The sequence below is a fragment of the Nostoc sp. WHI genome, from assembly GCF_015714725.1.
Taxonomy (GTDB): domain Bacteria; phylum Cyanobacteriota; class Cyanobacteriia; order Cyanobacteriales; family Nostocaceae; genus Nostoc.
On sequence record NZ_WBKM01000095.1, the window covers coordinates 57,672 to 115,342 of the forward strand.

A 57,671-nucleotide genomic window follows, 5' to 3' on the forward strand; every position below is an offset into this window, starting at 1 on the left:
TGGCTCTGGAAGGAGCATTAGATAAAGATCGGCTTTATCCACGTCGGGTTGCCTTTGCGCGTGATAACAACAATAACCTTATTGAAAGCAGCACTAGTATCTACAAGCCAATGGGCATAGGCTGTACCCTGGATACTACTGGTACTGGATATAACAATAATGGATGTACATTTCCTACTAGTGGACAAGCCATCACTAACGTTCGAGGTCTCTGGTTTAGAACAACTAGTAGTACAACTGATCCAGGGTCATCTGCAACATACGTAAGTAACAACCCACTTTTCTATTATCCTCCTATTGATGGTCTTGATGTCGATACTGTCCCTGATTTAGATGGTCAACCTCTCTTAGTACCAGTCTTACAAATTCATGATGCAAATAGTAGTCCCCCTAACTTGAGAACGGACGCAACTAATGTAACTTCAGGGGATGACTTTAGCGCTAACTGGCTACAACAGGCAACTAACACTATATTCAATGCCACCTTTGTATTAGGAAATAGTCCCAGTAGAACAGATGAAATCTCATCAGGTTTGCAAAACTTTGTCCGGTTTTTGGAAAACTGGGATACCAGAACAGCCAAAATTAGCGGTAGCTTTATTCAATTAAAGCGGAGTAGCTTTTCCACCGCGCCAATTGCATCCATTTTCACAAACAGACAATCCAATGCAATCTCTGCTGCTAGTGCTACTTATAATCTCAGCCTTTTTGACTACTTATTAGACACTTACCCAACTCGAAACGGTAGTGGTGTCTTACCTTTCTACGCGGCACCAAATAGAAAGTGGGGGTTTGATGTCGGTTTGTTGTCAGAGCAACCAGACCTATTTGCCCAAAGGTTTACTGCGCCCCCAACAGGCCGCCCGAATGAATTTTTTAGGGAAGTTGGACGGGATGATACTTGGGTGAAAACATTGCTTTGTGCTGGTCAAATATCATCGGGAGTAACTTATACAAATGCAGTTCCTAATGAATATCGCCCCGGTGATTGTCCATCCATACCAAATGATTAGAAATTGAGAAATTGCCATGATGATAGAAAAACAAGCTAACAAACAAAGGTTAAAGGCAGGAGTATCTTACCTACGAAACAGGGAAGGAGGTTTCACTATTATTGAATCTTTGGTGGCGATACTTGTAGTTAGCATTTTGCTAGTAGCGATCGCCCCAGTTCTTTCCTTGTCAGTAGCAACTCGTGTACAATCTCGACGGATAGAATTAGCCACACAAGCTGCCAAATCATACATTGATGCGGTAAAGACTAAGAAAATTTTAGCCCCATCTGGGCCAACCACCGCTACCACCCTAACAGCAACTAGCGCCCCGACAGCGACGGGAACACTCACCTGTACAAACTCTACAATCCCTGTAGAATCTAACTGCTCAGTTCCAACACCTCCAACAGGTACATCTTTATACTGCATAGATTTTGATGGCGATGGTACGTGTCTAAGTGCCAGTGTCACAGATATGATTGTTCAGGGTTTTCGTCCAAATAACAACAATTCCGCCGCAGGATATGCTTTAGGTGTGCGGGTTTACAGAGCTGATGCTTTTGCTCTCAGCACCACTCTCTCTAGAAACAATGCTTCGGGTATTAATAACGAAAAAGTGACACAAGCTACTTTTACCGGAGGTGCTGGTCAGCGCAAAGCACCTTTAGTGGAAATGACAACAGATATTAACGACACTGTGCCTAAATACAGCGACCTGTGCGCGCGCCACGGTGGTTGCATTTGAATTTTAATTAGACTTCTTGCAAAGCTTCCAAATTTACATTATTCCTCTGCGTGAGGCACACAAATATCTATGCAAGAAGTCTATTCTTAAATATCTCTCAATAAAAGGGAAACCGCAGTATGATAAATTCACTAAAATTTATTCTGAGTACTCAATTAAAACGCTCTGGAATCAATAAGACAATTAGCGGCTTTACCCTGATTGAGCTGCTAGTAGCTATGGTGATGGCAGTACTAATCATAACGCCTTTAATGACCTTTATGATTAGCATTCTAGATAGCGATCGCAAAGAACAAGCCAAGGCAACTTCTGAGCAAGAAATCCAAGCAGCACTAGATTATATCGCTCGTGACTTACAGCAAGCAGTTTACATCTACGATAATGATGGTGTTAACAGAATCATAGATACTACTACTATTGGTAATTCAGGCATTAAAGACCAAATACCACCAGTCAAATCTGCTTCTAGCTGTAGCGATGTGAATATTTGTAAACCAATACTTGTTTTTTGGAAGCGTGAGTTTGTAGCTAATAGTGTTGGGATTACTGACGACACTGAGACTAGTGACACGCAAACAGATGATGGCTTTGCTTATTCATTGGTAGCATACTACTTAATTACCAATACAGATAGTGCAAACCCTACCTGGTCTAAAGAGGCACGGATTGGTAGGTTTGAACTTCGAGGCCCGGTGAATGCAGATAATGCTAATGATATTCGAGGAAGAAAATTTAATCCCGGATTTAATCCACCGTCAATAAATAAGACCGGTGCTACGCTTAAAATCAAAATGAATCAATGGCAGACTGCATTAGCAACAGGAGACAATTACTCTTCTGTTGATAATCCAGTCCGAGTTGAGACTTTGGTTGATTACATTAAAGCCCCTGAGCTACCCTCTACTAGCACACTCCCTGAAGCTAGTAGCACTCCTTGCTCTAATCTAAACCTTGTAGGCAGTAAAACAAGTGGTTTTTTTGCTTGTGTTGATGCCACTGAAGTATTAGCGCAGGTGTACATCAGAGGTAATGCACTTGCTCGTTTGCAAAATGATAACCTGGATTATGCTGTTAACACAAAAACTTATTTTCCCAGTTCAAGCATTCGGGTGCAAGGACGCGGATTTTTATTTAGTAAATAACCTCTAGCTAATCAAAGGATAGTATGCACAGCGCAGCTTTATTGAGGTTAAACAAAATTCCTAAACAATTTGTAGTGAAAACACTGAAGCAGCAATGTCAGGTCAAAAGACTTTACCAGGATGCTGGTTTTAGCTTGATAGAATTAACAGTAGTACTGCTCTTGGTAGGAATTTTAGCAGCGATCGCAGCTCCTGGTTGGGTTGCCTTTGTAAATCGGCAACGAGTAAATAAGGTTAACGACGCTGTTTTAGCTGCACTGCAACAAGCACAGCGCGAAGCTAAAAACAAAAAACTTCCGTACAGTGTCAGTTTCAAAGTTGAAGACAACGTTCCCAAATTCCTCATTTATCAGGGTGCCGTTATACCAACTTCAGGTGTTGTGTGGAAGCCTTTAGGTGAAAATATGACATCTAATCCGGGGCAAGTTTTGCTATATACTAACATTGCTGCGTCAAATAAAAAAAATGCTACTGGTGTCATAGTTGATACTGCGCCAGGAACCGGCATCATTACTTTCGACTACATGGGTGTATTGGCACCTCAGTCTGACGGTAGTACTGTTGCCAGTACACCTTTAAAAGTTATGGTAGCTACACCCAAAACAGGAACTACTGAGGCTAGTGCATTGAAACGCTGCGTCATAGTGGAAACTCTCCTTGGGGGAATACGAACAGCGAAAGACTCCCCCCAATGTGATTAAGTAATTCATAGTATAAATTTATAAAAATACGGAATAATACTGAACATAAAACTGCACATTCATAGCAAAATTGAAGCATAGAGTGCAGTTTTATTATTTTATAGATTTCTTTAATAGCTAATAACCAACTAGCTATTGGCTGAGTAGATATCAAAATGTAACTTTTGTCAAATGATTGAAAACCTTGATTTTACTGTAGCTATCCCAACTTATAACGGTGAAAGTCGTTTGCCTGAACTCCTAGAGCGACTACAAAACCAACTTCACACAGAAAATTTCTCTTGGGAAATTATAGTTGTAGACAACAACAGCACTGATAACACAGCTAAAGTTGTTCAAGACTATCAAAAAAATTGGCAGTGTCCTTGCCCTTTAAAGTATTGCTTTGAAGCGCGACAGGGAGCAGCTTATGCCCGAAAAATGGCAGTTGCAGAAGCGAAAGGTAGATTCATAGGTTTTCTAGATGATGACAACTACCCGACCTCAAATTGGGTAGCCGCAGCTTATACTTTTGGTGAAAAGTACCCGAAAGCGGGAGCTTATGGCAGCCAAATTCACCCTGATTGGGAAGTAGAACCACCAGAAAACTTTCAGCGAATTGCTCCATTTTTGGCAATTACAGAGCGCGGTAATTTACCACTATTATATGAAGCAGCCAAAAAATTGCTACCTCCTTCTGCCGGACTTGTTATCCGCAAACAAGCTTGGTTAGAAAGCGTACCAGATAAGTGTATTTTAACTGGTAGAGCTAAAGGCAATATGCTTACCAGTGAAGACTTAGAAATGTTATCTTACATCCAAAAATCAGGGTGGGAAATTTGGTATAGTCCAGAGATGGAGATTTCTCACAAGATACCAAGTTTCCGGTTGCAAAAAGACTATCTAATTCCATTCTTTCGAGGTATTGGACTTAGCCGTTATGTAACTAGAATGGTGAATGTAAGAAATATATATAGGCCAGTTGCTCTTTTAGCCTATATGATAAATGACCTACGTAAAATTACTTTGCATTTACTAAAATACCGGAATATCTTGAAAACTGATTTAGTTGCAGCTTGTGAAATGCAACTGTTTTTAAGTAGTTTAGTTAGTCCTTTTTATCTTTTTAAAAACGGCTATTTAAGTAGAAAATACAATTAAAAACTAAACATTTAGCATGAACAAAATAATTGAAAAGCTAGATTTTACCGTAGCCATTCCTACATACAATGGTGCAAAACGTTTACCTCAAGTTTTAGATTTACTACTCAAGCAGACGGGAATAGAAAACCTAAATTGGGAAATCGTTGTTATTGATAACAATAGTCACGATAATACAAATGAGGTAGTTAAATATTATCAAAAAACCTACAGCCAGAATATTTGTCTGAGGTACTTTTCTGAGAAAAAACAAGGAATAACCTTTGCCAGAATCCGGGCTGTAAGTGAAGCCAGAGGCGAGTTTATTGCATTTGTAGATGATGATAATCTACCTGCATCCGATTGGGTTTTACAATCTTATCTTTTTGGCAAAGAGCATCCTGAAGCTGGTGCTTGGAGTGGTCAAATTCATGGTAATTTTGAAGTCAGTCTCCCAGAAAATTTTACTAGAATTCAAGCCTTTTTAGCTATTAGAGAACACGGACTAGAACCATATTTATTTGATGCAGATAATTTAAGACTTCCTCCAGGTGCTGCACTAGTCGTCCGTAAGCAGGCTTGGTGTGAAAGTGTTCCTGAAGAATTAGTTTTTAAAGGTAGACTGAGTAAATTAATGATTAGCGGAGATGATACAGAAGCTCTCTTATACCTACATAAAGCAGGTTGGCAAATCTGGTATAATCCCGCTATGCATATCGATCATCAAATTCCATATTGGCGGCTAGAAAAAGATTACTTAATGGCGTTGGCGCGTGGTTGTGGCCTTTGTATTTTTCAGCTACGCTTGATAAATGCCAAAAATTGGCAAAAACCAATAGTTTTGGTTCAAACTATCTTGGGAAATTTACGCCGAGTATTACAGCATTTCATTAAGTATAGAGGTAAATTAAATAGTAATTTAATTGCACTTTTTGAAATTAATTTTTACTGGGCTAGTATGATGAGTCCCTTTTCTTCTTTAAGATGGAAGTTAAACAGAACTTTGAAAAATATAACTATACAAAGAAAGCAACGCGAAAATATGATACCGGGATTAAATTATCAATTAGATAGAACGTTAAATTCTTAATAAAACCAGGTTTTCTGGTTGCGATACCTATGGCGGGCTGCGCCTACGCATCCCGAAATAGCCTATTTCCGTTCTTGGTTTTAGCACTTCACAAAATTGCGTTCATCCTTTATGGAAAATGATTAATTCAACTTTAGATACAACAGTAATTTCCGTTATTATACCAACTTATAATAGCGAAAAAACTATTAAAGAAACAATTGAATCTGTTTTAAATCAAAGTTTTACTAGTTTTGAGTTAATTATAATAAATGATGGTTCACAAGACTCAACAATAGAAGTTATTACACAAATTCAAGACTCACGAATAAAAGTATTTTCCTATCCCAACGCTGGCGGAAACGTCAGTCGTAACCGAGGACTACATCATGCAGTGGGAGAATTTGTTAGTTTTTTGGATGCAGATGATATTTGGACAACTGATAAACTTCAGTCTCAGTTGAATGCTCTGCAAGAAAACCTTAGTGCAAAAGTTGCTTATAGTTGGACTGATTATATAGATGAAAATAGTGAAATTGTACTTTCGGGTACACATTTTACTGCTAATGGTGATGTTTATGAAAAGTTATTGGTGACAAATTTTTTAGAAAATGGCTCCAATCCTTTGATTTGTAGAAAATCTTTAATTGCGTTAGGTGGCTTTGATGAATCTCTAGGTGCTGCTCAAGATTGGGACATGTGGTTGCGATTAGCTTGTAAGTTTAATTTTGTCTGCGTACCGTCTGTACAAATATTGTACAGAATAACTGCTAATTCAGTTTCTTCTAATCTTGTCAGGCAAGAAAATGCCAGTTTACAAGTACTTAAAAAAGCTTATGAACAAAGACCGTCGGCACTTAAATCTAGTTGGAATATAAGCCTTACAAACCTCTATAAATACTTGACCTGTAAAGCTCTACAAAAACCGTTTAATCGACAAAAAAGTTTAACTGCGGCTAAGTTTCTGTGTAATTATTTTCTTAATGACTCTTTAAGATTTCATCGGATAATTTTTACTTTAAAACTATTATTGAAAATAATCATAATCCTTATAGTACCTAAATTTTTCGACAGCATTCTTAACAAGAGACTGAAGCATTCCTCAATATCTGGGTAGTTCAAAAACTACTAGAATATGAAAATGGATAACCTGGTGCATCTAAAGTCTTTAGTTAATCCAAAAAATCTCTTGAATAAGCACTCTAACAGTGGCTTTACCTTACCAGAGATGTTAATAGTTGTTCTATTAGTTGGTATATTAGCCACTCTGGCGATACCTAACTGGCTAGCTTTTGTGGACACTCGCCGTCTTAACACTGCTCAAGACGAGGTATACTATGCGATGCGCCAAGCCCAAAGGCAAGCCACCAAGGATAAATTGACTTGGCAAGCCAGTTTTCGAGAACAAGACGGTATTGTTCAATGGGCGGTTCATCCGGCTACTGTAAACCCATCTAGCGCTAACTGGAATAATCTAAATTCCAATGTGCGCTTAGATGCGGAAACGACTTTACAAATTTCAAATGGCGTTAGGCAAATTAAATTTAATTACACAGGTAATATTGTTTCGCTACCGCGAAGTATAACTATCTCCAGTAAGTATGGTGGTAAAGCTAAACGTTGCGTCTATATTTCTACGATTTTAGGAGCAATGCGAATGGCAAAGGAGCATACTACAACCAATGACGAGGGTGATTATTGCTATTAAGATATTTTTAGTTTATTAAAAAAGGTATTGCGTGCTGAACTTACCAGCAAACCCAAAACAGTACTTGATTATTTTTACCCGCTATCCAGAACCAGGGAAGACAAAAACCCGATTGATACCTGCTTTGGGGACTCTTGGCGCTGCTAATCTTCAACGAGAAATGACTGAACATACAATATTTCAGGTTCAAGAATTGCAAAAAGTCATTGACGTATCTGTGGAAGTGAGGTTTGCAGGTGGCAATTTGCAACTCATGCAAGACTGGTTGGGACTGGGTTTGGTTTACCAGTCTCAAGGTGAGGGGGATCTAGGTTCGCGGATGGCGCGATCGCTTTTCGAGTCCTTTCAATCTGGTGTAGAAAAAGTAATTATCATCGGTACAGATTGTCCTGGTGTAAATACTCAGATTCTAGCGACAGCCTTCGAGAAATTACACAGCTTTGACCTCGTAATTGGCCCTGCGATCGATGGTGGATATTACTTAATTGGTTTGCGGCAACACATCCCAGAGTTATTCGTTAACATCGAGTGGGGAACTGCTCAAGTATTCCAAAAAACGGTGGATATTGCCCAGAAACTAAATTTATCACAGGTGAACTTGCTGCATTTGGCTGATATTGACCGACCGGAGGATTTGCCGATTTGGGAACAAGTCATTGCAGGGGAGGTGACGAAATGAGGGAATTAATTTGTTTATTCTATAGAACCAGACTAGCTTTGTATCTTAAAACACTAGTATTTCTCTGAAGACACTGGACATAACAAATGTTACAGTGGCCTAGTTGAAAACCAAGAGGCAGACAGCCTTGATCAATATGGAATATACTTTGTGTTTCTGTACAACAGTGAAGGTCATGGGCACAATATTCAAGTAACTTGAAATATGAAAATCACTCGTATTCACTGCAAGTTTGAAAAATTATGGTTAACCGTTTTGCTTCCCTGAACACTGGCCTGACACTCAAAGTAGTTGGAATAATCTGTGTTTTGTCCTTTTTTGTTGACTTTCTGATTCTATTGTTACCCTTCCAACCTACTGATCGGGTATGGCAGATCAACTTGGCAACAGCACTAGTTGATCGGGGAATTGTTCCTCTGGTGGGCTTGGGGCTTCTATTTGCTGGGTATTGGATTGATAATACTGATGCAGCAAGCGATCGCCCCCAAGCTATTGATTTAAGATTTCCCACCTTGATCGTGTCAAGTATTTTAGGGTTGATGTTTTTGCTGATTTTTCCCTTGCACCTCAATAACGTGAATCAAGCTAAAACTCAAACACTTAACCGAATCACCCAAGAAGCAGATCAGGCAGAAAATCAATTGAACAGTCGCTTATCGCAATTGCAAGCACAACTGAATACTGAGCAAGGAAAAGCTCAACTAGAACAACTGCGAAGCCAAACCAAAGCTCAGTTTAGTGAACTAATCAAAGATGAGCAGAAATATAAGCAAGCACTTGAAAGCTCTCAAATTCCCGCAAATATCAAAGAGTTACTGAAGAAGGCTAAAACAGATCCCCAAGTACTTGACAAAGCTGTAGAACAACAAACAGATATTCAGACGGTGCGAACTCAACAAGTGAGCCAAGTTCGCCAGCGCAGAGAAGACGCTGAGAAACAAGCTAAAGATACCGCTTGGAAGTCTGGACTGCGAATTGGTATTAGCAGTTTGCTGTTGTCCATTGGTTACATGATCATTGGCTGGACAGGTTTAAGAGGTATGGGTGCTGTACAAGGTGGTAAATCTAGAGCTACCGCACGCTAATCGACTAAAGGAGTGGGGAGACAAGGAGCCAACTAAACTAAATAACTCCTAACTCCTAACTCCTAACTTTTAACTTTTAACTATAAAATCTGGCTAATGTTTTCAATTTACATACTTACATATAACGAAGAGCTAGATATTGCTGCTTGTATCGAATCGGCGATGCTATCGGATGACATTATTGTTGTAGACTCATGCAGTAGCGATCGCACTGTGGAAATCGCTAGTCACTATCCCATCCGCGTCGTCCAACACGCTTTTGAAAGCCACGGACGCCAGCGTACCTGGATGCTAGAGTCTATCCCCCCAAAGTACGAATGGGTTTACATTCTCGAAGCTGACGAGCGGATGACACCAGAACTGTTCGCAGAATGCCAAAAGGCAAGTCAGAATCCAGACTACATCGGTTACTACGTGGCTGAACGTGTCATGTTCATGAATCGTTGGATTCGCTACAGTACACAGTATCCCCGTTACCAGATGCGCCTCTTTTGCCACGGTAGAGTGTGGTTTACAGACTACGGTCATACTGAGCGTGAAGTTTGTGACGGTGCAACTGGCTTTTTAAAAGAAACATACCCTCACTACACTTGTAGCAAAGGCTTGAATCGGTGGATTGAAAAACATAACCGTTATTCCACGGATGAAGCTCAAGAGACACTGTATCAACTAGAACAGGGAAATATTAACTGGCGAAATTTATTCTTTGGCAAGTCGGAAGTCGAAAAACGCCGCGCCCTAAAAGATTTGTCTTTGCGTTTACCCGGCAGACCGTTGCTACGCTTTATATATATGTATTTTATTTTAGGCGGCTGCTTAGACGGGCGCGCCGGTCTTGCCTGGTGTACGTTACAGGCATTCTACGAATATCTAATTTTGCTCAAAGTTTGGGAAATGAAGTATCTACCAAAACCTAATTTAGACGCAAAAGCAACTCTTGCACAGGAAAGTACACAACAGGTATGATGCGCCCGATTCACAAACTATACAGGCTGATGTAGTCTGAAAGGGACTGGAGATTTTGACACTCCCCGACCTGAAGGTGCGGGGATTCTTGATTCAACGAGTCCACTTAGATTAGACCCCTTGCGGTATCTAACCCAGAGGTGGTTCTCTCCTCAAGCGTTAACTTTCCGAGTGCCCCTCGGTAGTTGGATGATTCCAAAATTTGTTTGATTAAAATTCTGATCGCCTAGTCCCCATGAAGATTTTACCTATTCCTGGGCAGAAACTAGAACTATGGAATAGAACCCCATATCTTCAATTGTCAAGGTACAGATTGCCGCTAGGCATTTAGGTTTTTATACAGGTTGATTACCGTTCCTGTTAAACCTAACTTTACCAGAACGTGAAGTAAAGCGTAAACACCTCAAACCGTTTTCATCCCTTGCCTAAAGTACGTAATACGGGGCATAGCGCCTGTTACTCAAGGGTTTTCAACGAGTGTTTTTATAAGGATTACGCACTACAGTTTGAACCAGCGATCGCTGCTTATTGGGCGGGTAGGCGATCGCAAAATCAGAATTTAAAAGTAAGGTAGCACAACTATGCTACCTTATCGTGTGTTCCATCTAAACGAGAACCACCATAATAAATTAATATTTTTAACAGAACATTTTCATAAAAGCCTTTCCTACTCAAACGTGAGTGACTGACCAGATAAAATAATTTCTTAGTTTACCCGGTAGTACTTTCACAATCATGAGCAGCTTTTGATTGAGCGCGGTAGATTAGTAATACCCAAGAGAGTTGTAACAATCATTTACAAGTCTTATAAAGAAAAGTAACATTCTCTAAGAATAGCCAGCCGCCGTCGGATTGGGAAGCGTGTACATATATGCTTGTAGGAAAATAGCTGATTTCCAGTAAGTAGGTTTTTTGCGGCAGCAGCCAACTTGCTAGCTTTTTGGAAAGTTACTTGCAGCAGAAGTTGCCAAAGTTAAAGTCTTCGGAATTTGATGAATCTGCTGGTATGGATACCAATAATCAAAGTTCCTCTAGCTTAAAACAGGAGAATCGGGGCTTGGTAATTGATCGCCTAAAACAGGACTTAAAAAACGACCTGATTGCTGGTTTGTTGGTAGTAATTCCCCTAGCAACCACTATCTGGCTAACGATTACCATTGCTACTTGGGTAATCAACTTCCTCACCCAAATTCCTAAACAATTGAATCCCTTTGATGGGTTAAACCCAATACTAGTAAATTTACTTAATTTATTAGTGGGTTTTGCTGTACCAGTGCTAAGTATCTTGCTGATGGGCTTGATGGCTCGGAATATTGCTGGACGCTGGTTACTAGATTTTGGGGAGCGTTTATTACAGGCAATTCCATTAGCGGGACAGGTATATAAAACCCTCAAGCAGCTTTTAGAAACAATCCTAAAAGATTCCAATGGCAAGTTTCGGCGTGTAATTTTGGTAGAGTATCCTCGCCGAGGAATTTGGGCGATCGCTTTTGTCACTGGTGCGATTAGCAGTGATATTCAAGCCCAGATGTCTCGCCCTGTACTAAGTGTTTTTATCCCCACCACCCCGAATCCGACTACCGGATGGTACGCAGTCGTTCCTGAAGACGAGGTGGTGAACCTTTCCATGTCGATTGAAGACGCCTTTAAAATAGTTGTATCAGGTGGTATTGTCGCCCCCAGTACGCCCTTGCTTTTCCCCAAAGAGTCCACACTGGAAGTAAAACACGACGAAATCAACCAGCAGGGTATTCCTGTTGAAGAAACTTAAAATCAATCTGGCAAAGTCACAAGCAAATGCGTAATGTTGTTGTTTGACTGTGCCAAAATTGATAGACTTGTAAGCTTGTCCTGCCTAGTTAATCAGTTCTCGCACAATCACCCCTCAGTTTTATGCCACCTCGTAAACCCCAGCAAATTGCTCGTGAATTGGCACTTTTGAGCATTAGCCAATTGCCAGTCAACCCCAAAAAATTAGATAAATTGCAAGATGATCAACTAGTATCCAAGTTGGTATTAGGAGCAGTACGCACCCTGACTTCAGAAGTGCAAGATACTCTCAATAATGCCGCAGGTGAACTACAACGCAGTAACGATCGCCTTTTAAGTAGCCAAACTCGCGCCTCCGACCTGAATACTGCTAGAACAATGCTCCAAGAGGCGATCGCCTGCACCCAGACAGCAATTAATCAGTTGGGTACCGCAGTTGATTTTCCAGAATTAATTCAGCTAGCTAATCAGGACAAGGGAGTCCGCAATTACGCTAAAGAGCTTGTGATTACAGTCTACGAAAATCGAGATATTATAGATCAACTCATTTCTACTGCCTTAGTAGATTGGCAAGTAAATCGCCTCGCCCAAATTGACCGCGATATCTTACAAATCGCTGTGGCAGAAATGAAGTTCTTAGGAGTTCCAGATAGTATCGCCATCAACGAAGCAGTGGAACTAGCCAAACGCTACAGTGGAGACGAAGGTCATCGGTTTATTAACGGTGTTCTGCGCCGAGTCACAGAGCAGAAAAAAACCGCATAGCTGGGTAATTCGTAATTTGTAATTCGTAATTCGTTGCCAGCGAATAGAATTCGCTGCTACACAAACAAAGTCCACCTCCGTGGACTAAGAGAAAAATATTTTATTTTAACCTGCGGAGGCAAATTTTGTCAAGCAAAAAGTTAAATTAAACTCATAACTTATAACTCCATAACAAGTAATACTGCTGCAATGGTTTTTAATTGGTTCCGTCGTCAACATAACGATTCCTCTAACACCCCCTCTGATAAGAAGCAGGAAGAAACTCCTTCTGCACAAGAACCCCAAGCAGAGCCAGCCGAAACGTTAACACCAACTGCTGAAACTGCACCAGACACAACGACAGATTTGTTGGCGTTTGCTAAAGCTGCTTACAAAAATATCCAGCAAAAACAACAATCCCAGGTAGTAGAAACCCTGCCTGATTCAACAGAATTATCAGCACAAGCGGAAATTATTGAACCAAAACTAACTGAGGAATCTGTCAATACAATCGTAGAAACAGCACAGCCAGAAGTTACTCAAGTAGTTACTGAGGAAGAAATTACAGAAGATTCCTCAATAGCAACAATTGCTGATCAGCTAGATGTAACCAGCCCAGAACTAAGTGTAAGTGAAGCTGAACCAATACCTACAGCTACTTTAGAAGCAACACAGCCACCAGCACCAGCCAGTTTATCCTTCTTAGAACGGGCGGCGGCAGAACGGCAAACAAAGCTGGAACAACTAATAGCTACCGCCATTGAAGTCCCAGAACCGGAGGTAGTACAGGCAGTAGCTGCAACCTCAGAGACAGAAGTGGTATTTGATGATGGGTTTGTCTGGTCGGCGAAAGTCCTAGCGGCTCAAGGTAGAAGTCCAGAAGACGTTTCTATTGAAGAAATTACTTGGCTGAAAAAGCTCCGGCAAGGGTTAGACAAAACTCGCCGTAGCATCCTCAACCAACTGAAGGCCATCGTCGGTCAAGGGCCGCTTAACCAAGCTGCGGTGACAGAAATTGAGGCATTGCTCCTGCAAGCTGATGTGGGTGTACAGGCGACAGACTTTATTATCAATGCCCTACAGAAAAAACTTCGAGAAGAAGTCACCGCACCAGAAGAAGCGATCGCTTACCTGAAAAAAATTCTTCGGGATATGCTGGATGCACCGAGCAAAACATCCCACAAAACTAGCTTTACTCCAGAAAAAGAAACCCTGAACATTTGGTTAATTACTGGGGTGAATGGTGCTGGTAAAACCACTACCATCGGCAAAATTGCCCATCTCGGACAGAAATCTGGTTATAAATGCTTAATTGGAGCAGCAGACACTTTCCGTGCCGCCGCCGTGGAACAGGTGAAGGTTTGGGGTAGTAGAAGTGGTGTAGAAGTAATTGCCAATCCTGGAAAAAATACAGATCCGGCGGCAGTTGTATTTGATGCGATCGCTGCCGCCCAAGCACGTCAAACAGAATTACTTTTGGTAGATACTGCTGGGCGACTGCAAAACAAGAAAAATTTAATGGACGAACTCGGTAAAATCCGGCGAATTATCGACAAAAAAGCCCCAAATGCCAAAGTAGAATCATTGTTGGTTCTAGATGCCACTTTAGGGCAAAATGGACTGCGCCAAGCTGAGGTTTTCTCTCAAGCTGCCCAACTAAGTGGCGTTGTCTTAACCAAGCTGGACGGCACCGCCAAAGGAGGCGTTGCCCTTGCTGTTGTGCAGCAGCTAGGTTTACCTATTCGCTTTATTGGTGCTGGTGAAGGAATTGAAGACCTGCGCCCCTTTTCTAGCTATGAGTTTGTCGAAGCGCTCTTGAGTGGCTAGTACCGTCGCAGACAATCGTTTACAGTGAACTGAAAAACTGAATTAGTGTAAGTAAGCTGGTTCAACACTCCCAAGTGTATTCTCAGAGCCAACTTACGAAAATATCTACAAATACTTTCTGTAGGAAATATAGCAGTTTGAACTCTAATAGTTAAACTAGAACATTCTCTAGCTTTTGACTTCAAGTCCTTGGAGGATGTTTTTTGTAGATTTAGTGTCATCACTTCTATTCATGTCTTACACTTACCAAATGACTACCCCTTATTAGATTTTGATGAGAAATACATGGCTGGAAATTCCTAATATTTAATCAGGAATGCAATAAGCAAATAAAATACTGATAATATTTAGCTTTTGCGTCTTTATACTCTTGCTAAAGTCACAAGTCTTGTCTAATTATGGTTTAGCAATGTCAAAGCCAAAAGATTTAATAAGTAATCTAAAATCTGCCAATATAAAGTGCAATAGTACCCGTGCCTGTGTCTCAACTGCCTTCTCAACCCACTGACAACAATACTAGTGCCGCAACAGATGTTACACCAGTCGTGGCGCTCAAAGAACTCGTGGCAAGGTTGCACCGGGAACAGAATAAAATTCAAGATTTGCTAAGTTCTTTAGGATTTGCCCTCAGAAGCTTCAATAATTTGAATCAGTTTTTGGAACTGATCCCCCTGATGGCAACAAGAGTAACAGATGCAGAAGGCAGCGCCCTGTTTCTCTATAAACCTAATGGCCAAGTCAGGTTAGAGCAGCTACACTGGCAAGATAGTAGCCAACGAAAGAATATCCGCAAAGCGTTAGAAATAGCTAGCAGTCAAATCACGCTTGTACCCAATGCTGCCCCTTTAGCAAATGCTACGGGGATTTTGGATGATCAGATGCATCGCTATTTAGGGCCAGATGTGCAAATCTTTGGTACAGCGATTTTGGTGAAGCATACAGAACGGGGATGGCTCTATGTCTTGAGCCGCGATCCAGAATATAGTTGGACAGAAACTAGGCAAAAATTAGTTAGGTTAGTGGCAGACCAAACAGCAGTAGCGATCGAAAACGATGAACTAGCTGTAGAACTAAGGAAAAAAGAACGCCTAGACCAAGAACTAGAAATTGGCGCAGAAATTCAACGGCGACTTCTGCCACGTCAATGCCCTACAATCCCTGGTGCAGTCCTCGCAGCACGCTGTAAGCCTGCTAATCGGGTCGGCGGAGACTACTACGACTTTATTGCTACCAATCACAATAAAATTCAGCCCAAGATGAAAGACGGTACGGAAACTGGTCGCTGGGGTTTGGTTATCGGGGATGTTATGGGCAAAGGTGTCCCCGCCGGGCTGATTATGACAATGATGCGGGGAATGTTACGGGGAGAGGTACTACATGGTAATTCCCCAGCAGGAATTTTACAAAATTTAAATCGAGTTATGTATGCAGATTTGGAAAATTCCCACCGCTTTGTAACGCTATTTTATTCAGAATATAACCCCCACAGCCGAATTTTGTCTTATAGCAATGCAGCACACAATCCTCCGTTGTGGTGGCACGCAGCCACAAAAACTGTCAGCCGTTTAGATACTCTGGGAATGTTAATCGGTTTGGATGCTAACAGCCAATATGAAGATGCCCAGGTACAGTTAGAGGTTGGGGATACAATTATTTACTATACAGATGGTTTGACCGATGCTGCTGCCGCTAGTGGCGATCGCTTTGACGAAGATAACTTTGTTACTAGCTTCAATACGGCTTGTAAGTACTGCAATGGGCCACAGGAGATTGTGGATTATCTTTTTGACCAAGTTCAAGAATTCATTGGTGCTGACAAGCAAAACACTGATGACATGACTTTAGTTGTTCTACAAATTTTATAGTCTTTCTACTGGCGATTAGCTCTTTCTTGGGGAATAATTTCCGTTACTACCCTACCGCTAGAACTACCACCTTTGACAACAATATTTTCTGTTTGCAGATTACCAACGGCTGTTTCACCCGCAAAATTTAATGGTGGGTCAACTTGCCGATAAAGCACATTTCCCTGAGCTTCAACTAACTTATTGTCTAGATACCAAGTTAGTGTATTAGCTCTCAGAGATTGGCGACGCTGGCCAATAGCGTTGACGTTACCTGTTAAATAAACCGTTTTTTGCGGTATTTTCATTTCACCTTGATTGGCTGTCACCGTCACCTTTTCGGCACGCTGGAACATCCGTGTAGGCGAGTTTGTAGTAACAGTTTCTGCATTCATGTTCCAAGTTATAGAGTTACTAGCTATTTGCACTGGTGGGTCTAGTAATTCTAGTTGAGCATTCTGTTGGATAGTGGCAATTTTCGTTTTTAAGTTGACTTCGGCAGCATTTCCTTTGCCGCGATCGCTAATGTTATTATTTTTGTAGCGGTCAATTTGGATGGGGCGATCGCCAATCAATTTTTCCTCTTTGATTTTCCAGATTAAATGCTCAGTTCGCATTTGCAACTGGGGATCAGCAGAATTTGCTATTACTCCTCCAGAAAATTCCATGCGCTGTTCGCGGGTTTTGACTCGCGCTTCCCGCGCCACTGCTTGGAGTTGTTTATGAGTACCGTTGATTTGGTTGCGGACAATCAACAAATCTTCTTGGGGACGCCATTCTAATTCATTACCTTGCAACACAATCCCATTACTAGGATCTGTGGCAAATATCTTACCTTTAAGAAACAACTGCTTCCCATCTTGTTCAATGTCTGCTACATCTGCCTTAATTTGGTAAATCACTTTGCCATCTTGGTACAGTTCACCATAAGGGCTTTCAGCCTGACCAATTTGTTTTTCTTGGGTGTATTTTGCCCGTTTAGCTCTGACTTTCCAAATCGGTCGTCCCACTTCATCTGCCTGTTCTAGGGTGACATCAAAGAAAGTCAAATTGCTATCTTGATTAGATGAACCCGCAGCATTTGGTTGAGAAGCTGGGGGGGATTTACCCCCGCACCCAACTAAACCAATTACCAAGAAAAATGTCAAAGGCAGGTAATACCAATTTATTCTGAGTTGTAAAGAACTCAAAGATGGCAATGAACACAAGTGGGAGAAATTTGTTTTACTTTCCCCCTTAATTCCTGAGAACCTTCTCTCATTCTTCCTGCCTTGATAATGCGCCATTATTCTTGAATTTCTAGGTGTCCATCACTAGTTCTTGGGTCTTCCAAAAAACCGACACCAGATAAGGGTCGATATGGGTAGCTTTGGCGAGGGTTTTTTTGAATATCCTCTTTGATGGCTTCTAAATCAATGTAGCGATCGCTTACATTAATTAAGCTGTCGCTGGTCATCGAACGCAAACTTACTACTTCTACCCGCACGCCGCGATAGCTGACTGAATTTACCGCATAAGCTAAATCCCCATCACCGCTAACTAAAACTGCGGTATCATAAGAATCTACCAGTGCCATCATGTCTACTGCTATTTCTACATCCAAATTAGCTTTTTTAGAGCCATCTGGTAGCTGTACCAAATCCTTAGCAATGACTCGATAGCCATTGCGACGCATCCACAACAGAAACCCCTGTTGCTTCTCGTTTGTTCGATCTACACCAGTGTAGAAAAAAGAACGCAGTAGTCTCGAACCCCCAGTTAATCGAAATAACAACTTCGTGTAATCGATTTCAATCCCCAGTTGCAGTGCAGCGTAAAATAGATTTGAGCCATCAATAAATATGGCGACCCTGCCCCGATTCTCTAAAACTTGCTCTGGCGTAAATATTGAGTCGTTTTCCAAATTATTCAACATTGTTGTCATACCTCAATTTTTATTCCTGTTATTTTTGATACAAATTACCAATTTTTACATGCTAGTCACAGCGGCTTATGATAATGTTCCAGGGCTAATAAAGTTAAGCCCCGATAAATTCTTACCAGAAAATTAAAAATTGAACAAAATCAGAGTTTGATAAGGACTAATCGTTTTTTAGAGGTTCTATTCGCTTAAAAATTGGTTGGGGTGTACCCAACTGTTGTTTACTAGATAGTATCCCCCATGTCGCATGGGTGGCAAAAGGAGCGATCGCTGGACTTTGTGTTTGATCGTTAAAGTTTATGCCAAAGCCAAGCTGCTGATAAATATCGCTGCTAATGTTCGGGATAATTGGAGATAGCAGATAAGCTGCTAGTCTAACTGATTCTAGAACTGCGTAGAGAACTGTTTCCACGGACTCCTGCTGTCCCTGTTTATATAATGACCAAGGAGCTTGTTCATCAATAAACTTATTGCTGGCTTGCACCAACGAAAGGATCACCTCGCAGGCTTGACTGAAAGCTAGCTCATCATAAGCTTGTTTTACCTGTTCCCCTAGAGGTAAACCAATTGCTTTCAACGGATTTTCATCAGGAATGGCTTCATTGCCGCTTGATGGTACATTATTATCAGCACAGTATTTCTTCACCATGTTCAAGGTGCGATTAAGCAAATTACCTAAATCATTTGCCAAATCTGCGTTCAGAACATTAATGAACCTAACTTCATTAAAATCTCCATCCTTGCCAAATTCGATTTCCTTAAGGAAGTAATAACGAACGGCATCACTACCATAGCGCTGAACTAACGCCACAGGATCAAGGGTGTTACCCAGACTTTTGCCCATTTTCTGACCATCTTTAGTCAAAAAGCCATGCCCAAAGACTCGCTCTGGCAAGGGTAAGCCAGCCGACAACAACATTGCTGGCCAGTAAACTGCATGGAAGCGCAGAATATCTTTACCAATTAGATGCAAGTTGATCGGCCACCATGTTGCTAAGGCATTTGCTAAAGTCGGTTCTGCATCTGGTTCTAGCAATGCCGTTACATAACCAAGCAGTGCGTCAAACCAGACATAGAGGGTGTGCTTGGGATCATTTGGTACAGGAAAACCCCAATCTAAATTCACCCGTGAAATTGAAAAGTCTTGCAGTCCTTGGTTTACAAAGCTGATGACTTCGTTACGCCGACTTTCTGGCTGAATAAAATCCGGTCTAGATTGGTAAAATTCTGTCAGCTTAACTTGATATTTAGATAAGCGGAAAAAGTAGTTTTGCTCGTCTCGCCACTCGACTTCTTTGTTAGTGTGAATCGGGCAACGGTTTCCTTCTAGCAATTCCCGTTCTTCTTTAAATTCTTCACAGGATACGCAGTACCAGCCTTTTTGTTGTCCTTGGTAGATATCGCCAGATTCCCATACTCGCTCAAAGAATTCTTTAACGATCGCTTCATGACGAGGCGCAGTAGTCCGACTAAAGCGATCATATTGAATGTCCAGTAATTGCCACAAACTCACAAAGCTAGGGACAATTTCATCGCAAAAATCTTGTGGCGCTTTTCCTAGACTTTCTGCCGATCGCTGAATTTTTTGCCCATGTTCATCTGTACCTGTAATCAGCAATACTTGATGCCCCAGCAACCTCTGAAATCGCGCTACTACATCTGCTGCGATCGTTGTATAAGCACTGCCTATATGGGGGACATCATTTACATAATATAGCGGTGTTGTCAGTGCAAATGTCTTTTCTGTTTTATTCACTAGATTTATGCAGAATAAAAATCAATTTATTAAAACGTCTTACATCTTAACTTTTATAGCCAAAACCATGTAATTATACAACATTAATACCATTTTCTTCAATAACACCTTAATAGTAGCAAATTTCTCAGGTCAACAATTGTTTTAGAGTATGCATAAATTCAGCTCATTTCTGCTTAAAAACGGAAATTAACTACTATTAATAACTTTTTCAAATACTTTTTATTAGCTTTTTATTATATGTAAATTGTGATCAGGAATACATAATCAATGTTTTAAAAGATAAAAAGCTGGCGTACACACTAATAATACATCAATTGAATGAATAACTATAAGGTCTGCCCCGCTTGCGTTTCTTCATTTTGCGGAGAGTCAGGAGCTTATGGCTTCCTTAAATTAGAACTTTCCCAAAGGAGTTTTGAATGAGTGAATTTTGAATTGCTTAACTGGAGAGCTTTGTGAGTAGATATTTCTATCTTAAGACTGTTATGGCAGTAGTAAAGAAATGTAAAGATTAAGTTAGAATAAACTACATTTACTGGAAAAATATACTAATTAGGTATGAGTCTAAATAGCCCCCTAGAGATTTCTCGCGCTTTGGTGGCGGCGCTCTCAACGCAAATGTTTCGCTATTACGAGAATCGCATTCCCCAAGATGCTAGCATATTGGTAGTGAGCAATCACCGCAGCTTCATGGATGCACTAATTTTAATGGCGGCGTTATCGAGTCCAATTCGGTTTGCTTGCCATCACTACATGGGACAAGTGCCAGTAATGCGAGAGATTGTCACCGGACAATTGGGCTGCTTTCCCTTGGATGGAACTCAAAATCGCCAACAAAGCTTTTTTTTACAATCACAGTTGCTCTTACAGTCCAGGCAGATGGTAGGAGTGTTTCCAGAAGGAACTGAACCAATGGTGAAATTTACTCAGCCAAACATGGTGGGTAAATTTCGACGGGGATTTGCCCATTTGGCATTACGATCTAATGTGCCGGATCTAGCAATTTTGCCGATCGCGATCGCCTCTTTAGAAGAAATAAACACTTCTGGTTTCCCCTTAAGGTTTTTGAGTGTATTTGACCCTTCAGAACCTTTATTTAATCAACCTGGTTGGCATCCCTTGGTATTTTATCGTCGGGTTGCCGTGTTAATTGGTCGCCCTTATTGGATTACGCCCCAGCACAAAAAAAAATATCACGGTAAACAAGCCAGAACCGTTGTAGCTGAACTGACAGAACACTGTCACGGTGAAATTAGCAACTTATTGCGTCAAGGTTGTTACTAGAGCCAAAAGCACCGAAGCTATTAAAAGCAACAATCAGCAAGTCCAAAAATTTCATACCATTAATTAGTGACTAATGACAATTGACTAATGACTATCTCAGAAGTTGAGCTAAAGCCTTGTTTCCTTACGCCTAAACGAGTACAGCCAGAGTATCCACTGTTAGTATATTTACCAGGAATGGATGGAACAGGTCAACTGTTGCGATCGCAAACAGCCGGATTAGAAACTGGCTTTGATGTCCGTTGTTTGGCGATCCCACGGAAAGACCTTAACATTTGGGATGTGTTAACTAAGAGTGTATTGGACTTGATCCACGCCGAATTAGAAAAAAGCTCCCAAAGGGCAGTTTACCTGTGTGGTGAGTCCTTTGGTGGCTGCTTGGCAATGAAAGTAGCGATCCAAGCGCCGCACTTATTTAAGCGAATTATTCTCATTAACCCAGCTTCTGCCTTTCATCTTCGCCCTTGGTTGAATTGGGCTTCCCAACTAACTACCTTTGTGCCAGAACCCCTTTATGATATCGGCGCACTGGGTTTATTGCCGTTTCTAGTATCTTTACCACGCATTTCCCGAAGCGATCGCCATGAACTTTTGAGAACTATGCGTTCTGTACCGTCAGAAACCGTTCTTTGGCGGTTGTCTTTACTGCGAGAGTTTGAGGTTGATGATGAACAGTTAGGCCGCTTAACTCAACCAGTTTTGTTGATTGCCGGTGCTAGCGATCGGCTTTTGCCTTCTGTAACTGAAGTCAAGCGCATAGTTAATATTTTACCAAATGCCAAGACGCTAATACTTTCTGATAGTGGACACGCTTGCCTTCTAGAAAAAGATATTAACCTCTACGAAATTCTTAAGAGCCAAAACTTTTTAGAAAGTATAACTGATGTAGCCGAGGGGTTAGAGGTGAAAGGATAGGGTGAGAGGCAATGCCTACGGTGCATTAAGCTCCAGGTTGTAACACTACTAGCTGAGTAGGGTTTTCAATCGTTAGTTGACAAGTGCCGTCTTCTAGTTTTATTGGCTCTACTCCAATAATATTAACTTGTTTTCTATTAATAATTTCTGATGAGATACCATCCATAATTTTGTTCAGCGTTTGTGAAGAAACAAATACTTGGCAGGTTTTATGATTTTCTCGTTCCAATCGTAATCGAATCATTCCATTGCCCTGGTTGGTGAAACCAGCCACACGTCCTAGAATCCTTTGAGATGTTGTGTTGCAAAAAAATTGTACGGGATTTCTACTAAAATTAGCGCAAGACAAAACTTGATCTGCTCTTAATGCAATCGTTCTAAATTCTTCATAGTCTGGCTCTTTTCCTGTGTCGTAGTTTGCCTGCTCCTTAATTTTTTTAGGTGCATTTTCTAAAATGTTTTGAATCTGCTTTTGAACAGTAGGAGTTAATTTTGGAGATAAGTAAACTCCTGTGCTTGGAATTTCTCTACTAATTTGAATTACTCGAAATTGAGGATCATCCTTGATTGTACTGTATACAACTGCTCCTATATCTGCTTGTTTATTAGCTACAAGCTCTCGAATTTTACTACTTCTATGTCCTGCCGTTACAGTCATAGATGTTCCATATAAATCATAGGCAGGCATATAGAAGCTCGAAGCTGAATTGAAATCTCCAAGAGCAATAGTTGTCGTAGACTTAATATCTTCAATTGACTTAATTGGACTATCAGACCTAACAAATAAAGCTGATTGATAAGTAAGTGGATACTTAGGAAACATTCGATCTAACCATTTGTAGCTATTATCTTTGGCTTGCATTCCATTCATAGGTGAGTTGGCAAACACGATATCCCATTTGTATTTAGAAATATTATTTTGAGCTTCTTTATATGTAATTTCAGAGTTACCTTCAACTACTACATCTATGGCTTGAGAACCGAGTTGTTTTTTTAAGTATGTTTTAAATTCTGAATACTGCTTAGGTGAAGTGACAATACCTACAACAAGAGGTTTTTTAGTAATATCTTTATAACAAATATTATTTACTCTTGTTTCAGTAGCGGTTTCGCATGATTTTTGATTAAGATAATGCAAAATAGCAAATATTCCTACTCCTACTACTACTACAAAGCAAGAAAGGATTTTAAAAGAATGAATATATTTGTTATGAGGTAGTTTTTTGGAGGGATCAACAGATATTGTATGTCCTACTGGAGGTAATTCTAGAGTGGTGACAACAGGTATTGGATGTTCTACTAAAGGTGGTTCTAGAGTGGGGTCAATCGGCTGACGATTTATGAGTATTTCGATTTTTTTTAGTGAGATTCCTGTGAGTTCGCTAATAATTTTTTCAATACCAACTTCGTTGAACTTTGCAGCAACATTTTCCCTAGTTCTAATACTGCCTAAAACCTGTTGTATTCTGGATATATTACAAATTTGCACTGCTCTTCCAGATTGAAAGGTATTAATAACTGCACCTTCTATTTCAAATTTTGTTGTATCTGGAGCGACAACAAAATAATTAACCCAGAAAGGAATATCCTGAAATATACAAGACCGAAGTTTATCTTTAATAACTAGGCTGTATCGTTCAACTTGTATATATGGATTGCCGCCAACAGCTTCAATTTTTTGATTATCAGAAAACCATGTTTCGTTGGCGCTTCCTGTCCACTTCCCTTTATATCCTTTTGCCTCCAAACATACAAATACTCCTGGCTCCATAACCACCAAAGCATCAATTTGGTGAAGGTTTGAACTTAAAGCCTCTCTAAAAGAAAAACCCATAAGGGCATAACCGGCAAGTTGTGCTTGCTCTAGAGTTGTTTTTAATTCTCTCTCAAAACCTTGAAGTTCAACTCCCTCTGGTAAAAGCACTTTCATAATATTTTTTGATAATTCATAACACTGACTTTGAAATGTTTAGAATAATTTTGCATTAAGCCGAGATGATTGTAAGTACGCTTGCTACTAACTAATCTTTGTAAAAATACTTCTTTAGTAAGTCTGTTCCCTTCTGTCCCATTTTCTCCAACATCTCCTCAATTTTCCCCATCGCTAGCGGCGAGGGTTTAGAACGTCCATTTTCCCAACGGTTAATTGTGGTATAAGTAACACCCAGAGTAGCTGCAAACTGTTCTTGCGTTAGCCCAGTCAAAAGCCGCAGATCACGAATGATTTGCCCCACCTCTGGCTGATTGATAGTCAAGGGTTTTTTAATAGTCATTTATATTTGAATCTTTATCTTCTAGTTTAAATAGCTTATGCTATATTATTTGTTACATACTAACAATGTAAAATTGCCGATTTAATCAGTTAATATACTGAAAATATGTTTTTATAGTAAACTTATTTTCCTTTAATTAAGGGAATTTTTTAAGTGGTATTGAATTTGAATTCAAGCGAGTCAAAATTGGGAAACGTGAATAACTCAGTATTAATCGCCCTGACCCTCACCGCGTCTATAGTCTTATCGCCAGTTAGCATTGCTGGTACTGTCCAAGGTTCAACCGATACCATCAAAATGTCTTCATTTAACCTCAGTTCCCAAAAATGGCAAAACCGCGTGTTACTAGTGTTTGCACCGTCTGTTGATAACCCTAGCTATCAGCAGCAGATGCAGTTATTTGACCAGCACCAAAACGGTTTCAAAGACCGGGATTTAGTTCTCGTTCAGGTTTTGGCAACAAATAAAAGCTATGCCAACGGACAGTTAATAGATGAGTCTTCTGCTGCCAATTTGCGAAATCGCTTCAGAGTTGATAAAGAAAATTTTCGCGTCATTTTGGTAGGCAAAGATGGTGGTGTTAAGCGTAGTGACACGACACCAGTCCCAACGACAGCAATTTTTGAGCAAATTGACGCTATGCCGATGCGCCAGCAAGAAATGCAAGAGCGAGGCAGAAAGTAGCTATAAAATTCTTAGCATCAAAGTTAGACTAAGAGTCGAAAGTGAAATAGAGTGCGATCGCATCCTCGCAAAGTGAAGCTGTTGCGATCGCCACTGAATTTTGAAGCAAATATAGTCAACCAAGTTGGCTAACAAAAATGAAATCTATATTTTCTCAAAACTCAAAACAGATAGAATTACCTCTCCAGTTAGTAACTTATCAAAATAAATTTTCTTTTATCGATCTATTTGCTGGTATTGGTGGATTTAGAATCGCTTTACAAAAACTAGGTGGTCAATGCTTAGGATATTCTGAAATAGACAAACAAGCTATAAAAGTTTATCAACAAAATTTTATCAGCTATTTAAACAAAGACGAAATTGAATTAGGAGATATAACAAAAATCAGTGAACTTCCATCTCATGTTGACATAGTAGTTGGTGGTGTTCCGTGTCAACCTTGGTCAGTTGCAGGTCGTTTAAAGGGATTTGAAGACAAGCGAGGAAAGTTATGGTTTGATGTAATTAGATTAGTCAATACAAATAAGCCTAAAGCCTTTATATTTGAGAATGTCAGTGGATTAGCAAGCCCTAAAAATATAGCTAATTTGGAACTCATTGTACATGAATTGGAAAGCATAGGATATTGTGTTAAATGGAAAGTCCTCAATGCTTATGATTTTGGTTTACCTCAAAATAGAGAGAGAGTTTTTATTGTTGGAATTAGAGATGATGTCGAAAAATGCCAAGAGTATAAATTTCCTATTCCTTTGAACATTCATCCTAAAGTTTTAGATATATTGGATGATATTAAATCTACAAAAGTTATTGAAAAAGTGAAGTTAGATCAATATACTTTATTTAAAGGTATGATTCCACCATCAAGAACTCGATTTCAAAAAGATGATGAATTAAATGATTTCTTCATTTTTTCGGATTTAAGAAATGGACATACAACAATTCACTCTTGGGATATTATAGAAACCAGTGATAGACAAAAAATGATTTGCTTAACTCTTCTAAAAAATAGAAGAAGTAAAAAGTATGGAGAGAAAGATGGTAATCCTTTATCTTTTGATAATTTTAAACAGATAATATGTGATATAGAGATTAATGAATTAAATGAATTAGTCCAAAAAAGAATATTCCGATTAACTGCTGATCATAAGTATGAATTTGTTAATTCTAAGAATATGACAGGTATTAATGATATTTATAGAATTATTTTACCTACTGCTGATATTATGCCAACTTTAACTGCTACTGGCGCTAAAGACTATATAGCAACAGTATCAATTCATGCTAGTCATCCACAGGAGTATAAAAATATTTTCTTAGAAAAAATTTATAAACAGAAAAGATTTATCCCAATCATGGCAAAACACGCTTGTAAATTACAGGGTTTTCCTGCAAATTTTGAATATCACAAAAAAGATGATATTGCCAAAAAACAGTTTGGTAATGCTGTTCCTGTACCTGTTGTTGAGTATGTAGCTAAAGAGTTGCTAACTATTCTTGATATTTAAACTAATTTTGGTAAAAAATATCATTAAATTCGGCGGCAAAGTTTTCTTGTCCTAACTCGACAAAAAGTGCTTTCAATTGCTCAAATGTGTTTTCAGTTCCAGAACAAAAATCCCAAAATTCATTTTCAACCCATATATCTTGAGCGATATCTAAAGGAGAACTAAATAACTTACTTTTTTGTTGTTCATACCAAGATTTTGCAAAAGGATTAAAAGGAATAGCAATACGAGCTTCTAACTTAGCATTAGTAGTTTTAGCAAGTCTATAAGCGTACCACTGTAGCATTTGTTTGTTAAATTTTTGAAAATCACCTTGATTTGGCTGTGCAGTTTTTATATCAAAAAGATATTCAATTCCGTCTTTAAACAAATGAATATCAACTCCAGTTCCCGATGGAGGAGATATGTATATGTAGGCGGCGATGTCTTGAGGATTGGTTTTTGCAGCAACGTTTTTTAGCCTCTCCATACATTCTTCTGTTGAAACTCTTCTGTTATTAGGCTTATTTTCACGTTCATAAACTAATTTATCCAATTCATTCTGCAAAGCTGGAGGAAACTCAGTTGGAACTAATATCTTATCTTGGATAATTTCAAATCCATTTATTTCAGCTAATGTTTTAGATATAGGTTCCCAAAAAGTTGTTCCTAGACTTGTTTCTAATCCACCTATTAGAGAACGTATTCGTCTTTCCTTAGGAAAAATATCATCTAATACTTGGTAATTTGTTACTTTTTTATTGCTAAAAAATCTTCTAATTGAAATTTTAAGATTTTCCTTAATTCTTTCTTTAAGATAGTCATCCATAATTCAATTGTTTGATGTTAATTAGGGCGCACAAGATAATATGCCCAACCAACAAGATGGTAGAGGCTACTTGTTGCATACTAACAATGTAAAATCGCCGATTTCATCAGTTAATATACTGAAATTGTGTTTTTACAGTAAACTTATTTTGCCTTAATTAAGGAAATTTTTTAAGTAATATTAAATTTGAATCTAAGCGAGTCAAAATTGGGAAACAGCGTAGTTTACCGCCGTAGGCATCGCCTCAACTTCTCCCATAACTGAAGTGCGATCGCAGTCTCAAAATCCCTTTACACTCGATGCTAAGTAAATACACCATATCAAAGACCCTTAAGACAATAAGGTAAGTTTAATAATAAAGTTTTTCAATAAATTTTATATTTTTGTAACTCATATTACTTGTTATACTACCTTTAATGCTTATTTTTAGGGCTTTTAACCCTTACTTAGCCAGATCAGTTGTTACCTTGACTAATCCATGAGGTTAAGAGAGACTAACTAAAGACTGACGTGTTTGCTAATAAAATTAATAAGATTTGTAAAGATTGTGATAAACATATATTAAAAGATGGAAGATTACTAAAAAAAAGGTAATTCTGCATCTCAAGCAAAAATGTTCCTATGGCTATATTTATAGCCTTCTGTTAAGGCAGTACAATTCAAACGTACTTATCCTGGTTGGCCAAGAGCATGGAGACATTAGAGTTCATAATTTATCCAGACGGTAGGGTACAAGAAAAAGTCACTGGTATCGTAGGTGCGTCTTGCGCTGAGGTTACAGCAGCAATAGAGGCACAGCTGGGGCAAGTACTTAATCATGAGCCAACCTCAGAATTCTTCGCCGCTCAGGTGCAGCAATCTAATGTGGCGAATACGCAAAGCACTTACAGCAATTGGTAAGTTTTCGCAGTCGTTTAGTGTCATTAATTCATAACAATCATGTCACACTTTAGCCAAATTAAGACTCAAATCCGTAACCTTGATTCTTTGAAAGATGCTTTGACTGAATTGGGCGTAGACTGGAAACCAGGGCCACAGGAGGTACGTGGTTATCGCGGTCAAACCCATCCTGCCGAAGTTACTATTAAGCAGGAAAATGGCTACGACATCGGCTTTAGATGGAATGGCAAGGAATATGAACTAGTGGCTGACTTGCAATATTGGCAGCAAGATTTGTCTGTGGACGGATTTTTGCGCCAGGTAACACAGCGTTATGCTTATCAAACAGTTGTGAAAGAAACTGCTCGTGTTGGCTTTCAAGTCGCTGAACAACAAAAAAATGAAGATGGTTCAATTCGCTTGGTAGTACAGCGCTGGAGTGCGTAATGGCTGATTTTCTGCCGTCGTCGGAAGCACAACAAGACAACCGTTCCGGTTTTGAACCAGAATTAGGGGGTTTTTTACGGGATGCCCCAGAACGTTCTGGTTTAGAACCGGAATTGGGTGGTGTGCTGCGTCAAAATGGTGTTTATGTTGACGAGATCACCTGTATTGGTTGTAAGCACTGCGCTCATGTGGCGCGTAACACCTTTTATATTGAACCAGATTACGGGCGATCGCGCGTGGTTCGCCAAGATGGGGACGCTGAGGAAATTATCCAAGAAGCAATTGACACCTGTCCGGTTGATTGCATTCACTGGCTTGATTACACTCAACTGAAAAAGTTAGAAGAAGAGCGCAAATATCAGGTAATTCCTGTAGTGGGTTATCCGGTGGAACATGCAGTCGCTGCTAGCGAACGTCGGCGTAAAAAGCAAAAGTTAAAGACCAAAAAATCCGTTTATTAAGATAAAAACCTTAAATTAACATCACAAAGGACTGGTATATCCAGTCCTTTTGTTTTTGGTCAATGCCGGAGGCAGGGGAGCAGGGAGCGGGGAGCAGGGAGCAGGGAGCAGGGGAGAGACTGGGACAGAGCTTGTACTCCGCCCCAGATCGAGCGTCCTTTATGACGGGGCTTGATACCCATGTTCCGCTTCGCTCCATAGCAGGGGGGAAGGGCTTGCTCCCCCAGCTAAGTGCCCCCTTCCCAGCAATACTTTCACCAGCAAATGCTGTTTATCATTCTTGGGCGCGCAGTCGTGCATCAATTCACTTATTTCGCTCCCAAAGCTTTTAAAGTTGCTACCTCTGCTTCAGTCAACCCCATCACTTCAGTAATAATCATCCCTTCATAGGGGCGGGCTGGTCTCAAAGTTTTCCGACATTGCCCCGTAGTAATATCCCAAAAGTTGATTGTTTCATCCTTGCTGCCACTGAGGAGAGTTTGAGCATCTGGGAGCAGACTAAGGGACCACACCCAATTGAGATGATTGCATAGTGTAGCAAGGCAGTCTCCAGTAAGTATATTCCAAATTTTGATAGTTTGATCGCTGCTACTGCTAATCAGGCGATCGCCATCGTCGGTGAACAGAATACAGAGTATCTGGCTGGTATGCCCAGAGAATGTACGCAGACAAACCCCTGTGTCAACGTCCCACAGGCGCACCAAGGAGTCATCACCACCAGTAGCAACGTATTGAGTATCTGGACTCACCGCAACTGCCCAAACCCGGTTAGAGTCTGCCTCCCAAGTATGAAGACAAGTTCCTGTTTCCAGATCCCAGCGTTTAACTATCGAATCATAGCTACTGCTGAAGAGAGTTTTTCCATCAGGGCTAAAGGCGATCGCCAACACAGAACCAGGATGCCCCTGCAATGTTTGCAAACATTCACCAGAAGGTACATCCCATATCTTGATTGTATGGTCGTAACTGCCGCTAGCAAGGAAGTTATTCTCTGGACTAAAAGCAACTGCCCAGACCCAACTATCGTGACCATGCAAGGTTTTGAGGCATTGCCCTGTATGGGGATTCCAAAGTTTAATAGTGCGATCTGCACTGGCGCTGGCCAGGAACTGTCCATTGGGACTGAAGGCAACAGAGAAAATACGATTTCTATGTCCATGTAGTACACGAAAAGGCTGGAGGTCAACCTTTAAGCGTTGGGAAGCATTGACATCCCAGAGTTTAATTGTCTGATCTTCATGTCCACTGGCAAGTAAGTTTTGCTGCCAACTGTGTGCAATTGCATAAATAGCATTGCTGTGTCCTTGCAAGGTTTTAGTACACTTTCCAGTCTGAATCTCCCAGACTCTAGCCGCGTGGTCATCTCCACCGCTAGCAATTAGGTGTCCTTGAGGGTGGAAAGCAACTGACCAAATCCGATTTGTATGCTTTTCCAGCGTATCCAGACATTTCCCAATGTCTATGTCCCAAATTTTCACGGTTTGGTCATAGCTGCCACTGGCTAGCCGATCACCTTTGGGGCTAAATGCTAGTGAGGTAATAACTCCTGCGTGTCCCGGCAAGGTCATCAAACACACTCCAGTATGAAGATCCCAAATTTTCACGGTTTGATCAAAACTGCCACTTGCTAACATTTGCCCTTCTGGACTGAAGGCGATCGCTTTTACCCAGTGCTGATGCCCTTCTAGGGTTTGCACACAACATCCAGTTTCTGAATCCCACAGCTTGATTGTGTTATCTTCACCAGCCGTTGCTAAAATTTGACCTGTGGGAGGAAAAGCTACACTCCAGACACAAGCATGATGTCCTTCCAGAGTTTGCACACATTTTGCTGTTGTGTGCTTCGCTGTAGTACTCCGTGCAGATTATTCTTGGTAACTTTTTCATCCAAAGCTTGAGAGAGCGATCGCCACAGTTGTGAGCCAACGTCTTTGATGTGACCGGGGTCATAAGTGACTTCTCGCGCCATATCTAAGTAAGTTTTACCTTCCCAGGTGTAGCGAAAGACAATCTCTTGCGCTCTTGTTAAGCGTCCTCGTTTCAATAATCGTTCAACGAGTGCGATCGCTTCTTCAACCGTCATTTATTTACGTAGTAATACAGGTTAACTACAATATTCCCACAATAAACTTGATTTTTCCCCAAAAGTTTACGTAAATCTACCAAAAAGACCCGACTTTTCACGTTATATGGAAAAGCCCACAAAAAACCTAACCCTCTTCCCGACGCGGGAAAGGGGAAAATTCCCTGAAGCAGTAAAATGATGATTAATGATGAACTTGAGCTATTGCGATGAATGCAGAACAAGAGTTATTACAAAAATGGCGCTTCCTTACCCCCGACAAACAACAACAGGTTTTAGAGTTTGTGGAATTTCTTCACCTCAAAACAGTCAATTCACAAATATTAACTCATGGAACCAAAACTCAGTTAGGGGAACGGTTACGGCAAATACGCGCCAAAATTGTTGCTTCAGGTGAACCCTTACTAAGTCAAGATGAAATTGAAAAAGAGATAGCTAGTCAGCGAGGTGGGTTACAAGATATGGGTGAATGAACATAACTTTTATTGATGCCGGAGTCCTGGTTACAGCAGCGCGTGGTGTGGGGGATATATCCGAAAAAGCCCTTGAAATCCTAGCAGACTCAGAACGAGATTTTGCCTCAAGTGTATTTATCAAGTTAGAAGTACTTCCCAAAGCTATTTACAATCGCCAAACAGAAGAAGCCGATTTTTACGCAACCTTTTTTAGTGCTGTCACTTACTGGGCTAGGGATTTAGAAAAAATTATCCAAGATGCTCATAACATCGGTTGTCAGTACGGTTTGGCGGCAATGGATGCTCTACACGTAGCAGCAGCACTGTCAGTTGGTGCTGGCGAATTGGTGACAACAGAAAAACCGACAAAGCCGATGTTCCGAGTTACAGGTATTCAAGTAATTTCTATTTTTGACTAATAGTCTTGATGATTATGGTAAATAAGTCCCAAGTTGATTACCAAAAATTCAAGATCGCGATCGCGTTGCTACTACAGCGCTTCCCGCTATTATGCAATACAGTTTTTCTCCTTGCCCTTTCCTAGCATAGCTTTCAGCTTTGAAAATGTACCTCAATGTACCTCATAGCTGCCGGAAGTGCTGTAAAATGTGCAGACTGGCCTGGTGGAGTTTGTAAGGAAGCATACGGTGAAATTACCTGTGGACCTCCAGCACCTCCTAACTGGATATCAGGCTATTCAAATAATTCTAATTCTAACAACCGTAGCTCAAGTATCTATGGTGTTTGGGCTGTACAAAATGGTAGGTGGAATGGTATTTTGCGGATGCAAGGCAACTCTGGAAGAATGATATTGGCTAACAGTGCAGGAGCAGCTGTAGAACAAAGGATGACCCTTAAGGTAAACCCTGAAGGTGGATATATTCTTGATGGAGAAGTTTTAGTGTGGTATGTGCGTGGAAGATATAATGCTGATAATTTTTATGTCGAGCGATTTTCTAAAAAATCAATTTCTGTGAAGAATTGCGATGATGCTGGAAAATGCAATTCTGTAAATTTGGTGTATTTAGGAAAGTGAATTTAAGAGTTATTATGACGCGATGCCTACGTCGGTAAACTACGCACTTTCTCTAAGATAAATCTTCCAGATTGCTGTCTAAACAACCAATAAACTCTCGTGCTGCTTCAGTAAAAGAAACTTCTTTATTATCGGTTTCTATCTGCTCTTGGATCTGACTAATTTTGCCTATTTTTAATTCTAAGAACTCAATAAATTCAATAACTTCGTTTCGCTGCTCAATAGGTAATCTCTTGATTTTGGCGATCGCTATTTCTAAGGTAGTCATTTTGATCATTCTCCCTTCACACTTAAGCCAATCCTATTTTAGCAAAACTCAAAAGTGATAATGATGTCTACGATGGTCACTGAGCTTGCCGTTGGCGCAGCCTCTCGCAGAGAAGTGCGGGCGTAGCTGCACCACTTATCAATCTTTTCAAAAGGCGATCGCTTTGATCGCATAGTTGACTGTTAGATATCGCTAACGAATCCTCTGAGCGATAGCCGAGGTAATTTTTTGCTTGATACCGATACTGTCAGATGTATGAGGTAAACTATGCGATTATTTCGAGTTGAGGTAAATAGGTCAGAGCGATCGCTTTCTCCATCACACGATGATTTTATGCGATGCCTAAACTCTCTTTTTTGAGCTTTATGAGTAAACAGCTCATCAAATCGGCTACACCATTTTTCACATGTACTGTGGCATGGCTGCGGAGGTTGTCTCTAGAGTCTTTACACTTAGATTTTACTGAATTTTTTAAAGTCAATAAAAAGACACATATTTTTTTGTAGAAAATCCAAAAGACAAAGCAAACTGAACTATCTATACAAAAGATAACCGGATTACGGGAACCGATTGCAAACTTTGAAATTCTTCATAAACATAGCCTCTATGTTACCATCTGGATGGTTTTAGACGGATCGTAACTGGCTTTCGAGTATAAACGCCAACGGCCGTAGCGTCTCTAAATTTGGTGGTTGAGGAGAGAATAATAGTGCAAAATAGCATGTCAGTGGCAGAACCGAATCCATACACACAGCGTAACCAGCCACGACCGATCCGCATAGGCGTGATTGGGGTGGGTAACATGGGACAACACCACGCTCGCGTGCTGAGTTCAATGAAAGATGTTGAACTAGTCGGTGTAGCAGATATTAACGTCGAGCGAGGATTAGAAACTGCCAGCAAGTACAAGGTGCGTTTTTTTGAAGATTACTCTGACTTGCTACCCCTTGTGGAAGCAGTTTGTGTTGCTGTTCCCACCCGGTTGCATTACGCCGTGGGCATTAACTGTCTTCTAACGGGAATTCATGTTTTGATTGAAAAACCGATCGCAGCCAGTATTTCTGAGGCAGAATCCCTAGTAAATGCCGCAGCCGAGTCTCAGTGTATCCTACAAGTAGGTCATATTGAGCGCTTCAATCCAGCATTTAAAGAACTGAGCCAAGTGCTGAAAACGGAAGAATTACTGGCGCTAGAAGCCCACCGGATGAGTCCTTACTCAGATCGGTCAAATGATGTTTCCGTTGTGCTAGATTTAATGATCCATGACATCGACCTACTTCTAGAATTAGCTGCTTCCCCAGTGACAAAATTGACCGCTAGCGGTACTCGTGCCCTGGACTCTGGTTATTTAGATTACGTAACTGCCACCTTAGGATTTGCCAATGGTATTGTCGCTACCCTAACTGCCAGTAAAGTCACTCACCGCAAAATTCGTCGGCTTGTCGCTCATTGCAAAAATTCATTCACTGAAGCAGATTTTCTTAAGAATGAAATTTTGATTCATCGACAAACGACTGGTAACTCTCTCCCTGATCACCGACAAGTACTTTACAGGCAGGATGGTGTAATTGAAAAAGTCTACACCAGCAATATTCAACCCTTGAGTGCAGAACTAGAACATTTTGTCAACTGTGTACATGGTGGCAATCAACCCTCAGTGGGTGGTGAACAAGCTCTCAAAGCCCTGAGATTAGCAAGTTTGATTGAGCAGATGGCGCTGGAAGATCGAGTTTGGAATCCCTTAGACTGGGAATCGGAACCGAGAGTACAATCGTTGACCCCGACAGCATAAAACACTAGGGGAAGACGGAAAGATGGGGGGAACAAAGTCATTGTCTACTTTCCTCCCTCATAGCCCCAACCTCAGAAAGGAAACCTAGATTGTGTTTTGAAATTTGTCATAAAATCTTTAGATCCCCCCTAGTCCTTATTAAAAAAAGGGCTAAGGGGGATCTAAATAATTAGAAAATGAAACCTAGCTTCCACTTCTCTTATTCTGTTTCCCAATTGCGGCATCAATTTTTAGTGCAGCCAAGTTATCTTGACTCCCATGAGGGCAGATAGTTAACTTTTGAGAAAGCTAATGCTGAATTTAGTTAAGACTTACGGGTATTCTACGAACTCTTCTCTACGAGACGATGCGCGTTGGCGGAAGCCTCTCGTAGAGATAGGCGGTTCGATAAATTAAGCTTTTTAGCAATTTTTCCGTAAGTCCTGTTAGTAACAAAACTAATGTAGTAATTTCAGGAATTGACTTAATGCTTGAATGGATAACTAATACAATCAACTATTTCGGCTATTGGGGAATCGCCCTGCTGATGTTCCTAGAAAACCTTTTTCCCCCCATTCCTTCAGAATTGATTATGCCACTGGCTGGATTTACAGCAAGTCCATATCAACCAGGAGGGGCAAAGCTCAACATTATTGGTGTGTTTTTTGCAGGACTTTTGGGTTCTGTACTAGGCGCACTTATCTGGTACTACCCTGGGAAGTTGTTAAGTGAAAAGCGGTTGAAAGCTTTGGCTGACAGGTACGGCAAATGGCTGGCTATATCCAGCAAAGATATCGACAAGGCAAGGCGCTGGTTTGACTCTCAAGGTAACAAAGCAGTTTTGATTGGTCGCCTTGTTCCAGGAATCCGCACCTTGATTTCCGTTCCTGCTGGTATGACCAATATGCACCTGCTGCCATTTTTGTTTTATACAACCTTAGGTAGCGCTGCTTGGGTGGGCTTGCTAACATACTCAGGATACGCATTGGGTAGTCAGTATGAACTTGTGGACAAGTATCTTGCTCCTGTGTCAAAAATCGTACTTGGGGGTTTGGTTTTAGCATTTGTTTTCTGGATACTCAAGCGCCAGCTAAGACGTATCAGAAGATGAAACACGGCCGCTTTTGGTTTGAAAGCAGTAAAAGCAGGGGTTACATCTGGCCAAAATTCGCCTACACTATGCCAAATAATACTAGATGTGCGATCGCATTGGCGTAGCCTCTCCAAGAGTTACCCACTGGAAGTATCGCCAGAATTAATTTTTGGCGTATTTCTAGCTACACTTGACGCAACCTAGAATTTATGGTTGCTCGCATTTTTGTAAGATTGAGCATGACAACTTTTTACAGTTAAGTTTGAATTAGGAGCTTTTATGACAGACCAACCTTCCGCCGCTACCCCAATCAATGCCGCTGCTATACCGATGAATAGAGTGTCGGCATCAATTCCCATAAATGCTGTTAATAATCCCATCCCAAACACAAACAACCCTCCTGGAAAAACTATTCTCAGTGTTGATTTAGGCAGAACTTCCACTAAGACTTGTGTGAGTCGTGAACCAAACAATGTGGTGTTTGTACCTGCTAACGTTAAGCAGATGTCAATAGAACAAGTACGTGGCGGTGTTTTTGAAGCCAGGGCTACTGATCCCTTAATGGATTTGTGGCTAGAGTATCAAGGCAATGGATATGCTGTTGGGCAACTGGCAGCAGATTTTGGAGCAAATCTAGGAGTTGGGCAATCTAAGGTAGAGGCTGCATTGATAAAAGTGTTAGCAAGTGCTGGCTACTTCAAACTCAGAAATGATATCTCAGTCGTACTAGGTTTGCCTTTTCTTTCCTTAGAACAATTTGAAAAGGAAAAAGCACAGTTGATTAGCCAAGTAGGTGGCCCTCATGTGTTGAACTTCCGAGGCGAATCTGTGTCGCTGAACGTCAGTAAAGTTTGGGTAATGCCAGAGGGCTACGGCAGCTTGCTGTGGTCTGAAGCTCAACCAAAGAAAAGTCCGGGCAGTCCCGATTTTACAAAAATATCGGTGGCGATCGTCGATATTGGACATCAAACCGTCGATCTTTTGATGGTAGATAACTTCCGTTTTGCCAGAGGTGCTTCTAAGAGCGAAGACTTCGGGATGAATAAGTTTTATGAATTGGTGTCCGCCGAAATCGAGGGAGCAGATAGTCAATCTCTAGCGCTGATTTCCGCTGTTAACAAACCAAGGGGTGAACGCTATTACCGTCCTAAAGGCGCTAGCAAGCCCACCAACTTAGACGATTTTCTTCCCAACCTCACGGAGATGTTTTCTCGCGAAATCTGTAGCCGTGTGCTAGCCTGGTTGCCAGAACGCGTCACTGACGTGATTCTCACTGGCGGCGGTGGTGAGTTTTTCTGGGACGACGTTCAACGTCTGCTTAAAGAAGCAAAGATTAATGCTCATTTAGCAGCACCTTCCCGGCAGGCGAATGCTTTGGGGCAGTATATTTATGGAGAGGCACAATTATCCTCCAATCGCGCTGCTAGGGCCTAAAGCTGATGTTCCAATGGTCAAAAAAGGTAGTTAAATCCGTCACGTTCAACCCAGAGCTTGCTGATGAAAGCTTGTTAGCGCAAGTAGAAAGTTATTTGGAAAAACAACCCGACAAGACTTTCAGTGACCTCTGTAAAGAAGCCTTGTGGCAATCTTTATGTGTACCGGAATCTGTACGACCTGGTCCACAAACAGCAGCAACAACACCGATTGAACAACAAATTGGTGAACTGCAACATCAAGTGGCTGGCCTTGAGGAACGTTTTTTTGCTAAGGGATCTAATCGTTTGGAGGCGATGGAACAGCATCTTCTGCAACTTTCTCAACAAGTTGCACAATTGGCCATCATAGTCAATAGTCGATCAATCATTCAGTCTCCAACTCAATTAGAAGTAGTAAATAATACTTCTTATACTGTTGCTGCCCCTCCTCAAGAAGTTGACCCCGTAATCAGTCGCCTTAGTCAGTTTCTTGATGATTTTTAAGAAACAATCAGCCTTTTGAGCATTTTTTGCTCTTGTGAACAATCCTTAATAGTTAATACTATTAAGGATTATTAATATTTATATAGGATTCCTATTCGATTTTTGAAAAAACGACCTACATCTGAAAAGTGGCGATCTAAGTCCTAGCTCTAAACAAGCGAAAAGAATACTTTCATAAGTGTCTCAGCTTTAACTTGACATTAAGGGACACCATTATGGTAATATATGTTGCCTATAATTAAAGAGTTGGCAACCCATGAGTTTAGCTGTAATTAAGTTCTCTTCGGAAGAGTGCGGCATCTGCCACAAAATGTCTTTTTATGACAAAAAGGTGGCTGAAGAACTGGGTTTAGAATTTATCGATGTAAAAATGCAAGATACGGCTGCTTACCGCAAGTATCGGAAAATTTTATTGACTCAGTATCCCGATAAATCAGAAATGGGATGGCCTACTTATATCATCTGCAATTCTCCAGAAGGGGAATTTCAGATTGTGGGTGAGGTAAAAGGAGGTCATCCCAAAGGAGAGTTTAGAAGTCGTCTTCAAGAGGTTCTAGATTCTACAGCGAGTCAGAACTAAATTACCTCAAAAGATTTGACCTCCAGGACAGGGCCAATCATGGCAGCTGTCATAATATCTTCACGCACCTGTCCTTTAACTTTTGCCTTTTGTCCAGCTTTGAGTAAGTCTTTGTCAGCCCCTCTGAGGATTTCGTAAGTAACGCCTTCTTCTGTGACTAACGCCCATGCGCCTATGCCAATATCACGATGTTGGATTGTACCTGTAAGTGTAATCATAAACAGTGCTGAGTGCTGAGTGCTGAGTGCTGAGTGCTGAGTGAGGGGCAGGGGGCAGGGGGCAGGGTAAAGAAGAGGAAATAACTAATACTCAATGCCCAATTCCCAATGCCCTGTTCCCCGTTTACAATTTATGCTGTTTTTTCTTCGTTTTTCAATGCTAAACGAGCAAGTCCATAACAGATTAGGGCATTGGTAATGAGGAAGATACGTGCTAAGTCACCACTTCCAAAACCCCAAACTGCTGGATCGTAAAACGCACTTACTGTCAAGCACGCTGCCACTCCTAAGGTTGAACCAATGGCAAACCATTTCCAGCTAGGATGTCCCAGCAGCAATGCCATTAACACAACGGGAATCAGTACGCTGGCAAATAGGGGATTCAACGCATCAGTTCCCTGGAGGGTATTGCCTAGTTCGGGAATTGAGCTGCCTAAAACCCGGAAAGGCCACTGGGGAAGATCAAAGATATAGATTCCTTTGAGGAAGAATAACCCAGAACTGCCAGCAATTAAGCCACTGGATAAAGACCAACTCCAAGTGAATGGGAAGTAAACCCGTAAAAACCAAGCCAGTAGATAGGAACCAACTATCATTAAAATCTTGGGTAAAAGTGCGATCGCACCACCATCAATCCAAAAGCCGGGGTTAAAATAACCGTTATCGCGTAACCATCGGAAGAAATCTGGGAAACTGATTTGCCCTGTGAAGGCTAGTTTGACTGCTGCTTCGGCGTTGAGTTGTCCAGCGCCATAATAGTTCAAACCATCATCCTGGATAACTCGCGCCGACTGCTTGAGGACTTTTAAAACTTCATCTGGTTCTTTGATGCCAGCAGCTTTGATTAATGCTGCAACACCGGCAACGTGGGGAGAAGCCATACTTGTACCCTGGAAGCCCAGAAATACCCCTTCGCCATTTTCGTTGATAGTTTCTTGGAGAATTTTACCAGCGTCACTACCACCAGGAGCTGAGATATCTACTCCTGCACCAAAGTTAGAATAAGGCGCTTTTTCGCCATCTGGGCCAATTGCGGAAACGCCGATGACGTGGGGATAGCGGGCTGGATAGCTTGCTCCGTTGGCGTTTTCATTCCCGGCTGCGGCAATGATAACTACATTTTTTCTATGAGCGTAAGCGATCGCTTCTTTCATCAATTGGCTTTCACCACTACCGCCTAAGCTCATATTAATCACATCTGCGCCTTGATCAGCAGCAAATTTAATCGCTTCGGCAATATCGGCAACGGTACCGCCGCCATAGGAACTAAGTACCTTTAACGGCATTAAACTGGCTTCGTAGGCAATTCCAGCTACGCCATATTTATTATTTGTGGCTTGGGCAATGGTTCCGGCAACATGGGTGCCGTGTCCATGATCGTCTGTGGCTTCTTCTCGGTCGTTAACAAAGTCATAGCCTTTGACGAATTTTGTCTCATACAAGTCCCGCACCTTGGTAATCCCGGAGTCAATTACCGCAACTGTGATCCCACTGCCTTTGGTTTGACTCCATGCGCCTTCAATACCGATTTGGTGCAAGTTCCACTGCTTGCTGTAATATTGGTCATTGGGGCCAGTTAATGAGGGACTTGTTTCATCATCTTCTTGAGGTCGCAAAAATTCCCCTAGCCAAGCGGGTTCACCTGGTTGGGGAATCTTTGTGTAGATGTAATTTGGCTCGATGAATTCTGTGGCTTGGGCAAATTGAGATTTTTTCAGTTCTTGGAGTCGCTGCCGATCGCCTTTGATAATATATACATTATCTTTTTTGGAAAACTTGTTGTCTAATTGGGGTGTAACGTTGTATTGTTTGGCGATCGCTTGTAAATTCTGTTCCACCACAGATGATGGAATATCTTCCCGAAAATCAAGCAAAATCGTCTCAAACTCACCTTTAGCTGCCATTCCTTGAAAATTCAGGAAACCAAATATGGCAGATCCTAGCCCAATGACAAACAAGCACAATAATATAAGCTTTCTCATATTAACTCATCACCGCTTTTTGCCAGTTTGTTCACTAACATAACTTATCTCCATACCTTGTGGGGGGGATTTTTGACTTTTAGTTACAAGTTTCACTTGATTACTCAGGAACTTTATAAACGATGGAACGCGGTCTTTTGTGGTTGCCCCTGTTAGTAGTGTTTTTCTGGTTGGCTTGGCAAGGCTCGAAGGAGTATCAAAAAGTTGAAGCCTATCGCGCCTGGGCAGAGCAATTTGAACGAGCTAAGTATGATATTTATGCTGTGTTAGGTCAAAAAAGTAATAATATAACCTGGGGAAAACCCACGCCTCAAGGGCCGATTAAACTAGAAACATTCTCTCTACTTAATGTCCAGCAAATCTATCTTTTGATAGATGGCAAATCTGTAGATGTTGAAAATCCACCGGAAAAAGGTCGTTCTATAGAGTTAGAATTTCTATTTTCGGAATCTACTAACTCAGTGCGGGTTCCCTTTACAGAAATACCTTTGGCGGCGGAATGGGGTAAGTTTTTGCTCTTAGTATTACAAGGCTTGCGATCGCCACAAAATCAGTAGTTATTTATGTACAGCTTATCTCATAACCATTGACAAACATCTTTACAATACATCAATTATGTGTAGGGGCGTACAGATATACGCCCCTATTACCTATGTATCTGTAAGTGAAAGGGTATTACTGCATCGGAAAAATAGAGAAAGTCAAATTTAATAAGCAAAATGTCATTTGACTTACTCAAAATGCCATTTGACTTACTCAAACCCCAGTTTGCTTACTCATTTTGGTGTTTTCCGCAAGCAAAAGCTCATTTGACTTACTCAAACCCCAGTTTGCTTACTCATTTTGGTATTTTCCGCAAGCAAAAGCTCATTTAACTTACTCAAAAGCTTATTTGACTTACTTATTTCAGTAAATCCTGCACTCATTCGAGTAATTCAGACACTCGTGACAACTTAACGTGAAAAAAGCGGTTAAAAACCCCATCTACACAACCAAAACCCACCTGCGTGAGTTAAGAACCCTTGATTTTGTATTAGTCCACGGAGGTGGACTTTGTTTGTATAGCCGCGAATTCTATTCGCCAGGCTTAAGTTACTACTTTTTCACCACTTGCAGGCGCTGAATTACCATCGTCATCCCATTGCCTCGCAGAATGACAGCAGAAATCCATTGGCTACCAGGAGTAAGTGGTGCTTTTCCGACTTTAAACAGTCCACCAGATGTAAGTAATTCCAAATCTACTGATGTGGGGTTAAAAAACTTATCTGGTTGAATAGGCTCCTCTAACGCTGTTCCTAGTAGAAAATCATCACCAAGTGGCTCTTGAACGATCGCATCAAAATTATACTTCTGACCAACTTTCACCTGCTGAGGTAATTTAATATCGATTTGCGGCGGCTTGCTCCCAGAGGTAAGTAGGGTGCGTTCTGACAAAATATCTTGGCGGACTATTTTTCCGCCTGTAATGCGCTGACGCGATTTAATTGTGGCATTGAGAGTCATGTTATTACCATTACCGGAGGGTAAGCCAGTTATCTTTGTTTCTGTTTCGGCGATGATGGCATTACCTTCAGGTTTTGAAGATAACAGTTTTGTACTGTATTGCAATTTAGGATATCGTTGCCAAAGTGAAATCAAGGACTTTTCTAAGGTTTGGCGGTTTAACCCATCCCCATGAATAAAATTGGAGCTGTAGAATTGCAACACTCCTTGAATATCGCCTTGGCTGGCGGCGGCATCAATTTGTGTCAACAGGTTTGTCAGATTGGCTGGTACATTTTGGACTAATTGCTGTGGTGTCGCCGCTTGAGTGCGTTGCCAATCACTTGTTAAACCAAGTGTCAACAGGAAAGAAATCAACCCGATGCTGGTTGATAATTTGAGTTGGTGTTTCATTAAGACGGTAATAATGTTAGTCATTCGTAATGAATTTACTGATTTGATTAGAGAAGGTAAGGAAATTGTTTTATCTTAGTTAAATTAGGCGCTAAACGGTAGAGGTTTGATTGGTAAACGCACCGATACGATTATTAATAGCTGCCAGTGGGACTGGTGGACATTTGTTTCCAGCGATCGCACTGGCCCAAAAACTTCCAGATTATCAAATAGAATGGCTGGGAGTACCCAATCGGCTAGAAACTCAACTTATCCCTAAAGAGTATCCCTTGAATACTATTGCAGTTGAAGGGTTTCAGCAAGGGTTTGGACTCTCCTCGATTCGCATTTTGGGTAAACTCGTTGGTTCAATTCTGGAAGTTAGACGAATTCTCAAACAAGGAAATTTTCAAGGAGTGTTTACCACAGGAGGTTATATTGCCGCGCCAGCCGTCATTGCGGCGCGTTCCCTCGGTTTGCCTGTGATTTTCCACGAATCTAACGCCTTACCGGGGAAAGTAACTCGCTTTTTTGGCCCTTGGTGTAGTGTAGTAGCTTTAGGATTTGAAGTAGCTGCTAAGTATTTGCCACGATCCACAAATGTCTGCGTTGGCACTCCTGTAAGAGAGCAATTCCTTGATGGGGCAATTAATGCACCCCTAGATTTAGCCATTCCTGATGGTGTTCCTTTAATTGTCGTCTTTGGTGGTAGCCAAGGCGCAGTTGCTATCAATAAGTTGGTGCGCGAATCTGCAAATGCTTGGTTTGATGCTGGTATTTATGTAGTACATTTAACTGGCGATCGCGATCCAGAAGCAGATAGTCTCAAACATCCACAGTACATAGCCTTACCTTTTTACAACAATATGGCAGCGTTGTTGCAACGAGCTTCTTTAGCCATTACTCGTTCTGGTGCTGGTAGCTTGACAGAATTAGCAGTGTGTGGAACGCCAGCGATTTTGATTCCTTACCCCTTTGCCGCAGAAGACCATCAATCCTACAATGCAGAGGTATTTACTTCATCTGGTGCGGCGTTAACGCTGAAACAATCCGAGTTGACAGCACAAACATTGCAAAGTAATGTGTTGAATCTGTTGCAGTCACCGGAAGAGTTAGCAAAGATGGGAGAAAAAGCTCATGCGATCGCAGTTCCCGATAGTGCAGAAAAGTTGGCGCAATTAGTGCGTGAAGTGATAGAAAATTAACATTTATTATTTAGCATGAGAAATTTATTCTTCCAGTTATGAAAATCCTATTCAGCCAAAAATTTCGTTTTACAGTAGGTTGTGCTGCTTTATTAGTTGTAAGTTTAGTCAGTAATCATTTATATACTCAGTCAAAAACTAAACAGTTAGCCCAAGAAAATTCCGTTCCACTTCAACTTGTTGCTCAACAAACATCTGATGAGATTATAGGCAAGGAAAATGCTTTTTCACCTCAGCAGAATTTAATATCAGCATCTACACCATATCCAGTTGTCGATGAGTTCAAAAAATATAAATTTAGCATTAATGGCAGTCAGGTTGTTACTCCAGCAAAACTGCCAAGTAGTAAGGTTAACTTCAATCAAGGGGATTTATTAACTGTTCTTGTTAATACTAGAAAATATTTTCAAGATTACGCTTCAGAAGATCCAGATATTCTGCGTACAGGAATGCTTGCCACTCAAGGAGTTACTGTGCCAGATGTTCTTAAGACTTTAGATTTCATGATTGCTGTCTTAAAGGAGGATATTGCTAATAATCGAGCCACTCGTTTACAAGATCCTAAGTTTATAAATACCAATTTCCGAGTTATCAAATGGACTGCCTATAATCCCAAAAATAAGAACCAAAAACAATTACGAATTACTAAATATGCTGTTTTTACTCATTCCGGTTCTCGCAAGAAAAGCTCTACTTTTAATACAGGAATTTATAGCTTAAAAGAAAACTCTAATAACGATAAATTCTATACTAGATATACTAAACAAGATGTTTTATCTGGTATTTATGAGCCAGGTGGTAGAGAGTTTGGAAAAGTTAAAAGTCTCGCTTATCTAACCAGAAATGGCTTAGAAGAAGCGTTGATGCAAGGAACAGTACTGATTAACTTTACAGATGGTTATAAGGCATTTTTTAATGTAGATAGAAATAATGGAATCTCTTATATTCGTGGATTACAAGCAACAGCACAAAAACGTTATTGGTATTTTAGAGAGGTTGATGCCATTAAAGGCTATGGATATAAAATAAATGCAAAAATTTCCATTAAACCAGAAGTAACCTTTGCTGGAGATGTTCTAAATATTGGTTTAGGTAAAGTAATTGTCATTGAACATACTAAAAATGGTCGTAAACACCTGCAAATGGGAGTTATGGCTGATACAGGTGGAGCATTTTTACCCAATCTTTATCAACTCGATTTTTTGGCAGGTATTTTTAAGAATCAAAGAGAATTTGGTCAGTATATCAGCCAATTGCCTGAGTATGCTACAGCATATTTTTTAGTAAAAAAGTAAAGTTTGGTAAGCGATCGCTTTATTTTTCCCGATTTATCCAATCTTTTCCATTAGCTAGCTGACTAAGATAATCATCCATAATCGCTGGTAATTCCTTTGCCGAATAAGTATATGTTAAAGCCAGAAAACTAATTGCTGTAGTTGAAATCTGGTTTTTATTTAGCATCGTTGACAACTGAGAGCGAGTAAATTTGCCATTCATTACTTCATTGCTAGCATCTGCGATCGCATCTTCAATTACTTCCTCTTCTATTAAATTCTCCCATTCATCTAAATCAATGTAGTAAGATGTTTTATTATCTTTGATATTCACTTCTTTAATTTCGCGGATAGCATTGCGAATAGAAGCAATCCAAGAATTTGTTAATCGCTGTTCTACTTGATTCTTAATTAAATGAATTAGCAAAATCCTTAAAAACGATTTGATCTGCCGCAGAATTGCCTTTTTACTCATTCCCTCTAATTCATCTACAATTGCCAAGGCATCTGCGTAACGTCCGTCCAAAATACTCTTTTTAAGGTCTATTAATTCTTGCGTCATTTTTTCACCGTTTACCTGCTTTCCAATCTTCTCCACCGACTAGCTGAGTTAAATTTTCAGTTACAACTGTGGGTAACTCCTTAGGTGAATAAGAATAAGTTAGTGCCAAAAAGTTTAAAGCAGTCTGAATAATCTGATTTCTATCTATTATTTCAGCCAGTTGGAATTGATTATATGCTCCATTCATTACTTCATCGCTGGTATCTGCGATCGCATCTTCAATTACTTCCTCTTCTATCAATTTCTTCCACTCGTCTAAATCAACGTAGTAGGATGTTTGATTATCTTTGATATTCACTTCTTTAATTTCGCGGATAGCATTGCGAATAGAAGCAATCCAAGAATTTGTTAATCGCTGTTCTACTTGATTCTTAATTAAATGAATTAGCAAAATCCTTAAAAACGATTTAATCTGACGCAGAATTGCCTTTTTACTCATTCCCTCTAATTCATCCACAATTGCCAAGGCATCTGCATAACGTCCGTCCAAAATACTCTTTTTAAGGTCTATTAATTCTTGCGTCATTTTTTTACTGTCTACCTGCTTTCCAATCTTCTCCACCGATTAACTGAGTTAAATTTTCAGCTACAACTGCGGGTAACTCCTTAGCTGAATAAGAATAAGTTAGCGCCAAAAACTCCAAAGCAGTCTGAGTAATCTGGTTTCTATCCACCATTTCAACCAGTTGAAATTCATTGTACATTCCATTCAAAACTTCCACGCTAGTATCACGCACTGCTGCTTCTATTTCATCTTCAATATAGGTATCCCATTCGTTTAAATTGATATAATAGGATTTTTTATTGTCTTTGATATTCAGCTTTTTAATTTCTCGAACTGAATTACGAATAGAAGCAACCCAAGAATTTGTTAACCTTTGTTCTAGTTGGTTCTTAATCAAATGAATCAGCAGAATCCTTAAATAAGCTTGGATATTCCGCAGAATAGCTTGTTTGCTCATTCCCTCTAATTCATCAACAATTGCCAAAGCATCTGCGTAACGTCCTTCCTGTATACAAGTTCTGAGGTCTATTAATTCCTGCGTCATTTTTATTCACCTCAAAATTTCATCATTGTAATTTCAATATAACAATTACTCCTCATTCATTGATGGAGCAGGTAAGATACCTGCTCTTGTTCATGCAGTATCTTTACTTCTTCGCTTGTATCACTTGCAAACTACCACCTGCATATAAAATTGGCTGACTTACTTTGAACTGATTCTCAGTTAACAATCCAGCCAAATCAGTTTTCAACAATTCCCAAGCTGTTTCCGTTTCAAACAACAACAAAAACAGTGATATCCCAGGCCAAAATATCGGATTTGTCGGAGCGTGAAAATCCACCAGCGTAAACACCCCGCCTGGCTTCAGCACCCGATAAACTTCATTAATAATTTTTCGTAATTGCTGAGGCTGCATCTCATGTAGTGCGACGCTGGTATGCACCACATCAAACAGATTATCTGCAAATGGCATCTTTTCAGCAAAAGCTTCTACATAGGAAGCTAATGGTACATTTTGCCGCGCCCGTTGCAAAGACTTGGGTGAAGCATCCAATCCTGTTACATTTTGTGATAAATTTACCAAAAATTGTGTCGTTTGACCACTGCCGCAACATAAATCTAAGACTTGAGTATCTGAGTGAATTATTAAGTCTTGCAAAGCAAGTTTCCGAAAACGGGTTTCTCCACCTACACTAAAGGCTGCTAAACGCGAAATACCATCATATAGCCATTGATAGCGGTAACTCCAATTCCTTAAAATTGTTGCCATTGCATATTTCCTTGCTATTAAGCTTTATATTTAATTAAAGATATATTGTTAACAATTAGTAAAAAACCTGAAAAGATTGGGGGAAGGTAACTGCTATGGGTCGTGTAGGTGTCTTATTACTCAATCTCGGTGGCCCCGATAAGCTTGAAGATGTCGGGCCATTTTTGTACAACCTATTTTCCGATCCGGAAATTATTCGCCTACCATTTCGCTGGTTGCAAAAGCCCCTAGCCTGGTTTATTGCCTCGCGGCGAACCAAAACATCTCAAGGAAACTATAAGCAAATCGGTGGTGGTTCCCCACTGCGGCGAATCACAGAAGAGCAAGGTGAAGCTCTCAAAAAACAGTTGGGTTATTTGGGACAAGAAGCTAATATCTACGTGGGAATGCGTTATTGGCATCCCTATACAGAAGAAGCGATCGCACAGATCACGCAAGATAATATAGAACACTTGGTAATATTACCACTATATCCCCAGTTTTCTATCAGTACTAGTGGTTCGAGCTTCCGGCTTTTAGAAAAGCTTTGGCAAGAAGACCCAAAACTTCAAAGCATTGATTACACCGTTATTCCTTCCTGGTACAAACAACCAGGCTACCTCCAAGCAATGGCGGAACTCATAGCCCAGGAACTTGAGCAGTTTGCTAATCCAGATGAGGTTCATATATTCTTCAGCGCTCACGGCGTTCCTAAAAGCTACGTTGAAGAAGCTGGCGACCCTTACCAGCAAGAAATTGAAGAATGTACTGCCCTGATTATGCAGACCCTCAATCGACCCAATGTTCACACCTTGGCTTACCAAAGTCGCGTCGGCCCAGTAGAATGGCTTCAACCTTATACTGAAGATGCCCTTAAAGAACTAGGCGCACAAGGCGTGAAAGATTTGGTTGTCGTGCCTATTAGTTTTGTCTCAGAACACATTGAAACACTACAAGAAATTGATATTGAGTATCGGGAAGTAGCAGAAGAATCAGGAATTCACAACTTCCGTCGCGTACCTGCTCCCAATACTAATCCAGTATTTATTAATGCACTCGCAGACTTAGTGATTGATGCGCTAAAAAACCCCAGTTTTAAGCTTTCGCAAGCTGCCCAAATGAAAAAAATCGTAAAAATGTATCCCAAAGAAGGTTGGAAGTGGGGTCTAACTACCAGTGCTGAAGTATGGAATGGGCGCATTGCCATGCTGGGTTTCATTGCTTTAATCATCGAGTTGATTACCGGTCAAGGCTTCTTGCACATGATTGGACTTTTGCAGTAATGGGCATTGGGCATTGGGCATTGGGCAAAAACAGTTCCGAGTTCCGAGTTCTGAGTGAAGAAGTGAGATTCCCAACTCAGCACTCCTGAAGGGCATTGAGCATTGCACAGAGGAGAAAGACTTACGGTAAGTTTCCCTCAACTCCCCCTTTCTCCTATCCTGCTCCTTCATCTACCTTGTCCCATATGCCCTATCCCCTTGATACCAGTCATACCACTGCTTCGCGCTACGAAGTGCAAACCAGAGCAGAAGTAAAGCTATTAATCCTCCTTGCCAGGGAGCATCAAAGGCAAAAAGTACTAGAGCAATACATAAGGTATCTTGAAGAAAGACTGCCCACAACGGTAATCCGCGTAAGCGATAGAACCAACCAACTTGAACTAGCTGGAGTACCAAAGCTAACAAACCGCCAGTTAAGGCAATCAGCCAATTTGGTGTTGCTGTTGCCGTAGCTACTGCTAACCCCATAATTGCCCCCACGAGGGGAGACATTAATAACTGAACCAGTTGGAGCAATCTTTGCCCCCATAGCTTTTTGGAGGCTAATAATTCAAATAAAGACCAACAGCTGAGGCAGGCTAATAATATTGGTGGAGAAATATGAGATAAAATTGGAACTTGCGACCACAAGTTACCACCCTGCAACAATCCAATAATCAGCAGAGGTGTTCCTATTCTCATTCCTGCTGCCGCAGACGCAGAAAGTGTGGCTAAGATTTCAATCATCAAGGCACTCGAAGTACTAATACAGTATAGATAGATATTTGTTATTTATACTACCCAGAACTCACAAAAATTACAGCATTAAACTGACAATTTTCTGAAAATTTACGGATTTTTGGGTAACAAGTTAGTAGTAAGCGCTTCAGCGCTCACTACAAGCAAACTAAATATCCAGCCGTTTGTAAACCTCTTCTAAATGCCGTAGATGTTGCTGGGGGTCGAAACAGACCTCTAGTTCGGCTGGGGATAACTTTTGGGTAACACGTGGGTCTTTGCTAATCAAGTTCTGGAAATTGCCTTCCGGCTTGTTCCAAGCGGCGTGAGCGCTTTCTTGAACGATCGCATAAGCCTCATCTCGGCTACTTCCCTTGTCTATCAAGGCAAGTAGCACTTTTTGGCTGAACACAACGCCGCCGTAGCAGTTGAGATTCCGTTCCATGTTCTCAGGATAGACCAACAGGTTTTTCACTAAGTCGGTTATTTCCAATAGCATAAAATGCGTCAAGGTGCAAGCATCTGGCAAAATTACCCGTTCTACAGAACTGTGGGAAATATCCCTTTCATGCCAGAGAGCAACGTTTTCCAAAGCTGCACCGGCATGACTTCTGACGAGTCGCGCTATTCCTGTCAGCCGTTCCGAACGGATGGGATTGCGCTTGTGTGGCATTGCCGAGGAGCCTTTTTGCCCTTTGGCAAAGAATTCTTCAACTTCCAGAACGTCTGTTTTTTGCAGATTACGAATTTCCACAGCAAAACGTTCGATGGATGCCGCTACCAAAGCTAATTGTTGCACGTAGTCGGCGTGGCGATCGCGGGAAATAACTTGTGTTGAGGCCGTATCAGGTTTGAGTCCGAGTTTTTGGCAAGCGATCGCTTCTATACGCGGTTCAACATTAGCATAGGTTCCCACCGCACCAGAAATCTTACCCACGGCGATCGTTTGGCGAAGAATTCTTAAGCGTTCTTGATGTCGCAACACTTCTGCTAACCAGCCAGCTAGCTTAAAACCAAAAGTGATCGGTTCAGCGTGAATACCATGCGATCGACCAATCATCACCGTATGACGATGTTCCTGTGCTTTTTGGCGAATTACCTCAATCAAATCTTCCAGACGTTGCAACAACACATCCAGACTGGCAACTAATTGCAGTGCTAAAGCCGTATCCAGTACATCAGAACTGGTTAAACCCAGGTGAATATAGCGTCCGGCATCACCAACATATTCATTAACATTTGTCAAGAAAGCGATGACATCGTGGTGAACTACAGCCTCAATTTCCAGCACCCGTTTTGGGTCAAAATCTGCCTTGTCCTTAATTTCCTCAACCGCCTGAGACGGAATGTAACCCAATTCAGCCTGAGCCTCACAAACAGCAATTTCTACTTGCAGCCAAGTTTTTAGCTTATGGGCTTCACTCCACAAAGTAGCCATTTCGGGCAGAGTATAACGCTCAATCACAGTCCGGCACAGAATACAACCGTCATATTTTACAATTTAATTAGGGTAGATCGCTTTTTAACTCTACTTTTTGCTCAGGGACGCAATTAGTTTTCGAGTCCGAGGTGATGATACTAATGCGACCATCAGCCTCCATGTATGCAAACTTCACATCTGCTAAAAATTCCACACCTTGCTGACGTAACTTACTCATCAACTCGTCGTCTGTAATTAACTCTCGTTGCAGATGACGCTGAATCATTCGACCATTTTTTACCAGTAGCAGAGGTGGCTGATTTAGGAAACGTTGGAACTGGGGTATTTTATAACCTAACCAGTTCAGCAAGTAGCTCCAAAAAATCACAGTTCCTACCAGGATAGCGCCTTCAGTAATTGATGTATAGTTACTCGCCATAGCGTTTTGAGCAGCTTCAGCAAATAATACAACTACGAGTAAATCAGTAATTCCTAGAGTTCCTAGTTGTCGGCTAGGAAGTACGCGTAGTACTGAAAATAGTGCCAAATAGACCAATGACCCGCGAATAATCAACTCAAAGATACTGATACTAGGAATAAAGATTGCCTGCCAATCGATAAAAAACCATTTATTCATCAACATTAAGTTTCTGTCTTTATAGTATTTAAATCTCATTCATAATACGGGAAATTATCTACATAGGCTAGAACTTTCTTTTTGAACAAGCTATAGGTTTTACTCACTTTTTAATGAAAATACTTAGGATGATAAAAGTATTTCGTCCGTGATTCGAGTGATTTAAAAGCAAGGTAAGAAAACCTTGCCTTGGATATGGGCTTATTTCCTACATCAATTTAGCTATAAGCTAACTACAGCCAAGGAAAATAACGTGTATCCTTTGAGTAATTAAAAGTACTGCCTTTTTCTTCTAGATTTCAAGCGCTTAGGTTGCCTAAAAGACCGCATGAGGCGATTCATTAAGTTAGAAAATAACTGTTTATTATTTTTATTTTGCTTTTTTTCAGTAGTACCATTGCTCTTCATCTCATCAGGAGTAGAAGTTTTATCATTGAGAGGCATGGCATTTTTATTTGGGGTTATGCCACTTCCATGTCTTCTAGCATAAACCTGGGTAAATTCAGCACCGAAAAAAAGAATCTGGGCGGCGTAGTTAACCCAAGCTAAGATTACCACCAGTGAACCAGCTGCACCATAAGCTGAACCAAAACTGCCATTACCTAAATACTGTCCTAACAAAAACCTGCCGATGGAAAACAAAAAAGAGGTGAGAATAGCTCCAACTAAAACATCACTCCAAGCAATTTTGACATCTGGCAGAACTTTAAAAATTAGTCCAAACAGTAATGTAGTAATGGCAAAAGAGACGATGAAGCTGATAATTTGCCAGAGAAAATCGACACCTGGGAGTAAACTACTAAAGTATGTTACTAATGCTGATAACGCTGTACTAATTACTAGAGAAACTAAAAGTAAAAAGCCAATACCTATGACCATCGCAAAGGACAAAAAGCGTAGGCGAATCATGTTGGTAACACCGCGTCCGGGTTTCGGTTTCACTTCCCAAATCGTGTTTAGGGCATCTTGTAACTCGGTAAATAAACCAGTAGCACCTAACAACAAGACTACAACGCTAATGATCGAGGCGATCGCACCTGTTTGTGGTTTGTTAGCATTTGTGATCGCCGTTTGGATAAATTGTGCGCCATCTTTGCCGACTAAACCTTGAATTTGTCCAACGATTTGACCCCTTGCCGCCTCTTCTCCAAATACTGCGCCTGCGATCGCAATTACAATAATTAGTAACGGTGCGATCGAAAAAATCGTGTAATAAGCTAACGCCGCCGCTAACCGTGAGGCTTTATCCTCACTCCATTCCTTAAAGGTTTCTTGGAATAGCTGCCCAATTGCCTGCAAATTCATTGCGTCAGTCTCCTTTTAGGGGATGTTGCTTTGTCCCTGATATATTGGATACTGATTTGCTTAGGATCGTCATCTTCCCAAGGGAGTTTCTGAAGCGTCCTTGAGGAGGAATTTAGAACTTTATGATCACAGTACTAGCGTGGCAAGGCTAAAATGTTGCAAAAAAATTGTAGGTTGGGTGGAGGCTTTGCGTAACCCAACATCCTGATATGTGTTGGGTTGCGCTCCGCTCCACCCAACCTACATCTAACGCACTATTTTAGCTGTGCCACGCCAGTACAATGCGTTTGATTAAGCTAGAGTCTCTGTTGAGGAGTTTCTGGAAAATCTTTAGCTGTTACCACACCAAAAACTATCATTAGAAAAATTAAAGCTGTAGCTACTACGCTTAAAGTACCTTTATGCATACCATTGATAAAAAGTCAACAAAAAAAGCCTGGGCAAGTGCGATCGCCCAACCAGCAAAAGAATTTCCCGTTACGCAATTGCCAATTCTCTCTGGCAAAATTCCAGATGGTTTACGTGGCACACTTTACCGCAATGGTGTCGCACGGCTAGAACGCGGTGGCATTCACATGGGACACTGGTTTGATGGAGATGGGGCAATTCTGGCTGTAAATTTTACCCAAGGTATCGCCACCGGGGTTTATCGCTACGTGCAAACCTCTGGCTATCAAGAAGAAGCCGCAGCAGGTAAACTACTCTACGGTAATTATGGCATGACTGCACCGGGGCCAATTTGGAATCAATGGCAAAAGCCCATCAAGAATGTTGCCAACACCTCGGTGCTAGCACTTCCAGATAAACTTTTGGCGCTGTGGGAAGCTGGTAAACCCCACGCCCTCAATTTACAAACTTTAGAAACATCGGGCGAAGATGATTTAGGAGGGTTAAGCAAAGGATTAAACTATTCCGCACATTATAAGCGTGACAAGCAAACAGGGGAGATTTTTAACTTTGGTATCAGTTCTGGATTAAATGCAACGCTTAATATTTACAAAAGCGATTCCACTGGCAAAATTATCCAACAAGCCGCATACAAACTAGATGGTGTACCATTGGTGCATGATTTTATTTTAGCAGGACAGTATATTGTATTTTTCATTCCGCCAGTGCGGTTGAATATCTTACCCCTGCTAATAGGGACAAACAACTATAGTGATTCGGTAGAGTGGCAACCTAGATTAGGAACTCAGATTTTAGTTATTGATAGGGTTTCCCTATGTGTAGTCAGTCGTGGAGAAACCGAACCTTGGTATCAATGGCATTTTGCTAACGGTTATGTAGATGCTAGTGGCTCAGTAATTGTAGATATCGCCCGTTATGAAGATTTTCAAACTAACCAATATCTCAAGGAAGTAGCTACAGGTGAGACTCACACCCCAGCTAAAAGTACATTAACGCGAGTTCATCTGCATCCTCAAACGAGCAAAGTTACGTCAATTCAGCAACTATTAAACCGACATTGTGAATTTCCAACTGTACCACAGCAAAACGTCGGGCAAGCTTCTCGGTACACATATATGTCAACACTCCAGACAGGAAAAGATATTAGCCAAGAATTATTAAATGTGATCGCCCGTTTTGATCACAAAACCGAAACCCTCACCGAAGCAGACTTAGGAGAAAATCGCTATCCTTCCGAACCTATCCACGCCCAAGACATCCAAAACCCTGAGCAAAGTTGGTTGCTAACCGTTGTCTATGATGCTAATTCTCATAGTAGCGAAGTTTGGGTATTTGATAGCGATCGCCTAGATACAAAACCCGTTTGCAAACTCGGATTACCCAGCGTCATTCCCCACAGCTTTCACGGCACCTGGAACCCAGCATCATAACCCCTCCGCGTTCCTCTGCGGTTCCCTCAGCGTCCCTTTGCGTTAAAAACAAAGCTTATGCAACAAGAACAACCCCACTATTCCCTCACCGAATACCTAGAACTAGAAGTCATTTCCGAGTATCGCAATGAATATATAGATGGTCAAGTTATACCCATGACAGGTGGAACACCAAATCACAATCAAATAGCTGGTAATTTTTATGCAGCCCTCAATTTTGCTTTGAAGCAACAACCTTATCGAGCATTCGTCACTGATCAACGTCTATGGATTCCCAAAAAGAAAATTCATACATATCCTGATGTCATGGTTGTTGCCGGTTCATTAGAATTTTCTGAGGGACGTAAAGATACAATTACTAATCCCTTGATTATTGCTGAAGTGCTATCTAAATCTACCAGAAACTATGACATAGATGAAAAATTTGCGGCTTATCGCACCATACCCAGTTTTCAAGAATATGTTCTGATTGATCAGTACAAAAATCATGTAGAACAATATTCTAAAACCGACGAAAAAAAATGGATTTTTTCCGAGTATGAAGATAAGGATAATATTTTAATTCTCTCCTCTATTCAATTTCAAATCTCTCTATCAGATATTTACGATAAAGTGGAATTTGAGACTCAAGAATAATCTCACTTTCAACTTAAATGCCCATTAGCTGATCTCAACCAAAAACCGTCTCTGTGGTTTCACTAATGCCAATCCGCCGACTCATCTGCTAGAGATTTGAAAGGTTTACTCTTATATAAGAAATGCTTGCTAGAGTCTGGAGTGCTTCAATTGTGGGCATCGATGCCGTTAAAGTAGGCGTAGAAGTGGATGTGTCAGGAGGATTACCGGGAATTGTGATCTTGGGACTGCCAGATTCAGCGATTCAAGAATCAAGAGAAAGAGTCAAGGCAACTTTGAAAAATGCAGGTTTTGCCTTTCCCATGCGGAAGATTGTGATCAATTTAACTCCCGCAGATTTACGCAAAGAAGGCCCCTGTTTCGATTTGCCTATTAGTGTGGGAATTTTGGTGTGGAGGAATAATTCGGTTAAACAATTAATAATTCGGTTAAACAATTAATAATTCGGCTAAACAATTAATAATTCGGTTAAACAATAACCCTTTACAGAGTACGCTTGTATTAAGAAGATATGCGATCACTCTCAGGGGTTATTTTTATGGTTAGAGGCAGAGGAGAATGGACACAAGCCAAATTTGAGCGCTATAGAAAAGAAGGTCGTGGGCGGGGGAGCGGTAAAGACTATAAGCCCTGGATTACAATCCAAGATTTTCCCTCGAAAGGTCGGTCGTCTAGGACTCCTGGTTGGAAAACCAACCGAGTACATCATTTGTTGTCAGACCACGAAAAACGATTATTTTATTTATTCGAGTGGTCAGATGTCGTCACAGATATAAGAGAGCAATTTCCTCTAGACGACCTTGACCTAGCAATGAGTATTGCTACAGATATGGGTATAAAGTATCCTGTAGATGATAAAACTGCTACTCCTCATATCTTAACAACTGACTTCATGCTTACAGTGAACCAAAATGGAAAGCAGGTTCAGATTGCTCGAACAGTTAAGCCATCAACGGAGCTAGACAAAGAGAGAGTAGCTCAAAAATTTGAGTTAGAAAGATGGTATTACTTAACAAAAGGTATAGACTGGGCAATTGTTACAGAAAATGATATTTCAAGGTTGTTCGCAGAGAATGTTGAATGGATTCATTCTGCCTATAGATTAGAAGCAAATTCTGAGATGGATCTAGATCAATTACTTGAACTAGCAAATCTTTTAAAATCTAAGCTTCAGGAAAATGATAATACTATCAATACAATAACTGCTGCTTTAGATAAAGAAATGAATATAGAGTCTGGTACATCACTTTATCTTTTTAAGCATTTGATTGCCACCAAAAAAATCATTATAGATATGGTCGAGGCTAAAATATCTGACTGTCCCTCCAGCAAAGTTATCATAGAAATACTTGGTGAATAAATAAAATGAATGAAGATTTATTTGTCAATGACCTGATTCAATGGCAATTAAATGAAAATAATTGCTTGATTGAGAGAATTCTATGGATAGATGAAGGTTATATTATTGCTTTTGTTCTTAATATTAATTCTCAAAAAGGTTTGCCAGAACCTAAGAAAGTATCTGAAATTTTAGAAGCTATGTCAGAAGGTCTTGCATTTAAGCAAAAACAAGACCCTTGGGCAAGAATAGTTCGTGATGATAATTTAACAGACAGAGAAAAGGAGTATAGAGATAAAGCTTGGGAAATAATTTCATCTTTAATTGTACAAGAACCTTCAATATATTATAGAAATACTCGAGGTTCTCTGGTCAAGCAAGTTATTAAAAAATATAACGAAGGGAAAGAGCAAGACAAGTTAGTAGAAAAAACTATTTATGGATACATGAGACGCTTTTGGCAAAGGGGAAAAAATAAAAATGCTTTGATACCTGATTTTATGAATTCATCAGGTAAGGGTAAAATTAGAGGAAATTCGGACAAGAAAAGAGGAAGACCTAAAAAATATTCATACGACCCAGAAATTAGTGAAGGGGTTAATGTCACGGAAGAGGATAGGAAAATTTTTAGAATAGCTATTAGCAAATTTTACAATAATAAAAAGGAAAACTATTTAACAACTGCCTATGATTTGATGGTAAAAAAATATTACAAAGAAGGAATCAGATATGACGAGAATGGTGTTATAAAACCTATTTTAACTCCGGCTGAGGAAATACCTACAATTACTCAATTCAGGTATTGGTATAAAAGTGAGCAAGATGATGTCACAAAAACTTTGATATCTCGAATAGGAGCGAAGAAATTTGCTCTTGAAAATAGAGCTATTTTGGGAACCTCTAAGATGGAAACTATTGGCCCTGGCTCTCGATACCAAATTGATGCAACAGTCGGAGATGTATATTTACTCTCTAAATACAATCGTAACTGGATAATTGGTAGACCAGTTATATACATAATTATTGATGTTTTTAGTCGAATGATAACGGGTTTTTATGTCGGTTTAGAGGGGCCGTCTTGGATAGGAGC

At 40.6% G+C, this 57,671-nt stretch carries 58 protein-coding genes and 2 pseudogenes (2 of these 60 cut by a window edge); 39 read left to right on the forward strand and 21 right to left on the reverse strand.

From position 1 onward, the window contains the following. The 15 genes from hpsA to F8S12_RS09405 all read left to right on the forward strand — a co-directional run. A protein-coding gene (hpsA, locus tag F8S12_RS09335) for a hormogonium polysaccharide biosynthesis protein HpsA (protein ID WP_196516020.1) crosses the window boundary here: on the forward strand, positions 1-1,013 show its end. It extends 3,925 nt beyond the left edge of the window; only the last 1,013 of its 4,938 coding nucleotides appear in the window; the start codon falls outside the window, past its left edge; the stop codon is at positions 1,011-1,013. 16 nt (positions 1,014-1,029) lie between these two features. Further along, a complete protein-coding gene (gene hpsB, locus F8S12_RS09340; protein WP_196516021.1) occupies positions 1,030-1,740 on the forward strand; it encodes a hormogonium polysaccharide secretion pseudopilin HpsB in 711 nt (236 codons plus the stop codon). Between the two features lie 119 nt (positions 1,741-1,859). After that, complete coding sequence (gene hpsC, locus F8S12_RS09345; RefSeq protein WP_196516022.1) at positions 1,860-2,882, forward strand: hormogonium polysaccharide secretion pseudopilin HpsC; 1,023 nt, start codon at positions 1,860-1,862, stop codon at positions 2,880-2,882. Positions 2,883-2,956: 74 nt separating this feature from the next. Next, entirely contained in the window at positions 2,957-3,583 is a 627-nt protein-coding gene (locus F8S12_RS09350; protein WP_331001376.1) for a pilus assembly FimT family protein, read from the forward strand. 171 nt (positions 3,584-3,754) lie between these two features. After that, the gene (gene hpsE / locus F8S12_RS09355; RefSeq protein ID WP_196516024.1) at positions 3,755-4,723 is read left to right on the forward strand and encodes a hormogonium polysaccharide biosynthesis glycosyltransferase HpsE; all 969 of its coding nucleotides are present in this window, start codon (positions 3,755-3,757) and stop codon (positions 4,721-4,723) included. A gap of 16 nt (positions 4,724-4,739) precedes the next feature. After that, positions 4,740-5,792 (forward strand): hormogonium polysaccharide biosynthesis glycosyltransferase HpsE, encoded by a 1,053-nt coding sequence (gene hpsE, locus F8S12_RS09360; protein WP_196516025.1) that lies wholly within the window; start codon positions 4,740-4,742, stop codon positions 5,790-5,792. A 118-nt stretch (positions 5,793-5,910) separates the two neighbouring features. After that, positions 5,911-6,888: a glycosyltransferase gene (locus tag F8S12_RS09365; protein ID WP_196516026.1), complete on the forward strand. Its 978-nt coding sequence runs from the start codon at positions 5,911-5,913 to the stop codon at positions 6,886-6,888. 24 nt (positions 6,889-6,912) lie between these two features. Beyond that, positions 6,913-7,479 (forward strand): type II secretion system protein, encoded by a 567-nt coding sequence (locus F8S12_RS09370; RefSeq protein WP_196516088.1) that lies wholly within the window; start codon positions 6,913-6,915, stop codon positions 7,477-7,479. Positions 7,480-7,510: 31 nt separating this feature from the next. Continuing rightward, complete coding sequence (locus F8S12_RS09375) at positions 7,511-8,158, forward strand: TIGR04282 family arsenosugar biosynthesis glycosyltransferase (protein ID WP_196516027.1); 648 nt, start codon at positions 7,511-7,513, stop codon at positions 8,156-8,158. A gap of 242 nt (positions 8,159-8,400) precedes the next feature. Further along, positions 8,401-9,243, forward strand: coding sequence for a hormogonium polysaccharide biosynthesis protein HpsJ (gene hpsJ-B, locus F8S12_RS09380; RefSeq protein ID WP_196516028.1), 843 nt, complete (start codon positions 8,401-8,403; stop codon positions 9,241-9,243). 96 nt (positions 9,244-9,339) lie between these two features. After that, on the forward strand, positions 9,340-10,209 hold the full coding sequence (locus tag F8S12_RS09385) for a glycosyltransferase family 2 protein (protein WP_196516029.1): 870 nt from the start codon (positions 9,340-9,342) through the stop codon (positions 10,207-10,209). A 1,006-nt stretch (positions 10,210-11,215) separates the two neighbouring features. Further along, complete coding sequence (locus tag F8S12_RS09390; RefSeq protein ID WP_196516089.1) at positions 11,216-11,980, forward strand: DUF502 domain-containing protein; 765 nt, start codon at positions 11,216-11,218, stop codon at positions 11,978-11,980. A 122-nt stretch (positions 11,981-12,102) separates the two neighbouring features. After that, positions 12,103-12,744 (forward strand): transcription antitermination factor NusB, encoded by a 642-nt coding sequence (gene nusB, locus F8S12_RS09395; protein ID WP_196516030.1) that lies wholly within the window; start codon positions 12,103-12,105, stop codon positions 12,742-12,744. 189 nt (positions 12,745-12,933) lie between these two features. After that, on the forward strand, positions 12,934-14,550 hold the full coding sequence (gene ftsY / locus F8S12_RS09400) for a signal recognition particle-docking protein FtsY (RefSeq protein WP_196516031.1): 1,617 nt from the start codon (positions 12,934-12,936) through the stop codon (positions 14,548-14,550). Between the two features lie 473 nt (positions 14,551-15,023). Beyond that, the gene (locus tag F8S12_RS09405; protein WP_196516032.1) at positions 15,024-16,415 is read left to right on the forward strand and encodes a PP2C family protein-serine/threonine phosphatase; all 1,392 of its coding nucleotides are present in this window, start codon (positions 15,024-15,026) and stop codon (positions 16,413-16,415) included. A 5-nt stretch (positions 16,416-16,420) separates the two neighbouring features. Here F8S12_RS09405 and lptC read toward each other — a convergent pair whose 3' ends face one another. The 3 genes from lptC to metG all read right to left on the reverse strand — a co-directional run bounded on the left by lptC (position 16,421) and on the right by metG (position 20,080). After that, on the reverse strand, positions 16,421-17,680 hold the full coding sequence (gene lptC / locus F8S12_RS09410) for an LPS export ABC transporter periplasmic protein LptC (RefSeq protein WP_196516033.1): 1,260 nt from the start codon (positions 17,678-17,680) through the stop codon (positions 16,421-16,423). Continuing rightward, the gene (locus F8S12_RS09415; RefSeq protein ID WP_196516090.1) at positions 17,680-18,309 is read right to left on the reverse strand and encodes a LabA-like NYN domain-containing protein; all 630 of its coding nucleotides are present in this window, start codon (positions 18,307-18,309) and stop codon (positions 17,680-17,682) included. The genes lptC and F8S12_RS09415 overlap by 1 nt, the downstream gene beginning before the upstream one ends. 166 nt (positions 18,310-18,475) lie before the next feature. Further along, entirely contained in the window at positions 18,476-20,080 is a 1,605-nt protein-coding gene (gene metG, locus F8S12_RS09420; protein ID WP_196516091.1) for a methionine--tRNA ligase, read from the reverse strand. 552 nt (positions 20,081-20,632) lie between these two features. On the opposite strand from metG, the gene F8S12_RS09425 reads away from it, so the two are divergent. Next, positions 20,633-21,358, forward strand: coding sequence for a lysophospholipid acyltransferase family protein (locus tag F8S12_RS09425; protein WP_196516034.1), 726 nt, complete (start codon positions 20,633-20,635; stop codon positions 21,356-21,358). A gap of 87 nt (positions 21,359-21,445) precedes the next feature. Beyond that, positions 21,446-22,273: an alpha/beta fold hydrolase gene (locus tag F8S12_RS09430; protein ID WP_196516035.1), complete on the forward strand. Its 828-nt coding sequence runs from the start codon at positions 21,446-21,448 to the stop codon at positions 22,271-22,273. Between the two features lie 25 nt (positions 22,274-22,298). On the opposite strand, the gene F8S12_RS09435 is transcribed toward F8S12_RS09430, so the two are convergent. Together F8S12_RS09435 and F8S12_RS09440 are read right to left on the reverse strand one after the other, a co-directional pair. Beyond that, a complete protein-coding gene (locus F8S12_RS09435) occupies positions 22,299-24,203 on the reverse strand; it encodes a PhnD/SsuA/transferrin family substrate-binding protein (protein ID WP_196516036.1) in 1,905 nt (634 codons plus the stop codon). Positions 24,204-24,294: 91 nt separating this feature from the next. Then, on the reverse strand, positions 24,295-24,546 hold the full coding sequence (locus F8S12_RS09440; protein WP_196516037.1) for a helix-turn-helix domain-containing protein: 252 nt from the start codon (positions 24,544-24,546) through the stop codon (positions 24,295-24,297). 195 nt (positions 24,547-24,741) lie between these two features. Between F8S12_RS09440 and F8S12_RS09445 the strand changes: the two genes are divergently transcribed. Further along, the gene (locus tag F8S12_RS09445; RefSeq protein ID WP_196516038.1) at positions 24,742-25,230 is read left to right on the forward strand and encodes a DUF4174 domain-containing protein; all 489 of its coding nucleotides are present in this window, start codon (positions 24,742-24,744) and stop codon (positions 25,228-25,230) included. A 137-nt stretch (positions 25,231-25,367) separates the two neighbouring features. Continuing rightward, positions 25,368-26,735, forward strand: a complete 1,368-nt coding sequence (gene dcm, locus F8S12_RS09450; protein WP_196516039.1) for a DNA (cytosine-5-)-methyltransferase — start codon at positions 25,368-25,370, stop codon at positions 26,733-26,735. Position 26,736: 1 nt separating this feature from the next. Here the strand turns inward: dcm and F8S12_RS09455 are convergent, their stop codons facing one another. Further along, entirely contained in the window at positions 26,737-27,543 is an 807-nt protein-coding gene (locus tag F8S12_RS09455) for a TdeIII family type II restriction endonuclease (RefSeq protein ID WP_196516040.1), read from the reverse strand. A 690-nt stretch (positions 27,544-28,233) separates the two neighbouring features. Between F8S12_RS09455 and F8S12_RS09460 the strand changes: the two genes are divergently transcribed. The 3 genes from F8S12_RS09460 to F8S12_RS09470 are packed head-to-tail and all read left to right on the forward strand — an operon-like array spanning position 28,234 to position 29,330. Then, complete coding sequence (locus F8S12_RS09460) at positions 28,234-28,443, forward strand: DUF2997 domain-containing protein (RefSeq protein WP_196516041.1); 210 nt, start codon at positions 28,234-28,236, stop codon at positions 28,441-28,443. 39 nt (positions 28,444-28,482) lie between these two features. After that, complete coding sequence (locus F8S12_RS09465; RefSeq protein ID WP_196516042.1) at positions 28,483-28,869, forward strand: DUF1257 domain-containing protein; 387 nt, start codon at positions 28,483-28,485, stop codon at positions 28,867-28,869. Beyond that, positions 28,869-29,330 (forward strand): ferredoxin, encoded by a 462-nt coding sequence (locus tag F8S12_RS09470; RefSeq protein ID WP_196516043.1) that lies wholly within the window; start codon positions 28,869-28,871, stop codon positions 29,328-29,330. Before F8S12_RS09465 ends, F8S12_RS09470 begins: the two co-directional genes overlap by 1 nt. Before the next feature lie 308 nt (positions 29,331-29,638). Here the strand turns inward: F8S12_RS09470 and F8S12_RS09475 are convergent, their stop codons facing one another. Both F8S12_RS09475 and F8S12_RS09480 read right to left on the reverse strand, forming a co-directional pair. After that, positions 29,639-31,153, reverse strand: coding sequence for a WD40 repeat domain-containing protein (locus F8S12_RS09475; RefSeq protein ID WP_196516044.1), 1,515 nt, complete (start codon positions 31,151-31,153; stop codon positions 29,639-29,641). After that, positions 31,111-31,413: a hypothetical protein gene (locus tag F8S12_RS09480; protein WP_196516045.1), complete on the reverse strand. Its 303-nt coding sequence runs from the start codon at positions 31,411-31,413 to the stop codon at positions 31,111-31,113. The genes F8S12_RS09475 and F8S12_RS09480 overlap by 43 nt, the downstream gene beginning before the upstream one ends. Before the next feature lie 209 nt (positions 31,414-31,622). Here F8S12_RS09480 and F8S12_RS09485 point away from each other — a divergent pair, with 209 nt between their 5' ends. The 3 genes from F8S12_RS09485 (at position 31,623) to F8S12_RS09495 (ending at position 32,904) form a co-directional block, all read left to right on the forward strand. Continuing rightward, positions 31,623-31,886 (forward strand): hypothetical protein, encoded by a 264-nt coding sequence (locus F8S12_RS09485; RefSeq protein WP_196516046.1) that lies wholly within the window; start codon positions 31,623-31,625, stop codon positions 31,884-31,886. Further along, the gene (locus F8S12_RS09490; RefSeq protein WP_196516047.1) at positions 31,883-32,287 is read left to right on the forward strand and encodes a type II toxin-antitoxin system VapC family toxin; all 405 of its coding nucleotides are present in this window, start codon (positions 31,883-31,885) and stop codon (positions 32,285-32,287) included. Before F8S12_RS09485 ends, F8S12_RS09490 begins: the two co-directional genes overlap by 4 nt. Before the next feature lie 155 nt (positions 32,288-32,442). Beyond that, positions 32,443-32,904 carry a hypothetical protein gene (locus F8S12_RS09495; RefSeq protein ID WP_196516048.1) on the forward strand — a complete coding sequence of 154 codons (462 nt, stop codon included), beginning with the start codon at positions 32,443-32,445 and terminating at the stop codon, positions 32,902-32,904. Between the two features lie 52 nt (positions 32,905-32,956). Here F8S12_RS09495 and F8S12_RS09500 read toward each other — a convergent pair whose 3' ends face one another. Together F8S12_RS09500 and F8S12_RS42275 are read right to left on the reverse strand one after the other, a co-directional pair. After that, positions 32,957-33,172 carry a hypothetical protein gene (locus F8S12_RS09500; RefSeq protein WP_196516049.1) on the reverse strand — a complete coding sequence of 72 codons (216 nt, stop codon included), beginning with the start codon at positions 33,170-33,172 and terminating at the stop codon, positions 32,957-32,959. A 275-nt stretch (positions 33,173-33,447) separates the two neighbouring features. Further along, a pseudogene (locus F8S12_RS42275) lies at positions 33,448-33,592 on the reverse strand (IS701 family transposase); the annotation flags it as partial. A 289-nt stretch (positions 33,593-33,881) separates the two neighbouring features. On the opposite strand from F8S12_RS42275, the gene F8S12_RS09505 reads away from it, so the two are divergent. The 5 genes from F8S12_RS09505 to F8S12_RS09525 all read left to right on the forward strand — a co-directional run bounded on the left by F8S12_RS09505 (position 33,882) and on the right by F8S12_RS09525 (position 38,535). Further along, on the forward strand, positions 33,882-34,964 hold the full coding sequence (locus F8S12_RS09505) for a Gfo/Idh/MocA family oxidoreductase (protein ID WP_196516050.1): 1,083 nt from the start codon (positions 33,882-33,884) through the stop codon (positions 34,962-34,964). A gap of 466 nt (positions 34,965-35,430) precedes the next feature. Continuing rightward, positions 35,431-36,054, forward strand: coding sequence for a DedA family protein (locus F8S12_RS09510; protein WP_196516051.1), 624 nt, complete (start codon positions 35,431-35,433; stop codon positions 36,052-36,054). 261 nt (positions 36,055-36,315) lie between these two features. Then, positions 36,316-37,470, forward strand: coding sequence for a ParM/StbA family protein (locus F8S12_RS09515; protein ID WP_196516052.1), 1,155 nt, complete (start codon positions 36,316-36,318; stop codon positions 37,468-37,470). Positions 37,471-37,475: 5 nt separating this feature from the next. Then, positions 37,476-37,955: a plasmid segregation centromere-binding protein ParR gene (locus F8S12_RS09520; protein WP_196516053.1), complete on the forward strand. Its 480-nt coding sequence runs from the start codon at positions 37,476-37,478 to the stop codon at positions 37,953-37,955. Between the two features lie 256 nt (positions 37,956-38,211). Then, on the forward strand, positions 38,212-38,535 hold the full coding sequence (locus F8S12_RS09525) for a thioredoxin family protein (RefSeq protein WP_196516054.1): 324 nt from the start codon (positions 38,212-38,214) through the stop codon (positions 38,533-38,535). Here F8S12_RS09525 and F8S12_RS09530 read toward each other — a convergent pair. Both F8S12_RS09530 and F8S12_RS09535 read right to left on the reverse strand, forming a co-directional pair. Continuing rightward, the gene (locus tag F8S12_RS09530; RefSeq protein WP_196516055.1) at positions 38,532-38,753 is read right to left on the reverse strand and encodes a hypothetical protein; all 222 of its coding nucleotides are present in this window, start codon (positions 38,751-38,753) and stop codon (positions 38,532-38,534) included. The two genes, F8S12_RS09525 and F8S12_RS09530, sit on opposite strands and share 4 nt — an antisense overlap. Before the next feature lie 131 nt (positions 38,754-38,884). After that, complete coding sequence (locus F8S12_RS09535) at positions 38,885-40,735, reverse strand: S8 family peptidase (protein WP_196516056.1); 1,851 nt, start codon at positions 40,733-40,735, stop codon at positions 38,885-38,887. A 122-nt stretch (positions 40,736-40,857) separates the two neighbouring features. Here F8S12_RS09535 and F8S12_RS09540 point away from each other — a divergent pair, with 122 nt between their 5' ends. Further along, on the forward strand, positions 40,858-41,292 hold the full coding sequence (locus tag F8S12_RS09540) for a hypothetical protein (protein ID WP_196516057.1): 435 nt from the start codon (positions 40,858-40,860) through the stop codon (positions 41,290-41,292). A gap of 538 nt (positions 41,293-41,830) precedes the next feature. Here the strand turns inward: F8S12_RS09540 and F8S12_RS09545 are convergent. Further along, complete coding sequence (locus F8S12_RS09545; protein ID WP_196516058.1) at positions 41,831-42,655, reverse strand: nuclear transport factor 2 family protein; 825 nt, start codon at positions 42,653-42,655, stop codon at positions 41,831-41,833. A gap of 86 nt (positions 42,656-42,741) precedes the next feature. Between F8S12_RS09545 and murG the strand changes: the two genes are divergently transcribed. Both murG and F8S12_RS09555 read left to right on the forward strand, forming a co-directional pair. Beyond that, complete coding sequence (murG, locus tag F8S12_RS09550) at positions 42,742-43,815, forward strand: undecaprenyldiphospho-muramoylpentapeptide beta-N-acetylglucosaminyltransferase (RefSeq protein WP_196516059.1); 1,074 nt, start codon at positions 42,742-42,744, stop codon at positions 43,813-43,815. A gap of 38 nt (positions 43,816-43,853) precedes the next feature. After that, a complete protein-coding gene (locus F8S12_RS09555; RefSeq protein WP_196516060.1) occupies positions 43,854-45,110 on the forward strand; it encodes a hypothetical protein in 1,257 nt (418 codons plus the stop codon). A gap of 19 nt (positions 45,111-45,129) precedes the next feature. Here F8S12_RS09555 and F8S12_RS09560 read toward each other — a convergent pair whose 3' ends face one another. The 4 genes from F8S12_RS09560 to F8S12_RS09575 form a co-directional block, all read right to left on the reverse strand. Continuing rightward, a complete protein-coding gene (locus tag F8S12_RS09560; RefSeq protein WP_196516061.1) occupies positions 45,130-45,651 on the reverse strand; it encodes a DUF29 family protein in 522 nt (173 codons plus the stop codon). A gap of 4 nt (positions 45,652-45,655) precedes the next feature. Further along, on the reverse strand, positions 45,656-46,177 hold the full coding sequence (locus tag F8S12_RS09565; RefSeq protein WP_196516062.1) for a DUF29 family protein: 522 nt from the start codon (positions 46,175-46,177) through the stop codon (positions 45,656-45,658). Between the two features lie 4 nt (positions 46,178-46,181). After that, complete coding sequence (locus F8S12_RS09570) at positions 46,182-46,700, reverse strand: DUF29 family protein (protein WP_196516063.1); 519 nt, start codon at positions 46,698-46,700, stop codon at positions 46,182-46,184. A 103-nt stretch (positions 46,701-46,803) separates the two neighbouring features. Then, entirely contained in the window at positions 46,804-47,427 is a 624-nt protein-coding gene (locus F8S12_RS09575; protein ID WP_196516064.1) for a class I SAM-dependent methyltransferase, read from the reverse strand. 95 nt (positions 47,428-47,522) lie between these two features. Between F8S12_RS09575 and hemH the strand changes: the two genes are divergently transcribed. Next, positions 47,523-48,689 (forward strand): ferrochelatase, encoded by a 1,167-nt coding sequence (hemH, locus tag F8S12_RS09580; protein WP_196516065.1) that lies wholly within the window; start codon positions 47,523-47,525, stop codon positions 48,687-48,689. 171 nt (positions 48,690-48,860) lie between these two features. Here the strand turns inward: hemH and F8S12_RS09585 are convergent, their stop codons facing one another. From F8S12_RS09585 to F8S12_RS09600, 4 genes are all read right to left on the reverse strand, one after another. Then, positions 48,861-49,415, reverse strand: a complete 555-nt coding sequence (locus F8S12_RS09585) for a DUF4126 domain-containing protein (protein WP_196516066.1) — start codon at positions 49,413-49,415, stop codon at positions 48,861-48,863. Positions 49,416-49,575: 160 nt separating this feature from the next. Beyond that, a complete protein-coding gene (gene purB / locus F8S12_RS09590) occupies positions 49,576-50,871 on the reverse strand; it encodes an adenylosuccinate lyase (RefSeq protein ID WP_196516067.1) in 1,296 nt (431 codons plus the stop codon). Positions 50,872-50,911: 40 nt separating this feature from the next. Next, the gene (locus tag F8S12_RS09595) at positions 50,912-51,463 is read right to left on the reverse strand and encodes a DUF421 domain-containing protein (protein WP_196516068.1); all 552 of its coding nucleotides are present in this window, start codon (positions 51,461-51,463) and stop codon (positions 50,912-50,914) included. 270 nt (positions 51,464-51,733) lie between these two features. Continuing rightward, on the reverse strand, positions 51,734-52,768 hold the full coding sequence (locus tag F8S12_RS09600) for a YihY/virulence factor BrkB family protein (RefSeq protein ID WP_196516069.1): 1,035 nt from the start codon (positions 52,766-52,768) through the stop codon (positions 51,734-51,736). Between the two features lie 401 nt (positions 52,769-53,169). Here F8S12_RS09600 and F8S12_RS09605 point away from each other — a divergent pair, with 401 nt between their 5' ends. The 5 genes and pseudogenes from F8S12_RS09605 to F8S12_RS09625 all read left to right on the forward strand — a co-directional run. Continuing rightward, positions 53,170-54,606 (forward strand): carotenoid oxygenase family protein, encoded by a 1,437-nt coding sequence (locus F8S12_RS09605; protein ID WP_196516070.1) that lies wholly within the window; start codon positions 53,170-53,172, stop codon positions 54,604-54,606. Positions 54,607-54,663: 57 nt separating this feature from the next. Further along, entirely contained in the window at positions 54,664-55,242 is a 579-nt protein-coding gene (locus tag F8S12_RS09610; protein WP_196516071.1) for a Uma2 family endonuclease, read from the forward strand. Between the two features lie 122 nt (positions 55,243-55,364). After that, positions 55,365-55,631: pseudogene (locus tag F8S12_RS09615) on the forward strand (magnesium chelatase domain-containing protein); the annotation flags it as partial. A gap of 149 nt (positions 55,632-55,780) precedes the next feature. Continuing rightward, the gene (locus F8S12_RS09620; RefSeq protein ID WP_196516072.1) at positions 55,781-56,602 is read left to right on the forward strand and encodes a TnsA endonuclease C-terminal domain-containing protein; all 822 of its coding nucleotides are present in this window, start codon (positions 55,781-55,783) and stop codon (positions 56,600-56,602) included. Between the two features lie 5 nt (positions 56,603-56,607). Beyond that, positions 56,608-57,671: the 5' end (the start) of a DDE-type integrase/transposase/recombinase gene (locus F8S12_RS09625; RefSeq protein ID WP_196516073.1), read on the forward strand. The gene runs 1,165 nt beyond the window's last position; only the first 1,064 of its 2,229 coding nucleotides appear in the window; its start codon is at positions 56,608-56,610; the stop codon falls past the right edge of the window.

Excerpts from the sequence above, each read along its gene's own strand:
- hpsB (WP_196516021.1), top strand. The coding sequence starts at position 1,030 with ATGATGATAGAAAAACAAGCTAACAAACAAAGGTTAAAGGCAGGAGTA.
- hpsC (WP_196516022.1), top strand. The coding sequence starts at position 1,860 with ATGATAAATTCACTAAAATTTATTCTGAGTACTCAATTAAAACGCTCT.
- hpsE (WP_196516024.1), top strand. The coding sequence starts at position 3,755 with ATGATTGAAAACCTTGATTTTACTGTAGCTATCCCAACTTATAACGGT.
- hpsE (WP_196516025.1), top strand. The coding sequence starts at position 4,740 with ATGAACAAAATAATTGAAAAGCTAGATTTTACCGTAGCCATTCCTACA.
- F8S12_RS09365 (WP_196516026.1), top strand. The coding sequence starts at position 5,911 with ATGATTAATTCAACTTTAGATACAACAGTAATTTCCGTTATTATACCA.
- F8S12_RS09370 (WP_196516088.1), top strand. The coding sequence starts at position 6,913 with ATGGATAACCTGGTGCATCTAAAGTCTTTAGTTAATCCAAAAAATCTC.
- hpsJ-B (WP_196516028.1), top strand. The coding sequence starts at position 8,401 with ATGGTTAACCGTTTTGCTTCCCTGAACACTGGCCTGACACTCAAAGTA.
- F8S12_RS09385 (WP_196516029.1), top strand. The coding sequence starts at position 9,340 with ATGTTTTCAATTTACATACTTACATATAACGAAGAGCTAGATATTGCT.
- F8S12_RS09390 (WP_196516089.1), top strand. The coding sequence starts at position 11,216 with ATGGATACCAATAATCAAAGTTCCTCTAGCTTAAAACAGGAGAATCGG.
- nusB (WP_196516030.1), top strand. The coding sequence starts at position 12,103 with ATGCCACCTCGTAAACCCCAGCAAATTGCTCGTGAATTGGCACTTTTG.
- ftsY (WP_196516031.1), top strand. The coding sequence starts at position 12,934 with ATGGTTTTTAATTGGTTCCGTCGTCAACATAACGATTCCTCTAACACC.
- lptC (WP_196516033.1), bottom strand. The coding sequence starts at position 17,680 with ATGGCGCATTATCAAGGCAGGAAGAATGAGAGAAGGTTCTCAGGAATT.
- F8S12_RS09415 (WP_196516090.1), bottom strand. The coding sequence starts at position 18,309 with ATGTTGAATAATTTGGAAAACGACTCAATATTTACGCCAGAGCAAGTT.
- F8S12_RS09425 (WP_196516034.1), top strand. The coding sequence starts at position 20,633 with ATGAGTCTAAATAGCCCCCTAGAGATTTCTCGCGCTTTGGTGGCGGCG.
- F8S12_RS09430 (WP_196516035.1), top strand. The coding sequence starts at position 21,446 with ATGACTATCTCAGAAGTTGAGCTAAAGCCTTGTTTCCTTACGCCTAAA.
- F8S12_RS09435 (WP_196516036.1), bottom strand. The coding sequence starts at position 24,203 with ATGAAAGTGCTTTTACCAGAGGGAGTTGAACTTCAAGGTTTTGAGAGA.
- F8S12_RS09440 (WP_196516037.1), bottom strand. The coding sequence starts at position 24,546 with ATGACTATTAAAAAACCCTTGACTATCAATCAGCCAGAGGTGGGGCAA.
- dcm (WP_196516039.1), top strand. The coding sequence starts at position 25,368 with ATGAAATCTATATTTTCTCAAAACTCAAAACAGATAGAATTACCTCTC.
- F8S12_RS09455 (WP_196516040.1), bottom strand. The coding sequence starts at position 27,543 with ATGGATGACTATCTTAAAGAAAGAATTAAGGAAAATCTTAAAATTTCA.
- F8S12_RS09460 (WP_196516041.1), top strand. The coding sequence starts at position 28,234 with ATGGAGACATTAGAGTTCATAATTTATCCAGACGGTAGGGTACAAGAA.
- F8S12_RS09465 (WP_196516042.1), top strand. The coding sequence starts at position 28,483 with ATGTCACACTTTAGCCAAATTAAGACTCAAATCCGTAACCTTGATTCT.
- F8S12_RS09470 (WP_196516043.1), top strand. The coding sequence starts at position 28,869 with ATGGCTGATTTTCTGCCGTCGTCGGAAGCACAACAAGACAACCGTTCC.
- F8S12_RS09480 (WP_196516045.1), bottom strand. The coding sequence starts at position 31,413 with ATGACGGTTGAAGAAGCGATCGCACTCGTTGAACGATTATTGAAACGA.
- F8S12_RS09485 (WP_196516046.1), top strand. The coding sequence starts at position 31,623 with ATGAATGCAGAACAAGAGTTATTACAAAAATGGCGCTTCCTTACCCCC.
- F8S12_RS09490 (WP_196516047.1), top strand. The coding sequence starts at position 31,883 with ATGAACATAACTTTTATTGATGCCGGAGTCCTGGTTACAGCAGCGCGT.
- F8S12_RS09495 (WP_196516048.1), top strand. The coding sequence starts at position 32,443 with ATGTACCTCATAGCTGCCGGAAGTGCTGTAAAATGTGCAGACTGGCCT.
- F8S12_RS09500 (WP_196516049.1), bottom strand. The coding sequence starts at position 33,172 with ATGACTACCTTAGAAATAGCGATCGCCAAAATCAAGAGATTACCTATT.
- F8S12_RS09510 (WP_196516051.1), top strand. The coding sequence starts at position 35,431 with ATGCTTGAATGGATAACTAATACAATCAACTATTTCGGCTATTGGGGA.
- F8S12_RS09515 (WP_196516052.1), top strand. The coding sequence starts at position 36,316 with ATGACAGACCAACCTTCCGCCGCTACCCCAATCAATGCCGCTGCTATA.
- F8S12_RS09520 (WP_196516053.1), top strand. The coding sequence starts at position 37,476 with ATGTTCCAATGGTCAAAAAAGGTAGTTAAATCCGTCACGTTCAACCCA.
- F8S12_RS09525 (WP_196516054.1), top strand. The coding sequence starts at position 38,212 with ATGAGTTTAGCTGTAATTAAGTTCTCTTCGGAAGAGTGCGGCATCTGC.
- F8S12_RS09530 (WP_196516055.1), bottom strand. The coding sequence starts at position 38,753 with ATGATTACACTTACAGGTACAATCCAACATCGTGATATTGGCATAGGC.
- F8S12_RS09535 (WP_196516056.1), bottom strand. The coding sequence starts at position 40,735 with ATGAGAAAGCTTATATTATTGTGCTTGTTTGTCATTGGGCTAGGATCT.
- F8S12_RS09540 (WP_196516057.1), top strand. The coding sequence starts at position 40,858 with ATGGAACGCGGTCTTTTGTGGTTGCCCCTGTTAGTAGTGTTTTTCTGG.
- F8S12_RS09545 (WP_196516058.1), bottom strand. The coding sequence starts at position 42,655 with ATGACTAACATTATTACCGTCTTAATGAAACACCAACTCAAATTATCA.
- F8S12_RS09555 (WP_196516060.1), top strand. The coding sequence starts at position 43,854 with ATGAAAATCCTATTCAGCCAAAAATTTCGTTTTACAGTAGGTTGTGCT.
- F8S12_RS09560 (WP_196516061.1), bottom strand. The coding sequence starts at position 45,651 with ATGACGCAAGAATTAATAGACCTTAAAAAGAGTATTTTGGACGGACGT.
- F8S12_RS09565 (WP_196516062.1), bottom strand. The coding sequence starts at position 46,177 with ATGACGCAAGAATTAATAGACCTTAAAAAGAGTATTTTGGACGGACGT.
- F8S12_RS09570 (WP_196516063.1), bottom strand. The coding sequence starts at position 46,700 with ATGACGCAGGAATTAATAGACCTCAGAACTTGTATACAGGAAGGACGT.
- F8S12_RS09575 (WP_196516064.1), bottom strand. The coding sequence starts at position 47,427 with ATGGCAACAATTTTAAGGAATTGGAGTTACCGCTATCAATGGCTATAT.
- hemH (WP_196516065.1), top strand. The coding sequence starts at position 47,523 with ATGGGTCGTGTAGGTGTCTTATTACTCAATCTCGGTGGCCCCGATAAG.
- F8S12_RS09585 (WP_196516066.1), bottom strand. The coding sequence starts at position 49,415 with ATGATTGAAATCTTAGCCACACTTTCTGCGTCTGCGGCAGCAGGAATG.
- F8S12_RS09595 (WP_196516068.1), bottom strand. The coding sequence starts at position 51,463 with ATGAATAAATGGTTTTTTATCGATTGGCAGGCAATCTTTATTCCTAGT.
- F8S12_RS09600 (WP_196516069.1), bottom strand. The coding sequence starts at position 52,768 with ATGAATTTGCAGGCAATTGGGCAGCTATTCCAAGAAACCTTTAAGGAA.
- F8S12_RS09605 (WP_196516070.1), top strand. The coding sequence starts at position 53,170 with ATGCATACCATTGATAAAAAGTCAACAAAAAAAGCCTGGGCAAGTGCG.
- F8S12_RS09610 (WP_196516071.1), top strand. The coding sequence starts at position 54,664 with ATGCAACAAGAACAACCCCACTATTCCCTCACCGAATACCTAGAACTA.
- F8S12_RS09620 (WP_196516072.1), top strand. The coding sequence starts at position 55,781 with ATGGTTAGAGGCAGAGGAGAATGGACACAAGCCAAATTTGAGCGCTAT.